The organism is Desulfolithobacter sp., from assembly GCF_054025815.1.
Genome location: NZ_JBPMMS010000042.1, coordinates 1 through 57,062, shown reverse-complemented (window position 1 = coordinate 57,062; position 57,062 = coordinate 1). Strand labels below are relative to the sequence as shown.

General features: G+C 55.4%; 57 protein-coding genes (1 of these 57 running past the window's edge). 46 read left to right on the top strand and 11 right to left on the bottom strand.

The annotated features are described in order from the left end of the window. The 38 genes from ACXJJY_RS11825 to ribD all read left to right on the top strand — a co-directional run. On the top strand, positions 1-760 hold the 3' portion of the coding sequence (locus ACXJJY_RS11825) for a hypothetical protein (RefSeq protein ID WP_456388028.1). 971 nt of this gene lie to the left of the window's left edge; the window shows 760 of its 1,731 coding nt (coding positions 972-1,731); its start codon lies beyond the left edge, outside the window; the stop codon is at positions 758-760. 92 nt (positions 761-852) lie between these two features. Further along, positions 853-1,227 carry a hypothetical protein gene (locus ACXJJY_RS11820; protein ID WP_456388026.1) on the top strand — a complete coding sequence of 125 codons (375 nt, stop codon included), beginning with the start codon at positions 853-855 and terminating at the stop codon, positions 1,225-1,227. Between the two features lie 27 nt (positions 1,228-1,254). Further along, positions 1,255-1,569 (top strand): HPr family phosphocarrier protein, encoded by a 315-nt coding sequence (locus ACXJJY_RS11815; RefSeq protein ID WP_456388024.1) that lies wholly within the window; start codon positions 1,255-1,257, stop codon positions 1,567-1,569. Next, positions 1,566-3,359: a phosphoenolpyruvate--protein phosphotransferase gene (gene ptsP / locus ACXJJY_RS11810; RefSeq protein ID WP_456388022.1), complete on the top strand. Its 1,794-nt coding sequence runs from the start codon at positions 1,566-1,568 to the stop codon at positions 3,357-3,359. The genes ACXJJY_RS11815 and ptsP overlap by 4 nt, the downstream gene beginning before the upstream one ends. Further along, positions 3,359-4,357 carry a thiamine-phosphate kinase gene (thiL, locus tag ACXJJY_RS11805; protein ID WP_456388020.1) on the top strand — a complete coding sequence of 333 codons (999 nt, stop codon included), beginning with the start codon at positions 3,359-3,361 and terminating at the stop codon, positions 4,355-4,357. Before ptsP ends, thiL begins: the two co-directional genes overlap by 1 nt. Before the next feature lie 88 nt (positions 4,358-4,445). Beyond that, positions 4,446-7,007, top strand: a complete 2,562-nt coding sequence (locus ACXJJY_RS11800) for a PEP/pyruvate-binding domain-containing protein (RefSeq protein WP_456388018.1) — start codon at positions 4,446-4,448, stop codon at positions 7,005-7,007. Beyond that, entirely contained in the window at positions 7,004-8,098 is a 1,095-nt protein-coding gene (locus tag ACXJJY_RS11795; protein ID WP_456388016.1) for a protein-tyrosine phosphatase family protein, read from the top strand. The genes ACXJJY_RS11800 and ACXJJY_RS11795 overlap by 4 nt, the downstream gene beginning before the upstream one ends. Next, the gene (locus ACXJJY_RS11790) at positions 8,098-9,516 is read left to right on the top strand and encodes a sigma-54-dependent transcriptional regulator (RefSeq protein ID WP_456388014.1); all 1,419 of its coding nucleotides are present in this window, start codon (positions 8,098-8,100) and stop codon (positions 9,514-9,516) included. Before ACXJJY_RS11795 ends, ACXJJY_RS11790 begins: the two co-directional genes overlap by 1 nt. Next, positions 9,516-9,902 carry a YkgJ family cysteine cluster protein gene (locus ACXJJY_RS11785; protein WP_456388012.1) on the top strand — a complete coding sequence of 129 codons (387 nt, stop codon included), beginning with the start codon at positions 9,516-9,518 and terminating at the stop codon, positions 9,900-9,902. The genes ACXJJY_RS11790 and ACXJJY_RS11785 overlap by 1 nt, the downstream gene beginning before the upstream one ends. 447 nt (positions 9,903-10,349) lie before the next feature. Then, complete coding sequence (locus ACXJJY_RS11780) at positions 10,350-10,799, top strand: hypothetical protein (protein WP_456388010.1); 450 nt, start codon at positions 10,350-10,352, stop codon at positions 10,797-10,799. Next, the gene (locus ACXJJY_RS11775) at positions 10,796-12,358 is read left to right on the top strand and encodes a two-component system sensor histidine kinase NtrB (protein ID WP_456388008.1); all 1,563 of its coding nucleotides are present in this window, start codon (positions 10,796-10,798) and stop codon (positions 12,356-12,358) included. Before ACXJJY_RS11780 ends, ACXJJY_RS11775 begins: the two co-directional genes overlap by 4 nt. Positions 12,359-12,404: 46 nt before the next feature. Then, positions 12,405-12,791, top strand: coding sequence for a response regulator (locus ACXJJY_RS11770; protein ID WP_456388006.1), 387 nt, complete (start codon positions 12,405-12,407; stop codon positions 12,789-12,791). 21 nt (positions 12,792-12,812) lie between these two features. Continuing rightward, positions 12,813-14,483, top strand: coding sequence for a GAF domain-containing protein (locus ACXJJY_RS11765; protein ID WP_456388004.1), 1,671 nt, complete (start codon positions 12,813-12,815; stop codon positions 14,481-14,483). Between the two features lie 204 nt (positions 14,484-14,687). Further along, positions 14,688-16,379: a sulfite exporter TauE/SafE family protein gene (locus ACXJJY_RS11760; RefSeq protein WP_456388002.1), complete on the top strand. Its 1,692-nt coding sequence runs from the start codon at positions 14,688-14,690 to the stop codon at positions 16,377-16,379. Positions 16,380-16,496: 117 nt separating this feature from the next. Further along, positions 16,497-18,614: a molybdopterin-dependent oxidoreductase gene (locus tag ACXJJY_RS11755; protein ID WP_456388000.1), complete on the top strand. Its 2,118-nt coding sequence runs from the start codon at positions 16,497-16,499 to the stop codon at positions 18,612-18,614. Continuing rightward, a complete protein-coding gene (locus ACXJJY_RS11750) occupies positions 18,611-19,063 on the top strand; it encodes a 4Fe-4S dicluster domain-containing protein (protein ID WP_456387998.1) in 453 nt (150 codons plus the stop codon). The genes ACXJJY_RS11755 and ACXJJY_RS11750 overlap by 4 nt, the downstream gene beginning before the upstream one ends. Before the next feature lie 205 nt (positions 19,064-19,268). Next, positions 19,269-19,886, top strand: coding sequence for a hypothetical protein (locus ACXJJY_RS11745; protein WP_456387996.1), 618 nt, complete (start codon positions 19,269-19,271; stop codon positions 19,884-19,886). 402 nt (positions 19,887-20,288) lie between these two features. Continuing rightward, the gene (locus ACXJJY_RS11740) at positions 20,289-20,702 is read left to right on the top strand and encodes a PilZ domain-containing protein (RefSeq protein ID WP_456387994.1); all 414 of its coding nucleotides are present in this window, start codon (positions 20,289-20,291) and stop codon (positions 20,700-20,702) included. A gap of 129 nt (positions 20,703-20,831) precedes the next feature. Continuing rightward, positions 20,832-21,656: an MlaE family ABC transporter permease gene (locus tag ACXJJY_RS11735; protein WP_456387992.1), complete on the top strand. Its 825-nt coding sequence runs from the start codon at positions 20,832-20,834 to the stop codon at positions 21,654-21,656. 117 nt (positions 21,657-21,773) lie between these two features. Beyond that, on the top strand, positions 21,774-22,589 hold the full coding sequence (locus ACXJJY_RS11730; RefSeq protein WP_456387990.1) for an ABC transporter ATP-binding protein: 816 nt from the start codon (positions 21,774-21,776) through the stop codon (positions 22,587-22,589). 141 nt (positions 22,590-22,730) lie between these two features. Then, positions 22,731-23,180 (top strand): outer membrane lipid asymmetry maintenance protein MlaD, encoded by a 450-nt coding sequence (mlaD, locus tag ACXJJY_RS11725; RefSeq protein WP_456387988.1) that lies wholly within the window; start codon positions 22,731-22,733, stop codon positions 23,178-23,180. A gap of 2 nt (positions 23,181-23,182) precedes the next feature. Further along, on the top strand, positions 23,183-23,962 hold the full coding sequence (locus tag ACXJJY_RS11720; protein ID WP_456387986.1) for an MlaA family lipoprotein: 780 nt from the start codon (positions 23,183-23,185) through the stop codon (positions 23,960-23,962). Further along, a complete protein-coding gene (locus ACXJJY_RS11715) occupies positions 23,955-24,662 on the top strand; it encodes an MlaC/ttg2D family ABC transporter substrate-binding protein (protein ID WP_456387984.1) in 708 nt (235 codons plus the stop codon). The genes ACXJJY_RS11720 and ACXJJY_RS11715 overlap by 8 nt, the downstream gene beginning before the upstream one ends. Continuing rightward, positions 24,659-25,090 (top strand): Crp/Fnr family transcriptional regulator, encoded by a 432-nt coding sequence (locus ACXJJY_RS11710; protein ID WP_456387982.1) that lies wholly within the window; start codon positions 24,659-24,661, stop codon positions 25,088-25,090. Before ACXJJY_RS11715 ends, ACXJJY_RS11710 begins: the two co-directional genes overlap by 4 nt. A 216-nt stretch (positions 25,091-25,306) precedes the next feature. Beyond that, positions 25,307-25,819, top strand: coding sequence for a YceD family protein (locus ACXJJY_RS11705; RefSeq protein WP_456387980.1), 513 nt, complete (start codon positions 25,307-25,309; stop codon positions 25,817-25,819). A gap of 43 nt (positions 25,820-25,862) precedes the next feature. After that, a complete protein-coding gene (gene rpmF, locus ACXJJY_RS11700; RefSeq protein ID WP_456387978.1) occupies positions 25,863-26,051 on the top strand; it encodes a 50S ribosomal protein L32 in 189 nt (62 codons plus the stop codon). A gap of 6 nt (positions 26,052-26,057) precedes the next feature. Next, positions 26,058-27,062 carry a phosphate acyltransferase PlsX gene (gene plsX, locus ACXJJY_RS11695; RefSeq protein WP_456387976.1) on the top strand — a complete coding sequence of 335 codons (1,005 nt, stop codon included), beginning with the start codon at positions 26,058-26,060 and terminating at the stop codon, positions 27,060-27,062. A gap of 23 nt (positions 27,063-27,085) precedes the next feature. Continuing rightward, complete coding sequence (locus ACXJJY_RS11690) at positions 27,086-28,057, top strand: beta-ketoacyl-ACP synthase III (RefSeq protein ID WP_456387974.1); 972 nt, start codon at positions 27,086-27,088, stop codon at positions 28,055-28,057. Positions 28,058-28,070: 13 nt separating this feature from the next. After that, the gene (locus ACXJJY_RS11685; RefSeq protein ID WP_456387972.1) at positions 28,071-29,222 is read left to right on the top strand and encodes an acyl-CoA dehydrogenase family protein; all 1,152 of its coding nucleotides are present in this window, start codon (positions 28,071-28,073) and stop codon (positions 29,220-29,222) included. Positions 29,223-29,259: 37 nt separating this feature from the next. Beyond that, positions 29,260-30,039, top strand: coding sequence for an electron transfer flavoprotein subunit beta/FixA family protein (locus ACXJJY_RS11680; protein ID WP_456387970.1), 780 nt, complete (start codon positions 29,260-29,262; stop codon positions 30,037-30,039). 49 nt (positions 30,040-30,088) lie between these two features. Further along, positions 30,089-31,282 carry an FAD-binding protein gene (locus ACXJJY_RS11675; RefSeq protein ID WP_456387968.1) on the top strand — a complete coding sequence of 398 codons (1,194 nt, stop codon included), beginning with the start codon at positions 30,089-30,091 and terminating at the stop codon, positions 31,280-31,282. After that, positions 31,279-32,028: a 3-oxoacyl-ACP reductase FabG gene (fabG, locus tag ACXJJY_RS11670; RefSeq protein WP_456387966.1), complete on the top strand. Its 750-nt coding sequence runs from the start codon at positions 31,279-31,281 to the stop codon at positions 32,026-32,028. The genes ACXJJY_RS11675 and fabG overlap by 4 nt, the downstream gene beginning before the upstream one ends. Positions 32,029-32,140: 112 nt before the next feature. Continuing rightward, positions 32,141-32,371: an acyl carrier protein gene (acpP, locus tag ACXJJY_RS11665; protein ID WP_267928554.1), complete on the top strand. Its 231-nt coding sequence runs from the start codon at positions 32,141-32,143 to the stop codon at positions 32,369-32,371. Between the two features lie 17 nt (positions 32,372-32,388). Continuing rightward, complete coding sequence (gene fabF / locus ACXJJY_RS11660; RefSeq protein WP_456387964.1) at positions 32,389-33,630, top strand: beta-ketoacyl-ACP synthase II; 1,242 nt, start codon at positions 32,389-32,391, stop codon at positions 33,628-33,630. 14 nt (positions 33,631-33,644) lie between these two features. Further along, on the top strand, positions 33,645-34,070 hold the full coding sequence (gene rpiB, locus ACXJJY_RS11655; protein WP_456387962.1) for a ribose 5-phosphate isomerase B: 426 nt from the start codon (positions 33,645-33,647) through the stop codon (positions 34,068-34,070). Between the two features lie 190 nt (positions 34,071-34,260). Further along, positions 34,261-35,493, top strand: coding sequence for a serine hydroxymethyltransferase (gene glyA / locus ACXJJY_RS11650; RefSeq protein WP_456387960.1), 1,233 nt, complete (start codon positions 34,261-34,263; stop codon positions 35,491-35,493). Between the two features lie 86 nt (positions 35,494-35,579). Further along, the gene (nrdR, locus tag ACXJJY_RS11645) at positions 35,580-36,068 is read left to right on the top strand and encodes a transcriptional regulator NrdR (protein WP_456387958.1); all 489 of its coding nucleotides are present in this window, start codon (positions 35,580-35,582) and stop codon (positions 36,066-36,068) included. A 2-nt stretch (positions 36,069-36,070) separates the two neighbouring features. Continuing rightward, positions 36,071-37,171, top strand: a complete 1,101-nt coding sequence (gene ribD / locus ACXJJY_RS11640; protein ID WP_456387956.1) for a bifunctional diaminohydroxyphosphoribosylaminopyrimidine deaminase/5-amino-6-(5-phosphoribosylamino)uracil reductase RibD — start codon at positions 36,071-36,073, stop codon at positions 37,169-37,171. Positions 37,172-37,335: 164 nt separating this feature from the next. On the opposite strand, the gene ACXJJY_RS11635 is transcribed toward ribD, so the two are convergent. The 4 genes from ACXJJY_RS11635 to ACXJJY_RS11620 form a co-directional block, all read right to left on the bottom strand. Further along, positions 37,336-38,277, bottom strand: a complete 942-nt coding sequence (locus tag ACXJJY_RS11635) for a hypothetical protein (RefSeq protein ID WP_456387954.1) — start codon at positions 38,275-38,277, stop codon at positions 37,336-37,338. A gap of 184 nt (positions 38,278-38,461) precedes the next feature. Next, on the bottom strand, positions 38,462-38,749 hold the full coding sequence (locus tag ACXJJY_RS11630) for an integration host factor subunit alpha (RefSeq protein ID WP_456387952.1): 288 nt from the start codon (positions 38,747-38,749) through the stop codon (positions 38,462-38,464). Positions 38,750-38,835: 86 nt separating this feature from the next. Next, positions 38,836-40,131, bottom strand: a complete 1,296-nt coding sequence (gene eno / locus ACXJJY_RS11625) for a phosphopyruvate hydratase (protein ID WP_456387950.1) — start codon at positions 40,129-40,131, stop codon at positions 38,836-38,838. Between the two features lie 330 nt (positions 40,132-40,461). After that, complete coding sequence (locus tag ACXJJY_RS11620; RefSeq protein WP_456387948.1) at positions 40,462-41,670, bottom strand: type II secretion system F family protein; 1,209 nt, start codon at positions 41,668-41,670, stop codon at positions 40,462-40,464. A 192-nt stretch (positions 41,671-41,862) separates the two neighbouring features. On the opposite strand from ACXJJY_RS11620, the gene ACXJJY_RS11615 reads away from it, so the two are divergent. Beyond that, a complete protein-coding gene (locus ACXJJY_RS11615; RefSeq protein ID WP_456387946.1) occupies positions 41,863-42,108 on the top strand; it encodes a PxxKW family cysteine-rich protein in 246 nt (81 codons plus the stop codon). Between the two features lie 141 nt (positions 42,109-42,249). On the opposite strand, the gene ACXJJY_RS11610 is transcribed toward ACXJJY_RS11615, so the two are convergent. From ACXJJY_RS11610 to ACXJJY_RS11600, 3 genes are all read right to left on the bottom strand, one after another. Then, entirely contained in the window at positions 42,250-43,560 is a 1,311-nt protein-coding gene (locus ACXJJY_RS11610) for a UDP-glucose dehydrogenase family protein (RefSeq protein ID WP_456387944.1), read from the bottom strand. A gap of 87 nt (positions 43,561-43,647) precedes the next feature. Continuing rightward, on the bottom strand, positions 43,648-44,334 hold the full coding sequence (locus ACXJJY_RS11605; protein ID WP_456387942.1) for a YggS family pyridoxal phosphate-dependent enzyme: 687 nt from the start codon (positions 44,332-44,334) through the stop codon (positions 43,648-43,650). Beyond that, positions 44,331-45,164: a TatD family hydrolase gene (locus tag ACXJJY_RS11600; protein WP_456387940.1), complete on the bottom strand. Its 834-nt coding sequence runs from the start codon at positions 45,162-45,164 to the stop codon at positions 44,331-44,333. Before ACXJJY_RS11600 ends, ACXJJY_RS11605 begins: the two co-directional genes overlap by 4 nt. Positions 45,165-45,302: 138 nt before the next feature. Between ACXJJY_RS11600 and ACXJJY_RS11595 the strand changes: the two genes are divergently transcribed. From ACXJJY_RS11595 to coaBC, 3 genes are read left to right on the top strand one after another with little or no spacing between them, the layout of a single operon-like run. Next, positions 45,303-45,839: a nitroreductase family protein gene (locus ACXJJY_RS11595; RefSeq protein WP_456387938.1), complete on the top strand. Its 537-nt coding sequence runs from the start codon at positions 45,303-45,305 to the stop codon at positions 45,837-45,839. Beyond that, the gene (locus ACXJJY_RS11590) at positions 45,836-46,333 is read left to right on the top strand and encodes a hypothetical protein (protein WP_456387936.1); all 498 of its coding nucleotides are present in this window, start codon (positions 45,836-45,838) and stop codon (positions 46,331-46,333) included. Before ACXJJY_RS11595 ends, ACXJJY_RS11590 begins: the two co-directional genes overlap by 4 nt. A gap of 47 nt (positions 46,334-46,380) precedes the next feature. Then, on the top strand, positions 46,381-47,601 hold the full coding sequence (gene coaBC, locus ACXJJY_RS11585; RefSeq protein ID WP_456387934.1) for a bifunctional phosphopantothenoylcysteine decarboxylase/phosphopantothenate--cysteine ligase CoaBC: 1,221 nt from the start codon (positions 46,381-46,383) through the stop codon (positions 47,599-47,601). A 138-nt stretch (positions 47,602-47,739) separates the two neighbouring features. Here the strand turns inward: coaBC and ACXJJY_RS11580 are convergent, their stop codons facing one another. Beyond that, positions 47,740-48,903, bottom strand: a complete 1,164-nt coding sequence (locus tag ACXJJY_RS11580; protein ID WP_456387932.1) for an iron-containing alcohol dehydrogenase — start codon at positions 48,901-48,903, stop codon at positions 47,740-47,742. 245 nt (positions 48,904-49,148) lie between these two features. Between ACXJJY_RS11580 and ACXJJY_RS11575 the strand changes: the two genes are divergently transcribed. After that, complete coding sequence (locus tag ACXJJY_RS11575) at positions 49,149-49,685, top strand: DarP family protein (protein ID WP_456387930.1); 537 nt, start codon at positions 49,149-49,151, stop codon at positions 49,683-49,685. A gap of 194 nt (positions 49,686-49,879) precedes the next feature. Here ACXJJY_RS11575 and ACXJJY_RS11570 read toward each other — a convergent pair whose 3' ends face one another. From ACXJJY_RS11570 to ACXJJY_RS11560, 3 genes are all read right to left on the bottom strand, one after another. Beyond that, positions 49,880-51,787: a biotin/lipoyl-containing protein gene (locus tag ACXJJY_RS11570; protein ID WP_456387928.1), complete on the bottom strand. Its 1,908-nt coding sequence runs from the start codon at positions 51,785-51,787 to the stop codon at positions 49,880-49,882. A 239-nt stretch (positions 51,788-52,026) separates the two neighbouring features. Next, positions 52,027-53,469, bottom strand: coding sequence for an acetyl-CoA carboxylase biotin carboxylase subunit (locus tag ACXJJY_RS11565; RefSeq protein ID WP_456387926.1), 1,443 nt, complete (start codon positions 53,467-53,469; stop codon positions 52,027-52,029). Between the two features lie 462 nt (positions 53,470-53,931). Further along, entirely contained in the window at positions 53,932-54,846 is a 915-nt protein-coding gene (locus ACXJJY_RS11560; protein WP_456387924.1) for an NAD(P)/FAD-dependent oxidoreductase, read from the bottom strand. Between the two features lie 767 nt (positions 54,847-55,613). On the opposite strand from ACXJJY_RS11560, the gene tolQ reads away from it, so the two are divergent. From tolQ to ACXJJY_RS11545, 3 genes are all read left to right on the top strand, one after another. Further along, positions 55,614-56,306, top strand: a complete 693-nt coding sequence (tolQ, locus tag ACXJJY_RS11555) for a protein TolQ (RefSeq protein ID WP_456387922.1) — start codon at positions 55,614-55,616, stop codon at positions 56,304-56,306. A 63-nt stretch (positions 56,307-56,369) separates the two neighbouring features. Then, a complete protein-coding gene (gene tolR, locus ACXJJY_RS11550) occupies positions 56,370-56,753 on the top strand; it encodes a protein TolR (RefSeq protein WP_456387920.1) in 384 nt (127 codons plus the stop codon). 34 nt (positions 56,754-56,787) lie between these two features. Further along, positions 56,788-57,062: hypothetical protein (locus tag ACXJJY_RS11545; RefSeq protein WP_456387918.1), on the top strand; the 275-nt coding region annotated here is incomplete at its 3' end.

Here is a 57,062-nt window from a genome sequence, read left to right as displayed (position 1 = left end):
CTATTTCTGGTCCAACTGGCTTGATCTTCCCGCCTGGTGGCAGAAGGTACCAGGTCCGCAGGCCAGGAAAATGGAAAGAGTGGTTCTTAAGCACTCTGGCCTGTCCATGGACGCATTTTTCTCGCTCTTTGGCCAAGAATTTGGTTTTAATGTATCCGAGATCAGAACTTCCGGCTTTGTCCCGGTGCCGAGAATCTGTCTGTGCGTCGAAGTGCGGGACCGTCAGAGACTGGCCTCCCTACTGGCTCCCTGGCTTGAAGGTTTACCTCTGCGGCGGGAAAAGGTGGACGGTGGAGAAATTGTTTCACTGATGGCCGCAGACGGACTGATGCAGCCATCCTATGCACTGTTGGAAAAATTTATGATCGTTGCCGACGGTCGGGATCAGATCGATGCAATCCTGCCTGCTGCAGGGGCGTATGCCATGGCGAATCCTCGCCTGGCCGATGATCCTGCCTTTGTAGAGGTGGATGTTGGCATGATGAAACCGTCGAACGTGATTTTTTTCGCCCGTGTATCCCGTCTGGTTCCCGGCCTCAAGGAGTTCGCCGCCTGGGGCAGCATCCTCTTGTCCATCTGGGACAAGGAGGCCGCGCGCAGAAGCCGGATACTGGTTGATCAAATCATCGATCCTCTGCTTGATGGCTTGTCCATGTTCCGGGCCCTGGCTCTGCGCGGTACGGTCGAGGGCAGGGATCTGGTCTGGCGGGCAGGGTTGAGCCGCGAGCGCGGAAAATTGCAGGACAACGATCACCGGTAAGGGTAACCCGGGTTTTTGACGGAGATCATTCTGGCACCAGAAAGCAACAGGAGGAACGGGAAACTCCTGCGGGAGAAGGAATCGAGATGCCCATGGAAAAATTGATAGCAGAGTTGAAACAGGTGGTGGAGTTCAAGGATACTACCGAACCGGGGGACCTGGTGCTGCTGGTGGCCAGGAAACCGCAGATGCTTGTTTACGCTCTGGTGACCGCCATTGAAAGGGATACCTCGCGTCGTGATGAATGGTGGCATGTGACTATGCAGGTGCTCACCGTGCCGCCACAGAAGATGACCTGGACCCTGCGCACTCCGCAAATGACCGGCCAGGAAATTTTTACCATGGGCGGGGAAGAGCGTTTTGTCAAGGCGGTCCGCTTCGATCTCGATCAGCCTGGTCCGCCCAGGGGGGCGCAGCCCGGACCGGATAAGAAAACAGGAAAGACCCGGCTCCGGGTTGTCAAATAAGCTGGTTGCGGGATAGAGAGCCTTTGCATGTCTCCAGCCGCGGAACAGGGGCCCGAAGACTTGCGATCAGCGGAAAAGGTGCTGGAGCGCGAGTGCGTTGTCTGTAATGCCAGGGGCGTCCATGGTCGGGTGGCCGCCGCTCTGGCCCGGGTGGTTCTGAATCGTGAGGTTGCAATCCGTTTGATCCGGGACCGTGAGGATGTTGACTGTGGATCCATTCTCGATATCCTGAGCCTGGCTCTGGTCGCCGGAACCAGGGTGACGATCCGGGCTGAGGGCAAAGACGCTGCCTTGGCCCTGGAGGAAGTGGTGAAAATCCTGGAACAGGAAAAAGATCCATGAAACACAGCAGCGCGCAGGCTACCGGGCCGGAACCCAGGACCTTCTATGGTATCGGCGCCTCCGGCGGTATCGTGGTGGGCCGGGTCCTGGTACTCATGCGCCGTACCCGCAGGGCAGGCTGGTATCATCTGCCACCGGAACAGATAGACAGTGAAGTTGACAGGTTCCGGACCGCGGTTGATCAGGCGGAAGCTGAGCTTAAGGAATTCCGCAGTCAGTTGGCCGAAGATCTGGCCGATTCCCTTTCCATCATCGATTCCCACATCCTGATGGTGCGAGACCGGATGATCCTGGATCGCACGGTGGAGATTATCAGGACAAAACAGATAAACGCCGAGTGGGCCCTGGCCAGAGCCCTGGGGAGAATAAAAGAAAAGTTCGACCGCATTGACGACCCCTATCTCAAGGATCGCTACAACGATATCAAGTATGTGGCCGACCGGGTGTTTGGACTGCTCTCGGGACGGGAGTTGACCCCGCTGTCCGGTATCGATGAGCCTGTCATCGTTGTGGCCCATGACTTCTCGCCGGAAGACACCATGGGGATGCGGTCGGAAAATGTCCTTGGTTTTGTCTGCGAGTCCGGTGGAGTTACCTCACACACCGCTATTGTCGCCCGTTCGCTTGGCATCCCGGCGGTTCTTGGCCTGGAACACATCACCCGTGAATGTGTTACCGGCGATCGTATCATTCTGGATGGATTCTCCGGGCGGGTCTACCTTCATCCTACCCCTGATCAGCAGAAACAGTACCTGGAATATGAGCGCCAGCATCGTGATTTTTCCCAGGAACTGGCCTTTTACATCCATCTTGCTTCCGAGACTCTGGACGGACACAGGGTCCGGCTGGCCGCCAACATCGAAATGCAGGATGAACTGGACACGGTGCTGCGCTACGGTGCCGAGGGAATAGGTCTGTTCCGTACCGAGTTCGATTATTTTCACCGCGAGCAGGTGCCGGATGAAGAGATGCTTTATGCCACCTACCGGGACCTGGTCACTACCCTGGCGCCTCATCCTGTGACCATCCGGACCCTGGACACCGGCGGCGACAAGTTTACCGGTCATCTCTGTACCAGTGGAGTACGGCTGGGGCGGGAACGTAACCCGGCCCTGGGATTACGTTCCATCCGCTTGTCCCTGCGGGAGCCCTCTTTGTTCAAGGTGCAGCTCAGCGCTTTGCTGCGGGCTTCTGCCCACGGACGGCTGCGCATATTGATGCCGATGATTTCTTCTCTCTGCGAGTTGCGGAGGGTGAAGGATATTTTTGTCCAGGTCATGGAGGAGCTTAAGCGAAATCGCCTGCCGTTCAACCCCAGGGTCGAGGTGGGGATCATGGTCGAGGTGCCAAGTGCCGTGATCATGGCCGACACCCTGGCGGCCGAAGTGGATTTTTTCAGTATCGGTACCAATGACCTGATCCAGTATTCCCTGGCCATCGACCGTGGTAACGAATACGTGGCCCATATGTATGAGCCACTTCACCCGGCAGTCCTGCGTATGATTCGTCAGACCGTGGAAGCGGCTCATTCCAGGGGAATCGAGGTCTCGCTTTGCGGGGAGATGGCCGGAGACGTGGTAACCGTGCCGGTGCTGCTGGGCCTTGGGGTGGACGAACTCTCCATGCGGCCCTCGGCCCTGCCGTTTGTCAAGCGGATCCTGCGCCACTCCTGCTCCAAACAGCTTCGTGAACTGGGTAACCGGGTGCTCCAGTGCGGCGACGGCGGAGAAGTGCGGAATTTTCTCACCAGCTACCTGCCCAAATACTATCCAGAGGAGTTTGGCCAGTGATGCGAGAGCGTGAAATGATTCAGGCCATCAGTGATCTTGTGGGCCAGAAGGAGCTGGCCCAGGGCCTTCTACATTCCATTGGTGATGACTGCGCGGTCATCAGCAGGACCGACCGCAGCGTATGGTTGCTCAGTATGGATTCCCTGGTTGAGCAGGTCCATTTTGATCTGCGCTTCCACCCGGCTTACCAGCTCGGTCGCAAGGCGGTGTCGGTTAATGTCAGCGACGTGGCGGCCATGGGTGGTGAACCGAAGTTTCTGCTGCTCTCTCTGGGCCTTACCCCTGAGCTGGATCAGGCATGGTTTAAGGAGTTTATGGCCGGCCTCGATTCAGCCTGCCGGGAGTATGGCTGCCTGCTCATTGGCGGTGACACGGTGTCCTCGCCCAGGGGGCTGACCCTGACTTTGACCATTATCGGTGAACAGGACCGGGAGGCGGTGATCTATCGGAGCGAAGCCCGGCCCGGTGACGAGATCTGGGTCAGTGGCAAGCTTGGCCTGGCGGCAGCTGGACTGGACCTGTTCCGCCTGGGTAACGGTCTCGAAGATCCCGACTTCAAGCCTCTCCTGACCAGTCACCTGGATCCCCGGGCCCGGGTTGAACTGGGACTCGCTCTGGCTGGAAGCGGGGTGGCGCGGGCGATGCTTGACCTGTCCGACGGGTTGGCCACGGATCTGGCCCATCTCTGCAAGGAGAGCAGGGTAGGAGCCATGGTTGAGGCCAGGCTCCTGCCCGGTCATCCGGCCCTGGATCGGGCCGCTGTCCTGTTGGACCGAGATCCCATGGACTGGATGATTCGCGGCGGTGAGGATTATGAACTCCTGTTTACCGCCCCTCCGTCCGCAGCGAAAACTATCCAGTCTCTGGCCGCAGACCAGAACGTGCCGGTGAGCAGGATCGGGTGGATCGTCCGGGGGCGAGGCGTGGTTCTCATCCGGGGGGACAGGGACGAAGGGGAGCCTGAACGGATAGATTTCCAGGGGTATGAGCATTGTTGATGGGGCACCTGAGATGACTTGTATTTTTTCCCTTGCATTATCGGTCTAGTACGGACCCTGTGATGCATCACGGAGGATCAAGAGAGGCATGACAGTCGCAAATCTTTTCAAACACTGGACATATCGAATATTTGCCCCTGGTGTTGTGCTGCGCGAGACCTATGAGGCCTTCAAGGAACTGTTGGTCCATGATTCCCGCTGCCATGAGCTCATGGCAGAGTTCGAGATCCTTTACTATCAGGGAAAACGTGAAGATTTGGCTGCGGTTCGTAAACGTTACGATTGTTTCAGTCACGAAGTGGAGGGTATGGTTTCCTGTCTGGAACGAATGGCACCCGGGGCCTGGGTCGATCTGCGCGAGTATTACCGCAAATTTGACTTTTATGTCCGTTTTCTTCTTGCCCCTCCGTCCCTGAACATCACGCCCCCCTATGTCCTTTCACTGGAAGATCCGGATCTTACTCCTGAGATGGGTGGCAACAAGGCCTGGAATCTTGGCCTGCTCATCCGCAAACTCGGGGCCCCGGTTCCTGATGGCTTTGTCATCACCACCACGGCCTTCAACTACCTGTTGGAATACAACAACCTGCGTTCACGGATCGATGAACTGCTGGTCGAGTTAGATATCGAATCCAGTAGCTCCCTGGGCCGGATATCGGCCCGTCTTCAGTCTCTGATTCTGGAGGCGGAAATCCCTCCGGATATTCGGGAAGCTGTGTTCTCGGCTTGTTCCGGTCTCAAGCAGCGGACCGGGCATGAGGTACTTGTCGCTGTACGTTCATCTGCCGTGGCCGAAGACAGCGGTCATTCCTTTGCCGGACAGTACACCAGTGTGCTCGGGGTCGGGCAGGAGAAAATTCTCGATGCCATGCGTCAGGTTCTGGCCTCCAAGTACAGTCCCCAGTCTCTTTTTTACCGGATCACCCTGGGGCTTGGCGACGAGGAGACTCCCATGGGGGTCCTGGTGCTCAACATGGTAGACGCCAGGGCCAGCGGGGTGATGTATACCCGGGATCCGGACGCCTCGGCCGCCGATCGTCTGGTTGTTCACGCTGTTTTCGGTCTGGGGGAGCCTCTTGTTTCCGGGGAAACCCTGCCTGATATCTATGCGGTATCCCGCAAGACCATGGAGGTCGTCTCCTTTTATCCTGGACGTCATCAGATGATGCGCCGGTTAGGGAAGTGTGAGCTCGAGGATGTGCCGATCCCTGCCAGGGATCAGGGCGAACCTGTTCTTTCCGACGAAGAGGTTCGCAACCTTGGTCGCTGGGGGGTAAGGATAGAAGAGTATTTCTCTTCGGCTCGCGATGTGGAATGGGCCCTGGGGCCTGACAGGGAAATATTTCTGGTCCAGAGCCGACCTCTGGCCGTGGAAGAGGGTGGCGGTTCGGGGAAGCAGGAGGAGTTCCGGCCGCCCATCACAGTGAAACCGCTCTTAGACGGCGGCGAAAGGGCATCCGGCGGAGTGGCCTGTGGGGAGGTCTATCGGGTGGATGCGCAACACGCCCTTGGTGATATTCCCGAAGGTGCCATACTGGTAACGGAGAACACCGCCCCGTCCCTGGTTCGGATCTTGAGCCGTCTGGGCGGGGTGGTGGCGGACAAGGGGTCCACTGCCGGTCATTTTGCCACGGTATGCCGGGAATTCGGTATTCCGTTGCTGGTGGCTACGGGCGAAGCTACCCGCCTTCTTGCGCACGGGATGACTGTGACTCTGGACGCGGACAACCGGGTAGTCTATCCCGGCCGGATCAGTTTTCTGCTGGCAAACAGGAAAACAGCGGATCGCCCCTCCCGGGAGGATCTGCCCTGGTTTAAGAAGTTGCGGGCCATTCTCGATTTTATAACCCCGCTTAAACTGGTGGATCCCTCGTCTTCAGATTTTGTTCCCCGTTCGTGTCGCTCCCTCCATGACATCATTCGGTTTGTCCATGAAAAGGCGGTGCAGACCATGTTTTCCCTGGGTGATTCCCTTACCGGTTCGGCCGGGAAATGTTTCCGCCTGCAGACCGATCTGCCGCTGGATATTTACCTGATAGACGTGGGCGACGGTTTGAAACCAGGCAGGATTCAGGGAAACAGTGTAACCCTCGGCCAGATTACCAGTCATCCGTTTCTGGCCCTGTGGAAAGGGATCAGTCATCCTGGTATTGATTGGCACTCACACGGACATTTTGACTGGAAGACCTATGACGATGTGGCCCTTGCCGGCGGGATCGCAGGCCAGGGCTCGGCCGATCTGGCGACCTATGCTGTCATAAGTCGGGATTATCTGAACATGAACATGCGCTTTGGTTATCATTTCACCCAGGTTGATGCCCTGTGCGGCCCCGAGGACCGGACCAATTACTGCATGCTTCGTTTTGCCGGGGGTGGCGGCGAGTTTACCGGCAGGGAGCTCAGGATTGAATTTCTTCGTCGTGTTCTTCAGGAGCTTGGTTTCGATGTGACGGTCCGGGCGGATCTTCTCGATGGTCGTCTTGGCGAGATGGACAGCGACACCCTTTCCCGGCGGCTCGACATGCTCGGCCGCCTGCTTGGTGCCACCAAGCTCATGGATATGGTACTGCACGATGAACATGATGTGGATGTGGCTGTCCAGGCTTTTTTTCAGGGACACTACAATTTTTCTTCCATGGAGTCGTCATGATCTGGTTCAGGTCCGGGAAGGGGCGCAAGAAAAAGGCAAAAGAAAAGAAGCATCGCTATCCCCTTATCTGGATCACCAGTCAGCTTGCGGTAGGTTATGCACCCATGTCCTATGCCGAGCTCGACTCCATCCGTAATCAGGGAATCGATGCCATTGTCAATCTTTGCGGTGAATACTGCGATCTGCATGAAATAGAGGAGAATTCCGGTTTCGAGGTCTATTATCTTCCCATTCCTGACGAATGTGCGCCGGATATGGAGGAGATGGAAAAGGCGCTGGAATGGCTCGACGAAGCCATCTATCTGGGCAAGAAGGTGCTTGTCCACTGCCGTCACGGTCACGGCCGGACCGGGACCTTTGTTTCGGCGTATCTTCTGCGCAAGGGACTTGGCATGAAGATGGCGGAAAAAAAACTGAAAAACACTCCGGCCGGGCCGACCAATTACAGTCAGTGGAGCCTTTTGCGCAAGTATGGGAAAAAGGAAGGCCAGTTGAGTCTGGCCGAGCCGGCCATCGAACCCCATTCGACAGTAGACATGGAACCGCATCTTCAAGCCTACCGTGAACTGGTGGCCGAGGTGGACACGGAACTGGAAAAACGTGCCCTCTCTCCCGGGTGCGGCACGAAGAACAGTCGTTGCTGTCGGGAATATTTCACCTTGACTCTCATCGAAAGCATTGCTCTCCACTCGGCCATAAACCGCCGTCTCAAGCAGGAGGACCGTTACAGGGCCATTGAACGTGCAACCCGACTTGCTGCTAAAATAAAGAAGCTCCGCCATGAGCAACCTGCCGCTGGTCCTGACCGGTTTGCCGATGCCGGGCTTTACTGTCCCCTGCGGCTTGATACGGGCTGCCAGCTTTTTGATGAGCGACCGCTGCGTTGCCGGGTATGGGGCTTTGAGGATCTTCGTATCAGGCAGGACGTGGAAGACAGGCTTGCCAACCTTTCACGAAACGTCTATTTTGCATTGACCGGGGAATTTCCCCCGGCGGAGGGGTTGTGTTTTTCCATGGCCGACACGGTTTCAGGAAAATTCGTCCAGGTTTATTTCCATGCCATGATGCAGCATCATGGAGCGGATAGCTAATGGATCAGCACGATTTGGGCAGGAAAGTACTCGTTGTCGATGACGAACTGGATATGCTGCGCATGCTGGCCAAGGTCATCGCCAAAAAATGTGGCGTCGAGGTGGAGACCGCACCATCGGCCCACGAGGCTATGGTTAAGATCAAGTCCTGGGTTCCCGATGTTGTGATCACCGATATCAAGATGCCCGGCATGGATGGGCTGGAGTTCCTGGAATGGTTGACCCGGTTTGATTCCACCATTTCCACCATTATCATGACCGGGTACGGAACCATTGAAATGGCCGTTCAGGCCCTCAAGGAAGGGGCCTATGATTTTTTCGAGAAACCATTTGAAAACGAAAAGATAGTCCATGCGGTCACCCGGGCCATGGAGCGTACCCGGCTGCTGCGGGAAAACCTGCAGCTGCAGCAACGTCTGACCGAGAACCAGCGGGCCTTTGGCTTTGTCGGCAAATCCCGTCGGCTCTGCCAGACGCTCGATCTTCTCGCGCGGCTGGCTCCATCCAATGCCACGGTGCTCATCCGTGGCGAGTCCGGCACCGGCAAGGAGCTTGCGGCCCGGGCTCTGCACGCAATGAGCAAGAGGGGGCGGCGGCGGATGGTCACCGTCAACTGCCCGGCCCTGCCTGAACAGATTCTGGAGTCTGAGCTGTTTGGATATCGAAAAGGGGCCTTTACCGGGGCTGACAGCGACAAGGACGGTCTCTTTCTGGAAGCGGACGGCTCCACCATCCTCCTTGATGAGATTGCCGATATTCCCATCTCGATCCAGACCAAACTGTTGCGGGTGCTTCAGGAAAAGGAGATCCAGCCCCTGGGTCAGACAAGGCCCATCAAGGTGGATGTCCGCGTTCTTGCCTCCACCAATCAGGATCTGGAGGCCAAGATCGAAAGAGGCGAGTTCCGTGAAGACCTCTTTTATCGTCTTAATGTCATGACCGTGACCATGCCCACCCTGGCGGAGATCGTCAACGATATCCCTCTGCTGGCCCAGCATTTTCTCGAGCTCTACAGCAAGGAGTATGGCCGAAACGACCTGGAATTTACCCCCGAAGCCCTGCAGTGTCTCATGCGCCGGACCTGGAAGGGCAATATCCGTGAGCTGCAGAATGCCATCAACCAGGCGGTCCTTCTCTGTTCGGGGCCCCGGATCGCCCCGGGCGATCTGATCACCGACTCCGAAGCCGATATTCCGGGCGATGCAGTTGCCAATCGCACTCAGGCCTGCTTTCTCCATCTGCCCTATAAAAAGGCCAAGGAGGAGGTGATCAGCTGTTTCACCAGTTCCTATCTGACCAATGCACTTACTGCCACCCATGGCAACGTTTCTGCTGCAGCCAGACAGTGTGGTATGGAACGCCAGGCCTTCCAGCGTCTCATGCGGCGGCACGGGATCAAATCAGAGGATTTCCGTTGATGGGTTCCTTTTCTCTTTCCTCATCTTCTGACCAGGACCAGGTCTATTGTCACTACTGTCCCGGCTATTGCTGCTACCGGCTCGAGGGGGCCTCTCTCTATATCATGGCCGACGATATCAACCGGTTGGCCAGGCATTTCGGTATTTCCGACGGCGAGGTCCGCAAGCAATACATGGAGGGCAAGTATACCTTCAAAACCCGCAAGGATGGTTCCTGTATCTTTCTTGCCAATGACCGGCTCAGTAAACGATGCAGTGTGCATGAGGCCAGGCCAAAGCAGTGCCGCGACTATCCCTACGGCAAACCCTGCCCATATATTTCCCGTCACGACCTCCTGGCCTTGATCCACCCCCGCGTGGCCAGGGCGCTTAATATACCGGAATAGCGTTTTTTTGGGGTTGTATATTTACGATTTTTCTCCTCGGTGCATACAAAATGTTTCATCTGCAACCATACGGTTGCACCTGTGGGCTCCCAATTTTCTTTATTCTCTTTAAGTTCCTCTTCCTTTCTCCAGGCTATTTTTCCTTTGTCTTTGTAACATATTGAAAAGGCGTAGTTTTGTTTTCTGGCGCTTTTTTTCTGTCAGTTGGCATTCCATGTGCTTGATTAAAGGTGAACGTGATGGGGATTTTGTAACTCTATTTCATCGTTGAAATATCCAGGAGCGTCGACAGTGACAACGATTCGCCCAAAAGCTATTCCCGGACAACGGCCTTGCTGGGAAGCAGGGAGAGGGATCAGGTGCAACCAAGGTGTTGCGCCTGGGAGATGGCTTGTAATCGGGCTTAGGACGCTTCTCCTTTGCTGCATCCAGGCAGCGGTATGGGGCATGTTTTCCCTGACTCTCCTCCTCTCAGTTCCAGACGCTGCCTGGGCCTTGCAGTCCCATGGTCCCCCCGAAGGACTCTATGTCCACCAGATGGCCCATGTTTTTTTTATTTGTGCCCTGGGTTACCTGTTCTGGGATATCCGCCGGACTTCGTTTTCCGGGCGGGGCTGGGTCTGCCTGCAGATATTCTGCATCTTCATGATTGCCTGGAATATTCTCGCCCTGACCGGCCATGCGGCCGAACTGTTGCTTATGCCCGAAGATTTTGCCTTTGGCAACGACCATGTGCCGACCCACCTCGTCGGTGAGGTGAACCTGGTTAAAATCATCTATTTTTTTGGCAAGCTGGATCACTTGCTCTGTGTACCGGCCCTGCTCTTTCTCTTTCTGGGCCTGCGTTGTTTTTATCGAAATATAGAGGACAGTGACAATGAGGAGGGCAAGCCGTGAATCTGCCGCTCCAGGTCACCATAGCCACCGACATGGTAGGCTCGGTCACAAATATTGTTCTGGCCGTCTTTTCGCTTCGTTACGCCTATCTGCTGACCAAAAGACAGCCCGAGAACTTCCTCTGGGGGTTTCTTTTTTATTTCTGTGTTGCCTTGGTGGCCTTCTCCATTTCGCGTGCTGCGGGCCATATCGTCAAGCAGTTTCTCTTTTTTTCCGGCAATGGTGATATCTGGACCGTGATTGCCCCGTTTTCGGGCGGATTCAATACATTGCTGCTTATTTCTGTTTCTGCGGTCACTGTGTTTTATCACAAGGGGGTTGAGGCCTATCATGCGGTGGAACTGCGGGCTTCCAAACTCAAGGAGGCCAACAGGCGCCTTGAAATAGCGGCCAGCGAACTTCGTGAGTTGAACCTGCATCTGGAGGAAAAAATCGAGGAGCGCACCGCCGAGCTGGCAAAGTCGGAAAAGAAATTTCGCCACCTCTTCTCCAATTCCAAGGATATGGTCTTCTTCTGCGATACCCATCAGCAGCTCATGGACATCAATGAGTCGGGCCTGGAGATGCTGGGCTATGACCCCAGCGCTGCACCCCAGCTCAATCTCTACAGGATTTTTCATAACGAAGAAGATATTTTCACCTATTTCGAGACCATGCACCAGAAAGGGTTCATCAAGGATTTCGAGGTGGAATTCGAACGCCGGGACGGCTCGGTCATAAATGTGCTTCTGTCTGCCACCGCCATTTTCGATGAAAAGGGCGAGATGATAGGCTGCGAGGGAATAGCCAAGGATTTGACTCGGGTCAAGACCATGATGCAGCAGCTGGTGGCCAGTGAAAAGATGGCATCAGTGGGCCAGATGGCCGCCGGTGTAGCCCATGAGATCAATACTCCGCTGGGTATCATACTTGGTTACACTCAGCTGATGATGGACGATTTTCCCGAGGATTCCGAGGTCTATCAGAACCTGGCGGTCATTGAACGCCAGACCAAGGCCTCGCGCAAGATCGTCGCTGACCTGCTCAAGTTTTCCCGTCAGTCCGAGTCGGCCAGGGAGAATCTATCTCTGAACGAGATACTTACCGATGTAATCGCGGTGACCGAGCACAGTCTCAATCTGGATCATATTCAGGTACATCTCGATCTGGATCCGGACCTGCCGGAAGTGATCGGCGATGCTGAAAAGCTGCGCCAGGTTTTTGTCAATCTCATCAACAACGCCCGCCATGCCATGGAGGAAGAGGGACGGGGTGATCTCTATCTCTCCACGTACCATGACAGGGAGCACAACATGGTGGCAACCGAGGTGCGAGACACCGGGCACGGCATACCGAAAAAGGTCCAAGACAAGATTTTTGACCCGTTTTTCACCACCAAGGCTGTCGGCAAGGGTACCGGGCTTGGACTTTCGGTTTCCTATGGCATCATCAAGGACCATGGGGGCACTATCGAAGTGGAGAGTCCGGTGAAGGACCGTGATTCAGGACAACAGATTCAGGGGACCAGGTTCAGGATTTTGCTGCCGCTGGCTCAGGAGCCGGACCCGGTCGCCCTGTGAACCAAAACCGGCAAGGCACTACATCAACAACCAAGGAGGAAAAACAATGGCAGAAATACTGGCTCTCGATGATGTTCAGGACGCAACCGTCCTCATCGGAAAGATTCTTTCCAAGAAAGGACACAACGTCCACACCTTTACCGAAGAAGATGACGCGGTGAACTTTGCCAGGGAAAACAAGATCGATCTGGCGATTCTCGATATCAAACTCAAGAAGATGAGTGGAGTGGAGGTGCTGGCCCTGCTGAAAGACATCAATCCGGAAATGCATGCCATCATGCTCACCGGTTATCCCACTGTGGAAACAGCCAGGGAGGCGATCAGCCTGGGGGCTGATGAGTATTGCGTCAAGCCCATTGATCGCGATGAACTGGAAGAAAAGGTTGAAAAGGTCCTGAGCTCAAAGGTCAAGGAAAAAACAGGCCAAGTCTGATCTGTCAGACAGGAAAAGGATATGGTACCAGAGAGCAGGCCGACAAGGCAGCAGGAGTTTCTGAAGGTATTTCAGAAGGTTACCAAGCTGATTTCAATGGTTCTCGATCATCAGCAGGTGATGGATACCATTGTCCGCAGCCTGCCCGATCTGCTCGATGTGGATGCCTGTACCATCCGCCTCCTCGATGCCTCAAGTAACACCTTCGTTCTTGGCGCTGCCTACGGTCTGTCCATGGAATATCTCTCCCGTCAGTCTATCGATACCGAAGAGACCATGGAAATGATCAAGTCAGGCTACCCGGTAGCCAAGACGGATCTGGACAAGGATCCCGGTTATGTAGACCGGGAAGCCGCCAGTCGCGAGGGGATCAAGTCGGTCCTCACTCTGCCCATTCTATTCCAGGATTCCATCATCGGTATCATGCGGCTCCTGACCAGGTCCAACCGGGTTTTTTCCGCCGAGGAGGTCTCCTTCTCCATGGCCCTGGCGGAACAGGTGGGCATTGCCATATCCAATGCCCGGATGTTCAGGGAGATGGAAAACCAGGTGGATTTCATGAAAGAGGTCCAGGACATTTCCCGCCTGGTCAACTCCACTCTGGATCTGGATACAGTCCTCAATACCATCGTCGAGCGCGTGCCCCGCTCCATCGGCGCCAAGGCAGCCTCTATCAGGCTTCTCAACCCGCAGACCAACAAGCTGGAGCTGGTAGCCTCCTATGGTCTCTCTGACCGTTATCTCCAGCGGGGCCGGATCGAGGCGGAAAAGAACGTGGTCATGGTTCTTTCCGGTGACCCGGTGGCCATTTACGATGTGGCCAGCGACAAGCGGGTTTTCTACAGGGAACATATGGAAGAGGAGGGGATCAAATCGTTGCTTGCCGTGCCAATCAAGGTAGGCCGGGAGGTCATCGGAGTGCTGCGGATCCTGACCGATGAACATCACTGTTTCACCTCCTCGGAGGTCAACTTTGTCTCCACTGTGGCCGAGTCCAGCGGCACGGCCATACAGAATGCGCGGACCTACCAGAAGATGAACATGCTCTTTGCCCAGATCGAGGAAAACGAGCGATTTTTAAGTGACATCCTTGACTGTATCCGTCCAAGGCTTGTGGTGATCGATCGCCGGAAACATGTGGTCCTTGCCAACCGGGTCATGCTTGAAGAGCTGGGGTTGTCCGAAGGGGAGGTTTTGGGGATGGATTATCACGATCTCTGCCCGGCCACCGATGATTTGGACGAATCCTGCCCGGTGGACAGGGTTTTTGCCACCGGCGATGTTGCCACCCAACTGCACCGGATGACTGAGAACGGCGAGGAGCGCTGGTACGAACGAACTGCGTCCCCCATGCTCGATCCCGATGGTAATGTTCAGTATGTAATCGAGATTATACGTGATGTGACCACCAAGCTGCGTCTTGAGAAAGAGCAGATGGAGCGGATCAAGCTCCAGAGCGTGGTGGAGATGGCCGGCACCGTCGCCCATGAGATCAACTCTCCGCTTTTTGCAGCCATAGGTACGGCCCAGTTGCTTCTGGAAGATCTGCCCGGGGAAGAACACAGGCAGGAACTGGATACAGTTATCCGCAATCTGAAAACCATCAGCGAGTTGACCCGGAAAATGACCAGCATGACAGGGTTTGAAAGCCGGGACTATGTGGGCGAGACAAAGATTGTCGAACTCAAATAAGAGAGGCAGAAAGGAATACAATACGATCAATGCGCGGAAACGGTTCTGTGCGGTAACCAACAGGAGGTGCTTACAACAACAGGTTAAGGAAAGAATGTTGTCTGGTCTCAATCATGAGATATTCGTTTTTTGCAACTGAACCGGCCGCGGGCAAAGTTTCCCCGGGTGGAAGGTTCACAAAACATAAAAACAAGGAGGAGCTGTATGAAGAGAATATCACTGTTACTCGGAATTATTCTGGCGAGTCTGCTGCTTGTGAGTTCAGGAGCAATGGCACTGGATGCCAAGCTGACCTCCCAGAAGGTAAAAGCCGGTAAGTCGATTACGGTATCAGGCACTATCGAGCCCGGACAGGACCTGTTCGTGGTTATCAATACCCAGAAGATGTTCAGGCCATCAGAGGCTCCCGGGCCCAAGGAAAGAGCCCGGCTGATGAAAGGAAAGAAGGGCAAGAATGCCTTTGGTGATACCCCTATCCCGCCGAACTACTACGTAATCACCAATGTGCCGGAAAAGCTGGCAACCCCTAAGGAGGCCTGGAAGGGACAGACCAAGGGCATTTTTGCTTTTCCGCCTTTCAAGTACAAGGTTGAGGTCAACAAGATCAAAAAATGGAATGAGATCGATGACTCGATCAAGGCCATGCTCGGTCCGATTACCTCGGAAATGCAGTGGAAGTTCCTGATCTATGTCCATGAGAAGAAGTTCGGCATCAATACGGTTTCCAAGGAGAAACCCCTTGGTGGCGGTAATGCCCGGATGGTCATGACGGACTACAACACCCAGCCGAAAAAATGGAACGAAGGTGTCAGCCTGACCCTGGACAAGAAAACCGGTAAGTTCTCGGTCACCATGACACCATACAAGAACATCGCTCCCAATGCGGCGCTGGATGTGTATGTCAACGGACAGAAGGTTGATACCTTTACCATTGAAAAATCCACCTTCTTCTTCAAAACCGCCAATGTCTACATGAACCCGCTGATCGTCTTTGGCGGCGCGTTTATCATCGGCGTCCTGTTCGTAATCATGGGTGCTGCCGGTGGTCTGTTCACCGCGGCTTTCCAGATCACGGTCATTGGAACCAAAGGTCCGGTCGGTATCAACGCCGGTAACACCATCAAGCCGACCAACCTGTTTTTGACCCTGTGCTCGCCCATCACCGGTCTGATGACCTACTTCAAGGAAAAACGGTTCGCCTACCCGGTGGCCATCCCCTTTGCCATCGGTATTGTTACCGGCGCCTTTTTCATTGGTCCTCCGCTTTCGGCCAAGTATCTGAACCTGGCGGCTTTCAAATTCTACCTCGGCATTATCTGTCTTGTTATCGGCATCAAGCTTTTCACCGAGTCACTGCCGAGTTCCATTGAGAAGAAAAAGGCCATGAAGGCCATTGTCCAGAAGTTCAACGCCGCGGTCAAGGAAGCCAAGGAATCCGGCAAGGCTATGGAGATGGGCAAGATCGAGTTTGATAAATTCAACTTCATTTCCTTCGACATGCGTTTCTGGGGCGAGACCTTTGTCGCCCGGCCGCTGATGATGCTTATCGGTGGTGTCGTCATGGGGGTAATCGCCTCGTCCTTCGGTGTCGGCGGTGGCTTCATGTTTATGCCGTTCATGACCACTCTGGTGGGATATCCCATGTATTTGGCCGTACCCATAGCCCTGGCCGGTACCTTTGCCACCTCCACCGGTGGCATTGCCAAGTACGCGCTCATGGGATACCAGCCCGACTGGATCATGGCAGCTCTCATTGCTGCCGGCGCCATGTGCGGTGGTATGGTCGGTCCCAAGATCCAGAAGAAGCTTCCGGAGATTTTCCTGAAACGGATGCTGGCCCTGGCACTTATCATTGTCTTCATGAAGTACACAAAACTGCTGGTATTCCTGCGCTAAAACCAGCTGGAACCATATCAGGTGCTTTTTAAGGCACCACATTTCGGGGAGACGGGCATCATGGCCCGCCTCCCCAACCTTTGCTTGTTTTGTCTGTGACCCAAGAAGGAGATAATCATGAAGAAATCTGTGTACTCGATGTGTGGCATGTGCACGGTTCGCTGTCCGATCCGGGTTGAGGTTGAGGATAACAAGGTGACATGGATCGAGGGCAATCCATATCTGCTCGACAGTGCCCTGTGCGCCAAGGGATCGGCCGGTGTCGCCCTGGTCAATGATGATGAGCGGCCCAGGCAACCCCTGATCAGGGAAGGAGGGCGTGGAGCCGGACGGTGGCAGAAGGTGAGCTGGCCGACCGCCTATGACTATATCGCCGAGAGGCTGAAGAAGATCAAGGCTGACTATGGCCCCGAATCCGTGGTCCTGTCTTCACGCGGGGGACCATGGCAAAATATGTATAAGACTTTTATCCATGCCTTTGGATCGCCAAATTATACAAACCACGATTGCACCTGCGGACGTAACACCCACCATGCCAGCCTGTCTCTGAATGGAGTCGGCAGGAAGGGTTTTATCTATGATATTAAAAATGCCAAACACCTGGTCTGTTTCGGGCGTAATTACTTTGCCTCTCTGCAGATTGCCCAGAGCAACCAGGTGCTTGACATGCTGGACAGCGGAGGGCGTCTTACATATGTCGATGTTCGACAGACCATGACCGGCATAAAGGCCACCAGATTTTTTCAGGTTCGCCCCGGCACCGACTATGCCTTGACGCTGGGCATGATCCATGAAATCATCAAGCGCGGGCTGTATGACAGAGAATTTATCGACCGGTATGTGAGCGGCTTTGACGAACTGTGCACCTTTATCGAAGAATATACTCCTGCCTGGGCGGCCAAGGAGTGTGGGGTCAAGGAAAAGGCCATCATAGAGTTTGTCGACGAAGTGGCTGAAGATATGCCCCGGGTCATCTTTCATCCGGGCTGGAACCTGTCGCGCTACAAGGATTCGTTTTACGCAAGCAGGGCCCTCCACATCCTCAATGTCCTGATGGGCAATATCGAGATCAAGGGCGGGCTGATCATTCCCAAAGGGGCGGGTGATTGTGGCTTTCCCGGTATCCGCAACCTGGACTGTCCAAAACCCGACATCCGGCGGGGAGACGGAGTGGGGTGGAAATATACCCATTTCGATAAAGGTCCGGGCCTGGCCCACCTGTTCTTCGATGCCATGCGTACCGAAGATCCCTATCCGATCAAGGCCTGGATCGCCATGCGTCATGATCCCTTTGCCTGTATGCCCGATCCCCAGCGCCAGAAGCTCTATTTTGACAACTGCGATCTCCTGGTGTCCATCGACACCCATTACAGCGAGTTCGGCTGGTATGCTGATGTGATCCTGCCGGAATCCACCTATCTGGAAAGGGATAATCCTATCTGCCTGCAGAAGGGAACCAAACCACGGCTGGCTGTACGGCGCAAGGCCCTGGAACCACGTTTTGACACCAAGCCCGGCTGGGAAATCTTCAGGCAGCTGGCCGAACGCCTCGATATCAGCGAATACTTTCCGTACAATACCATCGAGGAACTTTACGAATGGCAGCTTGAGGGAACCGGATACACCATTGAGGATTTTGAAGAAAAGGGATTCATTGAGCTTACCGACAAGCCATTGCCCCTGTATGACCGGGACAAGCTGGACGGGCAGTTCAAGACGCCTTCCGGCAGGATCGAGATCATCAGCAGTAAACTCGAAGAAGCCGGCCTGGTGTCGCTTAAGCCCTACACATCTCCCAACAAGCCACCCAAGGGCATGTTCCGGCTGGTTTATGGCCGTTCAGCGGTTCATACGCACAGCCATACCATCAACAATCCGCTCCTTGAAGAGCTGATGCCGGAAAACACCCTGTGGATCAACCACCGGGCAGCTGCCAAACTTGGAATCGAGGATGGAGACATGGTCGAAGTAACGGCTCAGAACGCCAGTTATTCCGGCACTGTTCAGGCCCATGTGACCGAATTTATCCATCCGGAATGTGTCTATACCGTGCATGGTTTTGGCCGTCAGGTCCCGTTGCAGAGTCGGGCCTATCATGCGGGCATCAGTGATCAGAAATTGATGGCAGGATTGCTGGACAACTGGGATCGGGCCGGGGGTGCCATCAACCTCTGCGAAGCCCTGGTTTTTGTGAAGAAGAGTAGCCGGAATCCGAAGAGGAGGGTTGAGTTATGAACACATACATGATCTATCTCAACGCCAAGCGTTGTATCGGTTGCCACGGCTGCGAGGTTCATTGCAAGGTCAACAAGGAGCTGCCTGTGGGGCCGATTCTGTGCGAGATCAGCCACGTGCCTCTTAAGTCCGTCAAGGGAGTGCCCAAGACCGAATTTGAATTCAGGTCCTGTTACCACTGTGACGATCCCTTCTGCGTCCCCATCTGTCCCAAGGACGCCATGATCAAACGGGAGGACGGGATCGTCTATATTGACGAAGAAAAATGCATTGGCTGCATGGCCTGCGCCGGGGCCTGTCCCTGGACCATACCCCAGCTCAATCCGGCAACCGGCAAGGCCGTGAAGTGTGATTACTGCAGAGACCGGGTGGATCAGGGGCTGAAACCGGCCTGTGTGACCAAGTGTACCACCCATGCCCTGCGTTTTGTCCGGTTGCAGGATGTATAACAATGAACAATAACAATGAACAGCTCCAGGTGTGATCCGGGCGCTGGCGAACAGGGGACAGGTATCGGCCTGGCCCCTGTTTTTTTTTTGATGGACATGGATCCCTTGCCGGGATAGAAATGGGCAGGCTGTCATGGAGTGGCAGCCTGGAACATGGACTGTAAATGTCCGCCTGCAACCGGACTGAAACCAGGACAGGAAGGAAATGGAGCTTTTGTACGGACTGCTTGACTGGTTATACTATGGGGTCATTGCTCCTTTTTTTCGATTTCTCAGCCAGACTCTCACCCTGATATTTCTGAAGCCATTGGCAATGCTGGGGCTTCCGGTCTGGCTGCAGGTCGCCCTGGTTGCCGTCTTCACGGCTGCGCTGGCCTTTCGCATCCGTCGCTGGTTGCGGGTGGAAGAGAAGGTTCAGGAATTCAACGAGCGGTTTGCCGAAAAGAGAAAGGCCCAGCAGGATCTGCAGCTGATTTCCGACTGGAAGAGCCGTGACGCCCTGTACCGGGCAACAGATGAAGAGTTGAATCATGAGTACAACACCTTTCTTGCCTACCACTATGCCCGTTATGTGCTGGTCTACCTGCTGCCTCTTTTTTTGATTCTGGCGTGGCTCAATAACTATTTTTCCGCACCGCGGCTCATTGCCCGTTTTGGCAAGCCCTTTGTTATTCTCCTGCCGGAGAACCGGCTCGGAACCCCGGGCCTTTCGGTCACCTTTATCTTCCTCCTGGTCTATGTTGTTTCTCTGATCATCGGCTTCAGAATAAAAAAATATCGCATGTCTCAACAGGCTGTTGAAAAACGTAACGAACGAAGATGAGACAAGGAAAAATGAGGCGAAAAAGCACAGTGTACATGGAGTACATGTCCATTTTAAGTCGAATTTTGACGCAGTATCATCAAGCGTAATAGTTTTTCAACGGTCTTTTAAGCGCTGCCTGTCCATCCGGCGTGTCTTTTTACAATCTGGTCGTTTCTCTCTGGCAGAGAGAAAATGCGATGTCTTCTCCCCGGTCGGTGACAGTTGGGCCTGGGTGGTAATCACATTTTGTTTTGCGTATGGGAAAAAATCTTCTAAGATAGAGTCCAGAGTAAAAAAATGTGAGTACCATCAAGATTCAGAAAATAGCTGGGGCAACGTATAACATCGTCATTTCTACACCGGTGCTGAGTTTCGGTGATAATCAAAAAGTATCAGGCACAGGCACCTGAAAAACAACCTATGCCTCGACAGGATCCAGATATATCCGCATCCGAAAGAAACCGACGCCGCTTTTCCAGGGTTCTGTTCAACCGAACAGCCCGGCTGTACCTGGGAGGCAGGCGGTACGAATATGAGAAGATACGCAATCTGAGTATAGGCGGCGTTTTTGTTGAGGGACACTACAAGGCCGATCCGGGAGAAATCTGTGAGCTGGAACTGCATGAGAGCGGTCGCCATTCCAGCCTGATCCTGAGATTTTTCGCTCGGATTGTTCGGATCACCGACAACGGAGTGGCACTGGAATTTATTGATATGGGGCAGGATGCTTATATGTTTCTCCAAACCATGGTCCTCTACCACTCTGATGATCCGTACACCATTGCTCTGGAGTTTCTTGACGGTTTTCCTGCAGCGCTGCAGGAAAACCGCTGAATCGGCTTTTTTGCTGCAGTCCTTTCTTGCCGGATAGTCTCCCAACCGAAAAAGGCAGGCACCAGGAGTTAACAGTGGTATGCACGATTGTTTTTCAAGCATGCCCGTAACTTATTGATCTGTATTTACATGAAGGAAAGTACCACGCAAACAGACCTTGCACCGGTTTTGAGGCCCTTTGCCGCCATTGGCGGCCAGGCGCTCTATCTGGTAACCGATATGGGGAAAATGACTATTTTTCTTTTTCTCGCCCTGCTTGGTCTGTTTAAACGGCCATTTCGTTTCAACGAGCTGCTCAAGCAGATGTGGTTTATCGGCGCCGGGTCGGTCACGGTGATTTTTTTCACCGCCCTGTCGTCGGGAATGGTGCTCGGGTTGCAGGGGTACTATTCTTTGCATAAATTCGGTGCCGAAGGCATGCTGGGTTCAGCGGTCTCATTGACGCTCATCATGGAACTCGGGCCGGTTCTCACCGCGCTTATGGTTACCGGCCGGGCCGGATCGGCCATGTGTGCCGAAATCGGGATCATGCGCATTTCCGAACAGATCGATGCGCTCGAGTGTATGGCCGTGGATCCGTTCAGGTATCTGATCTCGCCAAAGTTTCTGGCGGCCCTCATTTCTGTTCCCCTGCTGACTGCCATGTTCGACGTGGTAGGCATCTTTGGCGGCTACCTGGCCGGGGTCAAGTTGATGGGAGTGAACTCCGGGGCCTTTTTCAGCGGCATGCAGCAGAGCGTGACCAATCATGATATTCGGCTCGGGGTTATCAAGTCCTTTGTTTTTGCACTGCTCCTGGTCTGGATCTGTACCGGACGGGGTTATTTCGTTCAACAGATTCGCGGAGCCGGTTTCGGGGCTGAAAGTGTGAGCAAGGTGACCACTCAGGCAGTGGTGATATCGTCCATTTCGATCCTGGTTTTTGACTATCTGCTGACTGCGATTCTCCTGTAACTGGAGAGCTGCTTACAATCTTTCCTTAAAATCCCGGTTTGTTGCCTGGCCAGTGATTGGTGCCGGTTAAGACTGTATCGTTCCGGAGGAGTTTCTGGCTGGTGCTGGACTGATAATATGACAGACACACAAAAAAAACATTCCGAAGACCCGGCCATCCGTTTTGTCGACGTGACCAAGAGTTTTCCTTCACGTCACGGGCGCCATATTGTGCTCAGCGGGGTCAACTTCCAGGTTCCCCGGGGAAAGACTACCGTCATCGCCGGTGGCTCGGGCTCGGGCAAGAGCGTGACTCTTAAGCTGATTCTCGGATTGATGCGTCCGGACAGTGGGCAGATCCTGGTGGAGGGACAGAATGTACCCGCCCTCAGGGGACGGGCTCTGCAGCAGGTTCGCGTTCGTTTCGGAGTTCTTTTCCAGGGAGCGGCCCTGTTTGATTCGCTCACGGTTTTTGAAAATGTGGCCCTGCCTCTGCGCGAGCGAACAAGACTTGATGCTGGTGCCATACAGGTCCAGGTAATGAAAACCCTGGAACAGTTGGAGCTCGGTGGTCATGAAAACAAGTATCCGGCCCAGCTTTCCGGGGGTATGCGTAAAAGGGTGGGCCTGGCCAGGGCCCTGCAGCTTGATCCTGAAATAGTTCTTTTTGATGAGCCGACCACAGGACTCGATCCGGTGATGACCAGGGAAATCTATCAGCTTTTCTACCGGACCCAGCAAGAGATAGGCTACACTGCCATTATTGTCAGTCATGATATCCCGCGGGTGTTCAGTCTGGCCGATCAGGTGATTCTGCTCTCCAGGGGCGAGATGGATGTGTTTGAAAGCCCTGAGGAGATTCAGTGGTCGGAAAAAGAGTATATCAAGGATTTTGTCGCTTCGACCATGGGTGAGATCTACGAGAGCAGCCGGGTGGAACAGGGGCGTTTCTGAGTCGGGCGGACCTTGTTGGGGCTTTGGCGGGTCCTGTGGTCGGAAGGATAAGGGGGAGGGCATTACTGGCTCAAAAAGCCGTTTTGTCGAAGGTGTCTTCTGCCTTCCCGGAAAAAACAAACTTTAAAATCAAGATGAGTTATGGGTAATTCACGTGTTGAAATAATGGTCGGCATTTTTCTGGTTCTCGGCCTGATGGCCTTTGGCTGGCTTGCCATACAGTTGGGGGAACTTCCCTGGCTCGCCGGCAGTAAAACCTATGTGGTGTATGCGGATTTTGACAATGTGTCCGGGGTCAAGCCCGGAGCCGACGTGCAGATAGCCGGGGTGACCGTGGGTACTGTCCGGGATCTTGAGCTGACCGAGGACGCCCTGGCCCGGGTCGCCATGCAGATAGATAAAATTATCAAAATTCCCGTCGACTCCATGGCATCGGTCAAGTCTCAGGGAATCATCGGCGACAAGATCATCCAAATAACCCTGGGTGGAGACGAGGAAAATTTAAAGCCAGGGGAGGTGATCAGTGATACCGAGTCATCTGTTGATCTGGAATCTCTTATCTCTAAATTTGCTTTCGGTCAGGTAAAATAAAAATGAGCGTGTATCTTTTACCGGCACGGCGATGGTATATCCTGGGCCTCCTGATCCTGCTGGTCCTGGTTGCCGGGACGGTCAGGGCTGCCGGAGACGAGGATGTTGATTTTCTAAACGATGATTTTTATGCCGAGGAGGGGGCAGGGACCGAGGTTCCCGATCCCCTGGAGCCCCTGAATCGGGTCATGTTCAACTTCAACGACAAAGCCTATCTGTGGGTGCTCAAACCGGTGGCCACCACCTACGCAGACACAGTACCCTGGGAGATGCGCTGGTGTGTTGACAGCTTCTTCAACAACCTGCTGGAACCTGTTCGTTTTGCCAATGCCCTGCTGCAACTGAGGCTGGGGGATGCCGGCACGATTCTGGGGCGTTTTTTTATCAATACCACACTGGGAGTTTTCGGGTTGGCCGATGTGGCGGAGCGGGAATTTGAAATCGCCACCGTGGAGGCCAGTCTGGGTGAAACATTGGCTGCCTGGGGAATCGGCGATGGCCTCTACCTCGTGATTCCCTTCTACGGTTCCACCACCCTGCGGGATTTCACCGGCACCATGGCGGAAACTTTAGTGACTCCCTATTATCTCCTGGCTGACTCCTGGAAGGAGGAAGGCTTGATCTATGCAGGAAAAAATATTAATAACCTCACGTTTCACCTGGGTGAATACGAGCATATGAAAGAACTTTCCTTTGATCCTTACATTGCACTGAGAAATGGTTATTTTCAATACCGCCGTCAGCAGCGAAGCCGTGCGCAGGGCGAGAACAACAATGAATAGAGATTATGTCGGCATGGATGGAGGACCTGTGGCAGACAGCCGATCAGGTATGCAGTGGATTCCCATCTGGTGTGCTGTCCTGCTCTTTCTTGCCGGAGCCCTGCTTCCGGCAACCGTGGTGCGGGCGGCAACACCGGATCCATCGGATCAGTTGCGGCCGTTTATAGATAAGGTGATTCAGATTATCAGTGACGCCAGGGAACGCCAGGACCCCGATTGTGACCTCTGTCAGCGTATCATCGATGTGGCCCGGGAGCGGTTTGATTTTCGGGAAATGTCCAAGCGGGTGCTTGGACGGCAGTGGCGCCAACTTTCCAGGGAACAGCAGGATGAATTTGTCGGGCTATTCACCAGACTCCTGCAGTATGCCTATATAGGTAATATTCAGGAGTATACCGGCCAGAAAATCGAGTTCAGGAAACAGCGGATCAAGGGCAGGCGCGCCGAAGTAAAGACGGTCCTCATCGATAAGGAAAGGACCATACCGGTCTCTTACATCATGATCCTCAAGGGCGATCAATGGCTGGTGTATGATATCGTGGTCGAAGGGGTCAGCCTGGTGCGCAATTACATGGAGCAGTTTCGTCAGATTCTGCGCCGGGAGAAGTACGACGGCCTGGTCCAGAAGCTGCGTGACAAGATCAAGACCCTGGAGCAGCAGCGTCGGGAACAGTTTGCCCAAAAGGACAGTGACGGATGAAACTGGAAGATCTGTTTCCCTTTCTGAACCCTGAGGAGGCCGGTATCCTGGCCGGTTTCCTTGAACCTTTGGAGGTGAAGGCCGGGGAGGACATCTTTATCTGGGGGCAGCCGGCCGTGTTCATGGTCTTTATCGCCCGGGGTCGGCTGGTGGTAAAGAAGCCGACCGAATTCCCCGGCAAAGACCAGGTCATCGCCGTGCTTGAGACCGGCAGTTTTGCCGGCGAGGCAGGGATCCTCGATGACTCTGTTCACGGGGCGACTGTTACCGCTGTCCAGGACTCGGAATTGCTGAGTTTAAAAAGGACCTCCTTTGCCGCCCTGGTCAGGAGCCATCCAGGGTTGGCCATCGATTTACTGCGTTACCTGCTGGCAATCGTTCATCTTCGTCTGCAGAAGACATCCCACCGACTTTCCATGGTCCTCTGAGCAGTTTTTTTGGGCTTCTCCCGTAACGAACCGTCCGCGATTCCGGGAGGCGTCCTCCTGATCTGTTCCCCTTCCACCTGCCTGATTTGATTACTGATGTCATATTCTCTCATTTTATGATGGATATCTGTAATTTTTTTGTGTACAGTCCTTTGTTTTGTTGCTAATTATCGTGCCTGTTTCCCGGCACGGTATGGATACAGGGCAGGGCGATTCTTGAAAGTTCCATTTGCTGAAATTGCCGAAGACGGCACCAGATACGATATCACTGATATTTCGTGGTTTCCGGAAAAAGATTTTGCCAGGCTGGCGCCGGTCAATGCCACACTTTTACTGGTCCGTAAGGCCGCAGGCAGAGTGGAGGTCCAGGGACATCTTGAAACCACGGTGGAGCTCCGGTGCGATCGCTGTCTCAAACCCTATGGCTTGCGTATTGATACAGGTATCGATTTAATCCTCGAATGTCCCGATGAAGAACACTGGAAACTTCGAGAGGTCGTCTGCACTGCCGAAGATCTGGACATCGTGGTGCTCAGAGAGCCGATAGCCGACCTTGACGATGTGCTGCGCCAGCAACTCTATCTGGCACTGCCGTTCAAACAGTTGTGTGCCACCGAATGCAAGGGTTTGTGCAGCCGTTGCGGGGCAGACTTGAATCAGGGGCCCTGTGGTTGTGATCCCGGAGAGAATCTGTCTCCTTTTTCCGTGCTGGCCAGGTTGAAGAAATAACGAAGGCAAAGTTGTACTATTACTTCCGTCAGGAGGAAAGAAAATGGCGTTACCCAAAAGAAGACATTCCCGTTCCCGCACCCGCAAGCGGCGGGCCCATGATTCGCTCAAGGCACCCAATGTGGTTAACTGTCCCGAGTGCGGTGAGCCGAAGCTGCCGCACAGGCTCTGCGGCGGGTGCGGAGTATACAAGGGAAGAAGCGTTATCCGTCTCGAGGACGAACTCAGTTAGTCAGCCGTGCGTATAGCCCTTGATGCCATGGGCGGAGACTGCGGCCCTGAGCTTCTGATCGAGGGGGCCCTGGCCGCAGTTCGTGACAACAGGGATTTTGAAGTCGTCTTGCTCGGTCCGAGCGTTGAGCTGGAAAAGCAGGTCGCACTCCTTGCCGATACAACACTGTCCTCCCGGCTCAGCATCCAGCACGCATCACAGGTGGTATCCATGCACGAATCTCCGGTGGAGGCCGTGCGCAAGAAAAAGGATTCCACCATCATGGTCGGTTTTGATCTGGTTCGCCAGGGCAAGGCAGATGCCGTCGTGTCCGCCGGCAACTCCGGCGCCACCCTGGCTGCCGCCGTACGCAAGCTCGGCAGGCTCAAGGGGGTGGCAAGGCCGGGCATTGCCAGTCTTTTCCCTACCTTGAAAGAACCGGTGATCCTGATGGACATCGGTGCCAATGTTGACTGCCGACCACAGCATCTCCTCCAGTTCGCCATCATGGCCGCCTCCTGTTCCCGTCTTCTGCTTGGTATCAAACGTCCCCGAGTTGGTTTGCTCAGTATCGGAGAGGAGAGCGGGAAGGGTAATGCCCTGGTGAAAGAGACTCATGCCCTGCTCAGGCAGAGCGGTCTCAACTTCATCGGTAACGTGGAGGGCCGGGATGTGTACCAGGGCGATGTGGATGTGATCGTCTGCGACGGTTTTGTCGGTAACATTTCGCTCAAGATAAGCGAAGGGCTCGCCGAGGCGGCCATGCAGATGCTCAAGGACGAGATCATGAAGTCCCTGCGTGCCAAGATCGGCTACCTTCTTATACGCAAGGCCTTTTCCCGGTTCCGTAAACGGGTGGATTATGCCGAGTACGGGGGTGCACCGCTTCTTGGTATCGATGGTGTGGGGATTATCTGCCACGGCAAATCCAATGCCGTTGCGATAAAGAACGGTATCGAGGTGGCGGCCGATATGGTCAGGAGTCGGGTCAACGATTCCATACGCTCTTCTCTTGAAGAGTACGCAAATTGAGACAGGGAGATAGATAGCAAACCATGCGAGCCGCAGTCTTGGGAACAGGGTCATGCCTGCCGGAAAAGGTGCTGACCAATACTGACCTCGAAAAATTGGTGGAAACCTCCGACGAGTGGATCACCTCCCGGACCGGTATCAGTACACGGCGTATCGCCGGGCCTGGAGAGGAAAATTATAAACTTGCGTCAACCGCAGCCCGTCGTGCCCTGGAGATGGCAAAGGTCACCCCTGAAGAACTGGATCTGGTGGTGGTCGCCACCCTGACACCCCATATGATGATGCCCTCCTCAGCCTGTTTCGTTCAGGCGGAAATAGGGGCAGTCAATGCCTTTGCCTATGATTTCAATGCCGCCTGTTCCGGTTTTCTCTATGGCCTTGATCTGGTGGACAGCTATATAGCCCGCCGACCGGATATGAAGATCCTTCTCGTCGGCTCAGAGACCCTTTCGGCCCGGGTCAACTGGGAGGATCGTAACACCTGTATCCTTTTTGGGGACGGGGCCGGAGCCTGTGTACTCACCGGCAGTGAGCAGGGCGGCGTACTGGCGTGCAGGCTTCTGTCTGATGGTCGGCTCTGGAACCTTCTCTACATGGACAGCCCGGAAAGCAGAAACCCCGCTATCCGTCAGCCGGACCGCAAGGGGTGCTATATCCAGATGTCCGGCCGGGACGTATTCAAATATGCGGTCCGGTCCATGGAGGATGCGGTCGTCGGATTGCTTCGGGAAACCGGAATCACCATTGACGAGGTGGACCTGATGATTCCCCATCAGGCCAATATCCGCATACTTGGCAAACTCATGGAACGCCTCGGTGTTCCTGATGAAAAGCTCTACATTAACGTAGATAAATATGGTAATACATCGGCAGCCAGCATACCCATTGCTCTGGATGAAGCGAACCGGCAGGGGATTCTGTCTAGGGGACAACGTATTCTGTTCTGTTCCTTCGGTGGTGGTTTCACATGGGGTGCCCTGTTGATGGACTGGTAATAAGGAGAACTTTGTGGATTATTTTCTGACCGAAGAACAGCAGATGATCCGGGATACGGCCCGGGAGATCGCCAGCGAGAAGATTATTCCCGTCCGGGCGGAACTCGATGAGAAAAATGAGTTTCCGACCTCTATTCTCGAGGATATGGCCAAGGCCGATCTGTTCAGTATCTTTATTCCCGAAGAGTATGGCGGCCTTGGTGGCGGTTGTTTCGAGATTGTCGTGGCCCTGGAAGAGCTTGCCAGAGGATGTGTCGGCGTGGCGACCAGTTATGCGGCCAGTGCCCTGGGTATCTTCCCGGTGCTCATCGCCGGCAGCGAGGAAATGAAAAAGAAATATTTGCCCGATGTGGCCGCCGGAACCCGCTGGGCTGCCTTTGGCCTGACCGAGGCCAATGCCGGCAGCGATGCTGGCGGGGTCCAGACTACCGCTGTGCTGGATGGGGACGAGTGGGTACTCAACGGCACCAAGCAGTGGATCACCAATGGCGGCGAGGCTCACCTCTATACCATTGTTGCGCTCACCGATCCCAGCAAAGGCGCCCGCGGCGCTTCCATCTTTCTGGTCGAGGACGGAGATCCGGGTTTTTCCTATGGCAAGAAAGAAGACAAAATGGGCATCCGGGCTTCGGCCACCAGAGAGCTCATCCTCAAGGACTGCCGAATCCCCAGGGATCGGCTGGTGGGGCGTCAGGGCACTGGTTTTATAACGGTCATGAAAACTCTGGACATCTCCAGGCCCGGTATCGCTTCCCTGGGTGTGGGACTTGGACAGGCTGCCCTGGATGAGGCGGTGACCTATGCCAAGCAGAGGGTTCAGTTCGGCAAGCCGATCATCAGTTTCCAGGCCATTTCACATATGCTGGCCGACATGGCTATCCAGGTCGAGGCTGCCCGGGCACTTGTCTATGCCGCTGCCAGGCACATCGATTCCAACCCGAAAAAGATGAGTAAGGCCTCTTCCATGTGCAAGGTCTTTGCCACCGACATGGCCATGAAGGTTGCCATCGACGCGGTACAGGTTCTGGGGGGATATGGCTATATGAAGGAGTATCCGGTTGAAAAAATGATGCGTGATGCCAAGATTCTCCAGATCTACGAGGGAACCAACCAGATCCAGCGTAATGTTATCGGCCAGGAGCTCAATAAGGAGTATGCTTCCTGAGATTATCTATCCATCCTGAATCAAAATAAAAATATCAATGAATATTCTTGTTTGCATCAAGCAGGTTCCTGATGCCAAAGATGTCCGTCTTGATCCGGAAACCAACACCCTGGCCCGGGAAGGCGTTTCGTCTATCATGAATCCTTATGACCGGCATGCGCTGGAAGAGGCGGTTCGTCTCAAGGAGGAGCATGGTGGAGAGGTTACGGTGTTGTCCATGGGGCCACCCCAGGCCGAGGAAGTCTTGCGGGAGGCCATTTCCTGTGGTGCCGATCATGCTGCCCTGGTTTCGGACCGGGCCTTTGCCGGAGCCGACACCTGGGCAACCTCATATACCCTGGCCAAGGCCATCGAGATTCTTGGCAGCTTCGATCTGATACTCTGCGGCAAGCAGGCCATTGACGGTGATACGGCCCAGGTCGGACCGGGACTGGCCAGCCGGTTGCAGGTTCCTTATGTCACCTGTGTGCAGAAGACCCGGAGCGCAGACAGTGGCAGCATCGTGGTGGAGAGGATGATGGACGACGGCTATGACGTGGTTCGATTGCCGCTGCCCGCCCTGCTCACCGTGGTCAAGGATGTCAACGAACCCCGGGTTCCCTCGCTCAAGGGCAAGATGAAGGCCAAAAAGGCACAGATAAGGGTGTTGTCGGCTGCGGACATAGGGGCGGAGGAAGGCTGTATTGGCTTGGCTGGTTCGCCGACCCAGGTGGTCAGGGTTTTCTCTCCCGAGCCGCGGGACGATCGGACTTTGTTTGAGGGTACCCCCGAAGAACAGGTGGAGCAACTGGTGGCGGCCCTGCGCTCGGCACTGTAACTGAGGTGCCTGGTCTGGTTTCTGATTTTTGATTTTCTGATTACCTGTTATGCTGATTGTAGATACGGAAAAATGTATAGGGTGCGGGGTTTGTGAAGAGACCTGCGCCTTTGGCGCCATAACTGTGAAAGATTCCATCGCGGTGGTGGGTGATACCTGTACCCTTTGCGGCAGTTGCGTCGACAACTGCGAGGTGGAGGCCCTGCATATCGAGGGCGGTGCCCGAAAGGGAGACACGGATCTGGCTCAGTGGTCGGGGATCTGCGTCTTTGCCGAGTATAGGCACGGACAGATCGCACCGGTGGCCTATGAGCTGCTGGGCATCGGTCGGCAGCTTGCTGATCAGCGTGGGGTGGCCCTGAGCGCGGTTCTTTTCGGTGACCAGGTGCGTGAGTATGCAAATCAGCTGATCGCTGCCGGGGCGGATACCGTCTATGTGGTGGACCATCCGGCTCTGGCCGACTATCGTGAAGATGTGTATGGTCGCGTCCTCGAAGACCTGATCCGGACCCGTAAGCCGGAAGTGGTTCTTGCCGGGGCCACGGCCATCGGCCGTTCTGTTATACCTCAAGTGGCCACGGCTCTTGGTGCCGGGTTGACCGCAGACTGTACCCAGTTGGCCATTCGCGAGGAAGATGGTATGCTCCTTCAGACACGGCCTGCCTTTGGCGGCAATATCATGGCCACCATTGAATGTCCCCATTCAAGGCCGCAGATGGCCACGGTCCGGCCCAAGGTCATGGCACCGGCTCCGGTGGATCCAGCCAGGGTCGGAGAAGTGGTGGATGTTGAGGTGGATGAGGAGTTGCTGCAGTCCCGGATCGAGGTCCTGGAGAGTGTCCGGGAGGAAGGAGAAAATGTCAATATTCAGGAATTTGAAGTCCTGGTGGCCGGCGGTCGCGGGCTGGAGAATGAAAAAGGTTTTGAGCTGATAGAGAAACTTGCCGAGGAGCTTGGTGGCGCAGTGGCTGCCTCGCGGGCAGCAGTGGATGCCGGCTGGATAAGCTATCCACATCAGGTTGGCCAGACCGGCAAGACAGTGTGTCCGAAACTCTATATTGCCTGTGGTATTTCCGGTGCCGTCCAGCATGCTGTCGGCATGCAGTCCGCCGATATTATCGTGGCCATAAACCGGGACGAGAAGGCGCCGATTTTCGATTTCGCCACCTACGGTCTGGTGGGAGATCTTTTCGAGATCGTCCCGCTGCTGACTGAAAAACTCAGGGAGACAAAAGGACAGTGACGATTCAGGGTAAAACAGCACTGGTAACCGGCGGCAGCCGTGGTATCGGCCGGGCGGTCTGCCAGCGGCTTGCCGCCATGGGCGTTGTGGTCGGTATCAATTACGTCGGTAACCTGGACGCCGCGGAAGAGACGCTGGCCGCCATCAGGGAGCTTGGCGGCAGTGGATTTCTCTGCCGGTTCGACGTTGCTGATGCCGGCGCAGTTCAGGAAAGCTTCAAGCAGATCGGGACAGAACACGGGGTAGTGGAAATTCTGGTCAATAATGCCGGCATCACCCGGGATGGGCTCATGGCCAGAATGAAGGAAGATGACTGGGACAAGGTTCTGGACACAAACCTCAAGGGCGCCTTTCTCTGTTCCAAGGCAGCGATGCGGGCAATGATGAAGAATCGCTGGGGCCGGATCATCAATATCTCGTCGGTTATCGGTTTTCTGGGCAATGCCGGCCAGGTCAACTATGCCTCGGCCAAAGCCGGGCTCGTCGGTCTGACAAAATCCATGGCCCGGGAGCTGGCTCCCCGTAATGTTACGGTCAACTGCGTGGCGCCAGGCTATATTGTCACCGACATGACCAGTGGTCTTGGCGAGGATGTCCAGCAGGCCATCAAGGCCCAGATTCCCCTGGGAACTCTGGGTACGCCTGAAGATGTGGCGGCGGCTGTTGCCTTCCTGGCCGGGGATGACGCCTCCTACATGACTGGTCAGACGCTGCACGTCAACGGTGGGATGTACATGGGAAATTGATTCATGGGTCCTGTGAGCAGGGCTCATGCTGTAGCCAGGGTGCCGGGCGTCGGTGCCATCGACCCCGGATACTTGAACATATCATCTAAAAAATATTTCAGGAGAAAAAGCAATGGCAGTTGAAGACAAAATGATCGATATCATCGTTGAGCAGCTCAGTGTAGACCGGGATAAGGTCGTACCAGGGGCCTCCTTTGTCGATGACCTTGGAGCCGACTCTCTGGATCTGGTTGAGCTTATCATGGCCATGGAAGAAGAATTCGACGTGGAAATTCCCGATGAAGAGGCGGAAAAGATCGCCACGGTTCAGGATGCCATCGATTATGTCAATAAACTGAAGTAGGACGCGGGACGTATAAGGTGAAAAGACGGGTTGTTGTCACCGGAGTGGGACTGGTTACCCCACTTGGTACCGGTACGGACAGAACATGGCAGGGGCTTCTCGAAGGCCGGAGCGGAGTGGGACCTATCACTCGTTTCGATGCCTCGGACCAGGCTTCGCAGATTGCCGCCGAGGTCAGGGATTTTACCCCGGAACTGTGGTTTGAAAAGAAACAGGTCAAGAATCTGGATCTGTTTGTCCAGTATGCCGTGGCTGCCGCCGACATGGCGATGGAGGACGCCGGTCTGTCCGTGAAGGAAAACGAGGCCGAGCGTTTCGGGGTTATAACCGGCTGTGGCATGGGGGGACTGCCCACCATCGAGCAGTATCACAGTGTCTATCTTAAACGCGGTCCGCGCCGGATAACACCGTTTTTCATTCCCAGGGTGATTCCCAATATGCCGTCTGGTCACATATCCATGCGATTTGGCGCCAAGGGGCCCAACATGGCCCTTTCAACCGCCTGCGCCGCCGGAACCCATGCAGTGGGCGAGGCCTTCAGGCATATCGCCTATGGGGACTGTGACATGGCCATTACCGGCGGGGCCGAATCGGTTATCTGTCCGCTCGCTGTGGGAGGTTTTTCTTCCATGAAGGCCCTGTCTACCCGTAACGACGACCCGGAGTACGCGTCCCGTCCTTTTGATCGCGATCGGGACGGTTTTATTATTGCCGAGGGTTCAGGAATGCTTGTCCTTGAGGAGCTGGAGCATGCCCGGGCGCGGGGCGCGACCATCTACGCCGAAATGGCCGGGTACGGACTGACCAGCGATGCCTACCACATCGCCGCTCCTCCGGAAGATGGCGAAGGAGCTGCAAGGTGCATGGCCATGGCCCTGCGGGATGCCGGGCTCAATCCCGAGGATGTGGACTACATCAATGCGCACGGTACTTCCACACCGCTCAATGACCGGTGTGAGACCGCTGCCATCAAGACCGTCTTTGGCGATCATGCCTGGAAGCTGGCCATCAGTTCCACTAAGTCCATGACCGGGCACATGCTCGGTGGCGCCGGTGGCATTGAGTCTGTCTTCACAGCTCTGTCCGTCGCCCACGGTCTGGTGCCGCCCACGGCCAATCTTGAACATCCCGATCCGGCCTGTGATCTCGATTATGTTCCCGGCTCAGCCAGAGAAATCAAGATCCGTGCCGCTCTGTCTAATTCTTTTGGTTTCGGCGGTACCAACGCTGTCATTGTCATGAAACGCTTTGATGGTTGAGAGGAGAGGAAACAGTGAAAATAGCGATCGGCAGTGACCACGGCGGCTTTGATTTCAAACAGCTCGTCATCGATCAGCTGGAAAAGCTCGGTCAGGAAGTGGTGGACCTGGGCTGCTATTCCAGGGAATCGGTGGACTATCCGGAATTTGCCGACGCTGTTTGCGCCGCGGTACGCAGTGGCGAATGTGAACGCGGCATCCTGATCTGCGGTACCGGTATCGGTATGTCTATTGCTGCTAACAGGCACCGTGATATCCGAGCCGCGCTCTGTCACGAGTCCTATACAGCCAGGATGAGCCGGGAACATAACAACGCCAATGTCCTCTGTCTGGGTGGAAGGGTACTGGGGGTAGAGATAGCCCTTGAGGTCGTAACCACATGGGTCCAGACCGAATTTGCCGGCGGACGGCACCAGCGGCGGTTGGAGATGTTTTCGTGACACCGCGGCCAAAGATGCGACTGTGAATGTGTAACCGGCAGCCCAGGAGATTCGACTGCCGGTTTTTGTTTTAATGGAACAGAGGTTCGATCCGAATCTCAGGAAAGCAGGGATCGATCTTAAGGGGGACACACGGACTGGCAACAGAGATGCAGACCAGTTTCGTCCAAGCAGGATAAGGAAAGATATCATGGCAGATCTGGAACACGTTGATCCTGATGTATACCGATTTATCCAGTATGAGCTGGAACGCCAGACCAATCAGCTGGAACTGATTGCCTCGGAAAATATTGTTTCCCAGGCCGTGCTTGAGGCCCAGGGGTCGATTTTTACCAACAAGTACGCCGAGGGCTATCCCAATCGGCGGTACTATGGAGGCTGCGATTATGCCGACGAGGTGGAATCCATCGCTGTGCGCCGGGCAAAGGAAATCTTTGACGCGGAATACGCCAATGTCCAGCCCCATTCCGGCAGCCAGGCCAACATGGCGGTCTATTTTGCCACACTGAAACCCGGTGACAAGGTCCTGGGTATGGATCTGGCCCATGGCGGTCACCTTACCCACGGGGCTTCGGTCAGTTTTTCCGGCCAGCTGTTCAACTTCATCTCCTACGGGGTGGATCGCGAAACCGAGACCATCAACATGGAAGAGGTGGAGAGGATCGCCTTTGAAAACAGGCCCAGGATGATCGTTGCCGGAGCGTCGGCCTACCCCAGGGTGATCGATTTCGAGGGCTTCCGGCGGATCGCCGATCAGATCGGCGCCCTTTTCATGGTGGATATGGCGCATATCGCCGGCCTGGTTGCTGCCGGGGTCCACCCTTCACCGGTTCCCTTTGCCGATTTTGTCACCTCCACCACTCACAAGACCCTTCGCGGTCCGCGCGGCGGTCTCATCCTGGCGCGGGAGAAATATGCCAAGAGCCTAGACAGCAAGATCTTCCCGGGTATCCAGGGCGGTCCTCTGGTTCATGTGATCGCTGCCAAGGCCGTGGCATTCAAGGAGGCCAAACATCAGTCCTTCAGGGAATACCAGCAGCAGGTGGTGGTCAATGCCAGGGTTCTGGCCGGCCGGCTGAAGGAACATGGGTTCCGCATCGTTTCCGGCGGCACAGACAACCATCTCATGCTGGTGGATCTGCAGAACAAGAATATTACCGGCAAGGAGGCGGAGGAGCTGCTCGAGGATGCCGGGCTGACCGTCAACAAGAATGCCATTCCCTTTGACACCCAGTCCCGTTTTGTCACCGGTGGCATCCGAATCGGAACGCCCGCCGTGACCACCAGGGGGCTGAAGGAAAAGGAGATGGTACGGATAGCTGACTGGATCGACCGGGTCATCACCTCCCGTGATGTGGCTGAGCTGGCCCGTATCCGCCAGGAGGTCAGAGCACTCTGCGATCAGCTGCCTCTCTATCCCTAGATTGACAGGGTCGAGGTGTAGTCTGTCCCATACACTGACCCGGACAGGGAGCGGCAGAACCGGCAAACTATTCAGGTGAAATACTCATGAAGTGTCCATACTGCGGCCATCTTGATAACCGGGTTATCGATTCACGACTGAACAAAGATAAGACCATCACCCGGCGCCGCCGGGCCTGTGCCGCCTGCAAGCAGCGCTTCACCACCTATGAACGTATCGAGGTCATGCTGCCTATGCTTGTCAAAAAGGACGGCCGCCGCGAGCCCTGGGACAGGGGAAAGATAGTTACCGGTTTGGAGAAGGCCTGTGAAAAGAGACCGGTGAGTATGGCGGATATCGACCGGTTCGTGGATGCTATCGAAGGAAAGCTCCAGGATGTGGGCGGTAAGGAGATCCCTACCACTACCGTCGGCGAATGGGTCATGGAGGCTCTGCCGGAACTGGACGAAGTGGCTTATGTTCGCTTCGCCTCGGTTTACCGTCAGTTCAAGGATGTGAACGAATTCATGGAAGAGCTCAAACATTTTCTTGGCGATCGAACCACCGGTGACGGCGAGGTACCTGCTGACAAGTGAGTATGCAGGAAGACGAAATCTTCATGCAGATGGCGCTGGCCGAGGCGGTCCGGGGTCAGGGAAGAACGTCTCCCAATCCCTGTGTCGGGGCCGTAGTGGTGCGCGATGGCGAAGTGGTCGGACGGGGTTATCACCGTAAAGCCGGTACACCCCATGCCGAGGTGCATGCCCTGTCCGATGCCGGCAATCGGTGCCAGGGGGCTACCATCTACGTTACGCTGGAGCCGTGTAATCATACCGGACGTACCCCGCCGTGTAGCCGGGCCATTCTCGAGGCTGGAATCCGACGGGTGGTAATCGGCATGCTCGATCCCCATGGTCTTGCCGGTGGCGGCGCCGCTTTTCTCGCCTCCCGGGGGCTCGAGGTGACGACAGGTGTTCTGGAGAAGCGCTGCCGGGAGATCAACTATCCTTTTATCAAGCATGTAACCACCGGCCTGCCCTGGGTGGTGATGAAGGCAGCTATGAGCCTGGATGGAAGGATAAGCTATCTTCCCGGCGGGGGGGGGCGAATTACCGGCTCTGAGGCCAGTCAGTTTGTTCATCGGTTGCGCGACCGGTTTGATGCTATCCTGATCGGCGCCGCCACCGCCCGGATAGATAATCCCTCCCTGACGACCCGGCTTGAGGGAGCCAGGGGGCGGGATCCTCTCCGGGTGATTCTGGATTCCAACCTGTCGCTCTCCCCGGATGGTCGTTTTTTCAATCTCGAATCTCCGGCACAGACGTGGATTTTCTGTCGCTCCGATGTTTCGGTGGACAAAGAGCAGCGCCTCGCCGAGGCAGGAGCGGTTGTCCACCGGGTGGCCTTTGATGACGAGGGACGCCTGGTGCTGGAGGAGGTTCTCAAGGTCCTGGGGCGCAGCGATATCACTTCGGTCCTGGTGGAAGGCGGGAGCCGGATCCACGGCTCGTTTCTGGGGCATTCTCTGGTGGATCAGGTCTATCTTTTCACGGCCCCCTTTTTTATCGGCGATCAGGGTACCCCGCTTCTGCAGGGATACAGTTTCCCCGCCACCGGAGAACCAAGGCGTTTGCGTGACATGACAGTGGAAAGGGTCGGGGCAGATGTGCTGATCCAGGGGCTGCTCACCACCGTTTGAATACCTTTACAATTCGTCGCCGGGGAGTGAAAAGCGATATCATCGCTCTGCCCTGGAGAAACTCTTTGTCGACAGTATCAGCGAGAGGAATTTTCACAGTCTTTGTGAGTTGGATGGTAATCACAAAAACGAAAAATATCGCATTGTCCGCCTTTGATCTCTGCTCAGTCTTCCGCCATTATTTTCCGGATCTTTTTCCAGAAGTTTTCCGCCTCCTGCCTGGTTGCAAAGGCGAACCGCAGCCAGGTGGTTTCATCTTCAAAGGACAATGTATGCTGGACCTCCACCTGGGGTGGCAGATCAAGTTTCTTGCAGAAGGATTTGAATTCGCGCTGGGCTTCCACCAGGCGGGGATGGGCCTGGTTGTGGAGCCAGTCGAGCAGGGAAGAGGCCAGCTGCGGGATGTTGGCCTCCTCTCCCGGCCGTGGCCAGCGGGATAGTACCTCGCCAACAGGTTGATTGTTTCTTCTGGCCAGGTCCACGGCCAGGGTGACAACTCGCTGCTGCTTGGATCCTCCGAGACTGAGCTCAGTGATGAGCGAAACCAGCGCTATCCGATCCTCCGGAGAGATCTGGAGCAGCTGTCTGACGATCTTCGGGTGGATCTGGTTGCTGTGGAGGGCAGCCTGGATCGGTTCCTCCAGGGACAGGCACTGGAGGAGTTCATCAAGGACATGGGGTCTGGGTTTAAGGCCCAGAAGCGGGAGCAGGGAGATGGTCTCTTCCGGCGCTACATGGTCCAGGAGTTTATGGAAGAAGATCGCCTGTTCCACCATGGACAGCGAACTGCCGATAAGGGAGTGACGCAGGAGGGTGGCAAATATCTGCAGCGGTTCCAGGGCGGGAGAGAGGACAAACCCGTAAAGACTCTCCGGGACCGGCCAGGTCTGTTGCAGGGCCAGGATCCGTTTACGTCCCGAAACAATACAGTATCTTCCCCCTTCCTTTTCCTGCAGCAGCGGAGGATGGAGCAGGCCGAATCGGGCAATGTCCCGGCACAGGTTGCTGTCCGGATCTCTGAAGCCGGGTGGATTGAGGTTATAGTGCAGGTCGTCGGGATCAATGGTCGCCGGGGTGATGGGGCGCAGTTGGGACCAGGCAGGCATGATACTCACTTTTACCGGAAATTTATATGAAAGTGTCCTGATCACCGTTGCCGGCCGGGCAGACTTTCATTGTTCGTTGCGCAGGCTGGGGAGCCTGCATGGGTGTTTGATGATATGTGGGCCGACAAAACAAAAGCGGGCACCATGACTGGTGCCCGCCCTGTATTCAGGAACCGGTCAGGCTCTACTGGTTGTTGATCTTGGCCCGGAGAATGCCCGAGGGTTTGAAAGTCACCACGCGTCTTGCTTCCAGGGTCAACTCGTCACCGGTCTGAGGATTTCTGCCGCGCCGGGCTTTTTTGTCTTTGACGTTGAACTTGCCAAATCCGCTCAGCAGAAGATCCTCACCCTGGATCAGAGCGTTTTTGGAAATGGAAAGAAACGTTTCCACGGATGCAGTGGCCTGTGCCTTGGTCAGGGTCGGATGATTTTTATATACCTGCTGGACAAGATCTGCTTTGGTCAGAGTCATCGTTTAAGCCTCCAGGATGTCGCTTTTATCTGATGGTGTCCAGTCCTTTGCCTGGTAGAGAGTCGCGCTGTGGCCGTTGTCCGTACTCAGTCTGCGAGGAAGGAAAAGGCGCCGGTACCGGCGTAACGTGCCGCCACGCCAAGCTCTTCCTCGATTCGCAGCAGCTGATTGTACTTTGCCACACGATCGGTGCGCGAAGGGGCACCGGTCTTGATCTGCCCCGTGTTGAGCGCCACGGCCAGATCAGCAATGGTTGTGTCCTCGGTTTCACCGGAACGATGGGAGATAACCGAGGTATAGCCGGCCCGGTGGGCCATTTCCACCGCATCGATGGTTTCGGTGACCGAGCCGATCTGATTGAGTTTTATGAGGATGGAGTTGGCGATGTTCTTCCGGATGCCCTTTTGCAATATGGCGGTGTTGGTCACGAAGATGTCATCCCCCACCAGCTGGATCCTGTTCCCCAGGGCTTCGGTCAGCTTCTTCCAGCCCTTCCAGTCCGCTTCATCCAGCCCGTCCTCGATAGAAATGAGAGGATACTGTTTGACCCAGGAGCGGTAGAAGTCGATCATGTCTTCGGTGGTCTTTCTGGGTTTTTTCTCTGCACTGAGGATGTATTTTTTGTCTTTGGCGGAATAGAATTCGCTGGCCGCGGCATCAATACCGATGTAAATGTCCCGGCCCGGTTTGTATCCGGCCAGGGTGATCCCTTCCAGGATGGCCTCCATGGCCTCCTCATTGGAGCGCAGGTTGGGGGCAAATCCACCTTCATCGCCCACTGCGGTTTGCAGGCCGCGTTTTTTCAGGACAGCCTTGAGGGCGTGGAAGGTTTCCGTTCCCATGCGCAGGGCCTCGGCAAAGGTGGGGGCCCCGGCCGGCAGGATCATAAATTCCTGGATATCCACATTGTTGTCGGCATGGGCACCACCGTTGAGGATATTCATCATCGGAACCGGCAGTACCTTGGCGTTGACACCGCCCAGGTAAGTGTACAGGGGCAGGTCCAGCTCCATGGCCGTGGCCCTTGCCACTGCCATGGATACTCCCAGGATCGCGTTGGCACCCAGCTTTTTCTTGTTGGCTGTGTTGTCCAGGTCGATCATGGTTTGATCTATGAGAATCTGCATCGAGGATTCAAAGCCAAGCAGTTTGGGTGCAATGATTTCGTTGACATTCTCCACCGCCTGGCGCACCCCTTTGCCGTTATACCGTTTTTTGCGCAGGTCCCTGAGTTCCAGGGCCTCTCTTTTGCCGGTGGAGGCGCCGGATGGCACAGCGGCCCGGCCTGTGGCGCCGGTATCAAGATAAACCTCCACCTCAACGGTGGGGTTGCCGCGGGAATCCAGTATTTCTCTGGCAAGGATGTCAATAATTTCGCCCATGATGTTCTTCTCCTGATCCGGACTGGCCGGGATGTGAATTAAGGGTTAACATACGGTTGTTGTCTTACCTGGTGTCTGTCCAGAAATGGTCTTTCGGAGTCTTGCGGATAAGAGCAGACTTCGGACTTGCTTAGCTCGCCGATCTCTGCGTCATGCTCAAAAAATAATGCTCGGAATAGTACTCATATGCCTGCGCTTATTTTTTTCACACTCCTTTGGAGTCTTCGCCCACCTGATATCGGACGAAAATCCTCATCTTTGGACAGACACTAACTTACCAGTTATCCAGGTAATTGAAAATAAGGATTTTTCCGGTTTCCGATTCAGGTGTTATCCAACCACGCTGGCCATTTTGAAGATAGGCAGATACATGGCTATGACCAGGCCGCCGATCATGCCGCCAAGAAAGACCATCATAAACGGTTCAATCATGGCTGTCAGGTTTTCTACGGCCTGATCCACTTCTTCATCGTAGAAAACAGCTATTTTTTCCAACATGGCATCCAGGGCGCCTACAGATTCGCCAACATTGATCATTTGTACCACCATATTTGGAAAAACTCCAGTTTCTTCAAGTGGTTCAGCAATTGGTCGTCCCTCGGCGATAGCATCAATGGTTCGAAACACGGCCCGTTCGACGACTTTGTTGCCAGCGGTTTTGGCTACCACCTGCAGGGCATCGAGGATGGGAACGCCGCTCTGGAGCATGGTGGACAGGGTTCGGGTGAATTTGGCCACCGCGGTTTTACGGACCAGTGGGCCGATAATCGGGGCGCGCAAAGCCAGGGCATCAATCTTGAGTCGTCCCTTTTCAGTGGCATAGATTTTTTTGACAATGAAAAAAACAGCGATCATCCCGATGATCAGGTAGTGGATATTGCTTTTGGCAAAATTGCTCAGGTTGACTACCATCTGGGTCGGGGCCGGGAGAGCGGAGCCAAAGTCCTGGAACATTTTTTCAAAGACCGGCACTACAAAGACCAGGATGACGATGAGAATAATGATGGAGATGCCAAGACAGATGGCAGGGTAGGTCATGGCGCCCTTGATCTTCTTCTGCAGGGCCATGGATTTTTCCTTGAACGAGGCCAGCCGGGACAGGATGGTATCAAGAATACCACCGAGTTCTCCGGCTTCGATCATGTTTGTGTACAGGTTGTCAAATACCTTGGGGTGTTTGCGCATGGCGTCGGCCAGGGTGGTTCCTGTCTCGACGTCCTGCTGGATACTGGAAAGAACCTTGCGAAAGGTCGGGTTGCTCTGCTGCCTGGCCAGGATCTGCAGGCACTGGACAAGCGGCAGGCCGGCGTCGATCATGGTGGAGAGCTGCCTGGTGAAGATGACCACATCTTTACCGGTGACCTTGGGCTGGAACAGGGGAATGTTTTCAAAGATATCCTTCTGCTTTTCCTTGATTTTGAGGTTTTGGATCCGCAACCGCTTGAGCTGGGCCAGCGCGGTGGCTTCGTCCGGGGCCTCGATTTCTCCTTTCCGTTTTTCACCGTAACTGTTCTTTCCCTTCCAGACGTAGACAGGCATAAACCGCTCCAGAAAGTTTCCGCCTGCGAGCTCTGTCCGGCGAAAACCGATATATTTTATTGACAGAAGAGGGAAATAGCTTTATAGAATGTTCCTTCATTCCGGTGGGCAAGTTCCACAATATATGATATTGTATGGAAGAAATTTTTCTGTTTCAAGAAAAAGGTAATATTTTTTCAGGAGGTTGGCGATATGCAGGCCAGTGAGGCAATAAGATATAGCGAGGGACCGTTCCAGCCGGTCATCGAGAAGTGTGAAGGTTGTGAGCGTGTAGTTGAGGAAAACGACACAAAATACTGCAGGGTCTATATCAAGCCGGAAGCCAAGTGGCGGCTGGGGATCTGCAATTTCGCAACCCACGCCAAACCCGAGATCAAGGTGGTCAAGGTTCGGATCAATCCACTCAAGGCGTCCAAGCGGGCATCGCGTCGCCGGTAGGACAGGTTCCGTACTGCCGTACTGCTTTTATTTCGTTCATTCTTCCGCCTGGAAGCATGGAGTAGAAAAGTTTCCGTCCAGGGTCCCTGCTGATTTTTCCGCAGGGACCCTGTCTTTTTCCCCCGTTTTGCGGGCGCTTCCTTATTTTCTTCCCACCCCGGTATAGTGGAATCCCAGGCTGTGCATCTGTTCCGGGTCGTAGACGTTCCTCAGGTCGATGAATACCGGTGAACGTAACAGCCCGCGTATCCTTTCCAGGTCCAGGGCCCGGTACTGGTTCCACTCGGTCATCAGGACCACTCCGTCCGCGTTCTCGCAGGCTTCGTAGGCATTGGCCACGTACTCGATCTCCGGTGGCAGATATTTTCTGGCTTCCTCGATTCCTTTGGGGTCATGGGCTTTTATCTGCGCTCCTTTTTCCAGCAGGGCCGGGAGGATGGTCGCTGCCGGTGCCTCGCGCATGTCATCGGTCTCTGGCTTGAATGTCAATCCCAGGACTGCCAGGGTTTTTCCGGCCTCGGACCCGCCGAGCATATCCCTGATCTTTTTGACCATCCTGGCCTTCTGGGCGGAGTTGACCTCCACCGCGGCCTCGACGATCCGTACACTTTCGCCGCATTCCTGAGCAATGCGCATTAGGGCCAGGGTGTCCTTGGGAAAGCAGGATCCGCCGTAGCCAGGGCCGGGATGGAGGAATTTATTACCGATTCGTCCGTCCATGCCTATGCCCTTGGCCAGGGCTGAAACGTCGGCCCCTACCGCCTCGCAGACCGTGGCCATTTCGTTAATGAAGCTGATCTTGATTGCCAGAAAGGCATTGGCCGCGTATTTGGTCAGTTCCGCGGTTTCTATGTCCGTACAGACAATGGGGGTCTCCCGGATGTAGAGTGGTTTGTAAATGTCCCTCAGTACCTGTTCGGCCTGCCGGCTCTCTACTCCGATAACCACCCGGTCCGGGCGCATGAAGTCGTTGATCGCCGCCCCTTCCCGGAGAAATTCCGGATTGGAGGCCACGTCAAAGGAGGCCTCGGGGTTTTCTTCACGAATGATGCGGCTGACCTGGCGGGCGGTTCCCACCGGGACTGTGGATTTGTCAACGATCACCGTGTATCCCTTCAGGTGGGGAGCCAGTTCCCGGGCTGCCGAGTAGATATAGGTCAGATCGGCATAGCCGTCACCCCGACGGGAAGAGGGGGTGCCAACGGCAATGAAGATGGCCTCGGCTTCCGGCACGGCCTCGGCAAGATCGGTGGTGAAGTGGAGTCTCCCTTCACCGGTGTTCTTCGCCACCAGGGTGTCGAGACCTGGTTCGTAAATCGGAATTTGGCCATCCTTGAGACTATTGATCTTTTCATCGATCTTGTCCACGCAGGTGACATTGTGGCCAAACTCGGCAAAACAGGTCCCGGTGACAAGGCCAACATATCCGGTTCCGATCATGGTGATGTTCATGTTTTGTTCCTTTTCTTCTGGTTAGTTTTAGGGCACCCTTTCTGGACAGGGAAGGAGTTGCCGGTCATAAGACGATGTATGATCCAGTCAGGACCGGGGGCCAAAAATCGCTGTTCCAACCCGGATCAGGGTGGCGCCTTCTTCGATGGCCACGGGAAAATCCCTGGACATCCCCATGGAGAGCTCTACTTGGCTCTTGTCGGATAAGAGACCTTTGTCCCTGAGTTCCCGGGCAAGCTGGTAAAGCGATCTGAAAAAAGGTCTGCTCTCTTCGGGGTCAGTGGTGTAGGGCGGCATGGTCATCAGGCCGCGTAACCGCAGGGACGGCAGGGTGGCGACCTCCCTGGCCAGCTCTTCGAGATTCTCGGGCAGAACCCCTGCTTTTTGGGGTTCCCTGCCCACGTTGACCTGGAGCAGGATGTCCAGGCTGCGGCCCAGGGACCCGGAGTGTCGGTCCAGGGCACGGGCGATTTTCAGCCGGTCCACGGTTTCCACCATGGTAAAGAGCTCGGCTGCATGTCTGGCTTTGTTGCTCTGGAGGTGGCCGATGAAGTGGAAGCGGGCCCTGTCGCCCAGCTGTTCTATCTTTTCCCGTGCCTCCTGCAGGTAATTTTCACCAAAGAGTTCCTGGCCACAGTTCAGTGCTTCAAGGATCCGCTCCGGTCCCTGGCGCTTGGAAACAGCAACCAGGCGCACGGACTGTGGGTCCCGGCCGGTGCGGGCAGCAGCCTCTTCAATCTGCCTGTAGATGGTTTTCAGGTTGTCGCAAATCATTTGTCCTCTCCCGGCAGCGGCAGATTGAAAAGGTTCCTGGTGTTGGCGCTGGTCTGCCTGGCGATTTCCTCAAGGCTGGTGTTCCGCAGTCTGGCCACCTGCATCGCGGTGTAGACAAGCCAGCCAGGCTGGTTGCGTTTGCCGCGAAAGGGCATGGGGGCGAGAAAGGGGCCGTCTGTTTCCAGGATGATTCGTTCCTGGTCGGCCCGGGCGGCCACCTCCTGCAGGGAATGACCGTTCTTGAAAGTGACGATGCCTGGGATGGAAATGTAAAAGCCAAGTTCCATAACCTGGTTGGCCAGGGTCAGGTCGCCGGAAAAACAGTGCATAACTCCTCCTGCAGGGAAGGGTGCTGCCTGGCGCAATAAACGCATGGTGTCATCGTGGGCGTCACGATCATGGATGATCACTGGCAACCGCAGGTTTTTGGCCATGTCGAGCTGATAGCGGAATACGCGGAGCTGGATATCCCGGGGGGCATAGTTTTTGGCGTAGTCGAGGCCGATTTCACCGTAACCTACGACCCGGCCATCCCCGGCCAGCTCTTCCAGCTGGCGATATCCTTCGGGGCTTGCCGTGGCTGCTTCGTGGGGATGGAGACCAACGGTGGCGAACAGGGGGGTATACCGTTTTGCCAGGGCCACGGCCTTAATCGAACTTTCATGGTCGATGCCAATGGTGATTATCTGCCGGACGCCGACCTGAAGAGCCTGATCAAGAACCTGGTCCAGGTCGTCGCTGTAGGGTGCCATGTCCAGGTGACAGTGAGAGTCGATGAAGTAGGTCTCTTCATCCTGATTAAGTTCGGGTGGTTGCTGGGATCTCTGCATGGACGGAGTTGTTTTGGATATCTCTGAGCGGGTAATGATTGTTGACAATAATTTCTTTATTTTTTACAACATGATGCTACTGTTGAGCAAGGAAAGACTAAGACGGAAGATATAATTTCACCAGCCGGAGTACGACATATGGATGGTACAAACATGGAAAATCCTGTGCAGGAAGCCATTTACCGACGCCGTTCCATCCGGGAGTTCACGGATCAATCTGTATCCATGGATTTGCTGCGCCGGATTGTCACCGCCGGTATCTGGGCCCCTTCCGGACTCAACAACCAGCCCTGGCGCTTTGTGCTGGTCTGTGATGAGAATGTGCGCCACCGTCTTGCCGCTCTTACCCATTACGCACACATAATCAAGGCTGCCCCGGCCCTGATTGCCGTGTACCTTGACACTGAAGCCATGTATGATCCGGTCAAGGATCATCAGGCTGCCGGCGCCTGCATCCAGAACATGCTGCTCGCAGCCGAAGAACTGGGGCTCGGGGCTGTATGGCTTGGTCAGATCCTCAAGAACAGGGACCAGGTCAATCAGGTCCTGGAATTGGATGACCGGTACGACCTGATGGCCGTTATCGCCCTTGGCTATCCCAGCCACAGAAACCAGCAGTCCCGGCGGAAACCGCTTGAGGATTTCATACTCAAAGAGATCGGAGGTGCCAAATGATCAAGGTAACAGGACGTATCGCGCTATTGCTTTGCAGTGTTTTACTGGTACTCCAGCTGCAGACCGGATGCACCACCTTCCAGTATAGTGGCTCATCAGTGGTGGAGCCCGGGGACAGTGCATTGCCGCCGGTTTCCGGATTTGCCGATGATATCAGCGATATCGTCCTGCCAACCGAGATGGAGTGGGATCGGAAAAGGAGCATGACCATCAAGACCGAATCCTTCCGCGGAGGCATATGGCATTATGTCGGCAAGGTGGAGGTCATCTCCCTCAAGGACTTCATGGTCAAGGCCATGCAGGACAACAAGTGGAAACTGGTGGGTGAGGCCACATCGGAAAACATTCTCCTGGCCTTCATCAAGCCCAACAAGACCTGTATGATGGTCATCGAGGAAAGCACGATGGGGAAAACCCATCTCGCCCTCTATGTGACCATTGACAAGACCGGGGCCGCCAGCCTGAGTCCCTTTGCCGAAGTTCTGCGAAACTAATTTTTCCTTTTTCTGCTCGACCGGCAGCGCCGGTGGAGGGTGGCCCCATGCCGAGCTTCCCGTTTCCCGTTTTGTCTTCTCTTGCCGGGCGCCGCATTCTCCTGGGTGTGACCGGTTCCATTGCCGTGTACAAAACAGCGCAGTGGGTCCGTGACCTGGTACGGGAAGAGGCCCGGGTCACCGTGGTCATGACTTCAGCCGCTGTCCGTTTCATCACCCCGCTCACCATGGCAGCCCTTTCCGGCAGCCGGGTCTATACGGACATGTTCGATGAGGATCCCGGTAAGGCCATGGCCCATATCGATCTCTCGCGGGAACATGACCTGCTCCTCGTCGCTCCGGCCACGGCCCACACTATCTCCCGCCTGGCGCACGGAATGGCCGACGATCTGCTGACGACCACCGTGCTGGCTGCCAAAATTCCGGTGGTGGTCTGTCCGGCCATGAACAGTGTCATGTTCGCTCACCCCGCCACCCGGAAGAATCTCGATCAACTGTGTCGCTACGGGTACCGGGTGATGGAGCCGGAGTCGGGGATGCTGGCCTGCGGTGAGGAGGGGGCCGGACGGTTGCCCGGGTGGGGCCAGGTACGGGAGGTGCTCTTGGCCACTCTTTCCCCCCAGGATCTGCAGGGGCGTCATGTGCTGGTGACGGCCGGGCCTACCCGGGAGCCTCTGGACCCGGCCCGTTATCTCAGCAACCGCTCCAGTGGCAGGATGGGCTATGCCCTGGCCAGGGTCGCCCGTCGCCGCGGAGCCCGGGTAACGCTTGTCTCCGGCCCGGTTTCGCTTGATCCGCCCCCTGGCGTGGAGCTGGTTCCGGTTATGACTGCCCGGGAGATGCGCGCTGCGGTGCTGAATCACAGGGACCAGGCCGACATTATCATCATGGCCGCGGCAGTGGCCGACTTTAGACCGGCGGACTGTGCGGATCGCAAGATCAAGAAGTCCAGGGCACCGGACACCATTACCCTGAGCGAAAATTCAGATATCCTCAGGGAGCTCGGCCGGGAGTGCCGGCCGGAACAGGTCCTGGTGGGCTTTGCCGCCGAAAGCCACGACCACGAGGCCGAGGGGCGGCGCAAGCTGGTGACCAAGAATCTGGATCTCATCTGTGTCAATGATATCCTGGGCGAGAAGACCGGGTTTGACGTGGATACCAATCAGGTCCTTCTTATCGACCGGCAGGGACAGGAGACCCTGCCGCTGCTCTCCAAGGAGGAGACAGCTGTTCGGATCCTTGATCGGATTCGGGAACTGCTCTCCTGAGAGCAGGGCGGCGAGCGTTTATCAGCGGTCAAAGGAAAATCCGTACCAGCTGTCCCGTTGTTTGCAGGGTTGGTACGGATTTTCTTTTTTTCTATTTTCTTTTTTCGGAGCGTGTCCTGGTGGTGGTTATCAGGTGTGTTACATGCCGCCCATGGCGTTTTCATAGATCATCATCACGTTTTCCAGGGTGGGCTGTCGTGGATTGTTTTCCACCGGTCGGGCCACGGTCAGGGCGATTTTGGCCATCTCCTCAATCCGGTCCTCGGGGATACCCAGGTCTGCCAGGCTGGCCGGAATGGCCAGGTCCTCGTTGAGCTGGTGCATTTCTTCCACCAGGACATGGGAGGCATCGCGAAGTGACAGGTTGTTCGTGTCGCCACCGAGCATTTCGGCCAGCAGGGCATGCTTTTCCAGGTTGCCGATCAGGTTGAATTCGGTCACATAGGGCAGCAGCACCGCATTGGCAAGACCATGGGGGATGCCGAACATGCCGCCGAGCGGATAGGCCATGGCGTGGACCAGGCCGACGCCGGCCATGGCCAGGGCCTTGCCACCGAGCAGGCTTGCCAGCAGCATGTTGGAGCGGGCTTCGATGTTCCGGCCGTCCGCATAGGCGGTGCGCAGGTTGGTGGCAATCAGATCAATGGCCTGGAGCGAGTACATTTCAGACACCGGATGAGCCTGGACAGAGGTGTAGGCCTCCAGAGCATGGGTCAGAGCGTCGATTCCGGTGGCCGCGGTCACGTGGGGCGGCAGGCTCAGGGTCAGCTCCGGATCAAGAACCGCGGCTTCTGGATAGAGGGGGTCGCCGTTCATGCCACCCTTGGATCCGGTTTCTTCGTTGATGAAGACAGCGGTGAAGGTGACCTCGGCTCCGGTTCCGGCTGAAGTAGGGACCATTATCTTGGGAACGCCAGGTTTTTTTATCTTGCCCAGGCCAAGGTAATCTGCGGCCCGGCCGTCATTGGTCAGCAGGATGGCAATGGCCTTGGCCACATCCATGGCCGAGCCGCCACCAACTCCGATGACACAGTCGCAGTTGTTTTTCCTGGCAATCTCGGTACCTCTGTCCGCCAGACGCAAGCCCGGTTCGGGGTCGATTTCCGAGTAAATGGTACAGCTCATGTTGCCCGCCTCCAGGGCCTGGGTGATGTTTGAATCCAGTCCGGCCTGAATCAGGCCCGGATCAAGGACCACCAGGGCATTGGTGCCACCGAAACCGGCGGCGACTTCCGGCAGACGTTTTATTATGCCGATGCCGAAATGGATTTGGGTCGGCTGGGTAATGGTAAACTGTTGCATGGTATCTCCTGAAAAAATGTATAGTTAATCATTGTTCCATGGTCACCGGGCCTGAGGTATGGACCGGACGAAGGATCCATGGTTTTATATGAACGTCTGGTCTTGCTCTTCATGGGGACAACAAGGGCTTTCATCTTTCGTTGTGCAGGCTGTGGGAGTCTGCAAGGGTGTTCTATTGAACCCGTACGGAGTTATATATCACCAATCGGTGGACTTGGGAACGGAAAGGGACAGGAAAAAAGATTATGGAACTGAGCAGGTCGGAACAGAAGCGGAGAATCAAACAGCTGGAGAAATTTGTTCATGAGCTGGTACAGTTGCCACCGGGCATGATCAGGGATCTTCCCTGTGATACAGAGGTGCGGGAGCTCCTTTTGGAGGCGGTCGCTCTGAAGGGCGGGGCCAGAAAGCGTCAGCTCAAGTACATCACGAAGCTGCTTCGTTCCACACCGGTAGAACCGCTTTGTGATTTCATGTCCCGGCGCCGCGGCTCCAAAATCCTTGAGGACCGGGCCTTCCATGAACTGGAATACATGCGCGACACCTTGTTGAGTGAGGCCGTGGAGCAGTACCGGTTGCACCGGGAGCAACAGGTTCAGTGGGAAGAGCATTGGGACAGCCAGGCCATTCGCGATATTGAGGATCGGTTGCCCGGAATCGACACCAGGGCCCTTGCCCGGTTGGGCTACCAGTTTGCCCTGACCAGGAATCGCAGGCACAGCCGGGAAGTTTTCCGGCTTCTCCGGGCAGCCCACGAACAGCTTAAGTTCAAAAAAGGGTAGTCGTGTGCAATAGAAAGTCAGGACGACCGGGACCGAATAACCCGCTTTTGACCGTGGGTGGTTGGGATGAGCGGGACAACCGAATTATTTGGTGATCTGCCCGGAAAAAGTCAAGCTGCCAGGATAAACAAAAACAAAAAAGGCGCGAACACTGAATGTTCGCGCCTGAAAAGTTTTAGACAAAAAGGGAAGGTTTATTCGTCCTCGACCTCGATTTTGACCAATTTGTCGCCGGGCTGGACCGCCTGCCCCACCTTGACGGATACGGCCACGACCTTGCCGGCCACCTCGGAGACGATCGGGGTCTGCATTTTCATGGCCTCGAGCACAACAACCTGATCTCCTGGTTTGATCTCCTGATCAACCTCAACATTAACTGCGCAGACGTTACCGGCAAACGAGGCTCTGATGTCACCGGCCTTGGCCAGGGCTACAATCTCGTCCTTGCTGATTTTGGGAGTGCTTTCGGTATGGCCCTGCTTTTCCGGCTCAAAGATGAATACCCGCTGGTGGTGATCCACGTTGAGATAGATGTTGGTCTCCCCACTCTCGGTTTGCTGTTCCGGGCCGATCTCGATGATGTGTTCCTGGCCGTTATGATCCCTGAAGATCAGGGTCTCGCCGAGCTGGAAACCACCTTCACGGAAGAAAATGGATGGCGGCAGGACATAGGCCTTGCCGAAATTTTCCTCGAAGTTGAAGAAATCAACCGCATCGTTGGGGTGCTGCAGGTAGATGACCAGCTGCTGTTCCGTGGGCTCCTTGCCGATTCGTTCGGCCAGAGTCTCGCGCTCCTTCTCGATATCCATATCCTCGATTTCTTCGATTCCACCTTCCTCTTCAAGGATTTTTTTCCAGTTCGGGCCAAAGGCTTTTTCATAGATCCAATCGTCGGGCCGGTAGAAAGGAAAGGGGCCGTATTTGCCAAGGAGGAGGTTTTTGAGGTCACCTGAAACGTTTCCGTACCGTTCTCCTTCCAGCACATTGGAGACCGCGGTGGTCCAGAGAATCTGTGAACCCGGGGTCACCGACCACCAGTTGCCAAGCTCAATCTGGACTTTGGGCAGCTCCTTGTGGAGGATATCTGGCATCTTGTCGAGGAATCCGCCCTTGGCGGCCTGCTCCAGGCTGGACCCCATGGCTCCTCCAGGAAGTTTGTGGATCTGGACAGTGGGAAGGAACCCCTTGATCTGGGCCTCGAATGGAGCGTAGTACTGACGTTCGTCACGGATTACGTCCGATGTTTCGATGACAGCCTTCTCGTCAACACCGATGGCGGTTTTGCCATAATCCTTCAGGGTCTGGATGACGGTGAGGATAGGCGGCGGACCGTAGAAGCCGTTAAAGGCATGGTCGGAGGCATCGACAATGGTGGCCCCGGCAAGGACCGCTGCGGTTATCCGGCCGATGTCATTGCCGTCAGTGTTGTGGCCATGGTAGTGGATGGGAAGTTCCGGGTAGGCCTGCTTGATGGCGTCGACCAGCTCGCCGATCCGTTTCGGGGTTCCCAGACCGCCATGGTTCTTGATACAGAGGATGATCTCGTTGCCGGTCACGTCAAGGATCTCGCGGACTTTCCTGACGTAGAATTCATTGGTATGTTCGGGACCGGTGGAGAAGCAGATGCATGGTTCGTTGATTTTTCCGGCCTTGGCCACTTCCTCGAACACCGCCTGCATGTTGGGCACGTGGTTCATGAAGTCAAAGGTCCGCCAGACATCGACGTACTTTGCAAACTCGCGGACCGTGAAACGGATTACGTTTTGGGGATAGGGGCGATAGCCGAACAGGTTGACCCCGCGGCACAGGGTCTGGAACATCGTGTCCGGCATGGCTTCCCGCAGCAGTTCCAGTTTGAGAAAGGGATCCACCTGCTTGCGGAGGATGTCCACATGCACCGAAGCACCACCGGTTATCTCCAGTGAAAAGTATCCGGCTGCTTCCCTGGATGGGGCAGCAAGCAGATCGGTGTGGAGCAGGATCCGGTTCTTGTAGTCGGACTGGGACATGTCCCTTGCCGTATTGGTGATGTAGTAACCGTCGGCCTTCCGGAGGGCATCGAGCACGTCAGTGGTGCTCATGTGCTTGGTAATTCGTGTCATATCTATGTCGTCTGGTCTTTTCCCTGACCTGCAGAAGGTCGGAATATTAATGGTTCAAGGCGCACGCAAGGTCACCTGCATCAGAGTCAGTCTGGTCAGCTCGCATTCCTGCTGCATGGCCCGCCTGGCAGTATGCATGAAACGGGTCGCGAGATCCGCAGTACTTGTCGTGCCTCCGCCTGCCTCTGTACAGAGTCAGGGGCTTGAGGCATGATCGTTACTCCTGCATCCTGAAAGGATCAGGCTGCAAAGGTGTTTTGTTTCTTATGGTGGATTTCCGCAATCAGTGCGGCAAGTTTATTGACCTCGCTTTTCTGTTCCTCGTATTCGAACAGGTGCTGGTGAGTATCCAGATAGGAGGTATCAAAGTTTCCGGCCCGGAAATCGGGGTCATTGACCAGGTTCAGGTAGAACGGTATCGTGGTCTTGGGGCCGGTGATGACAAAGTTGGTCAGGCATCGTTTGAGCCGGTCCACGGTTTCGTTCCACGACCAGCCAAAGACGGTCAGTTTGACCAGTAACGAGTCGTAGACTTCCGGAATGGTAAATCCCTGGTAGCAGAAGCCGTCCAGGCGGACACCGTAGCCACCGGGAGAGCGGTAGACCGTGACGGTTTTTCCGCCCTCGGGCATGAAGTCGTTGCGCGGGTCTTCGGCATTGATGCGCATCTCGATGGCATGGCCGCGGAGTATAATGTCATCCTGGTCAAAGAGCAGTTTCTTGCCCATGGCCAGTTTTATCTGGGTCCGGACAATGTCGATGCCGGTGATCATCTCGGTGACAGTGTGCTCCACCTGCAGCCGGGTGTTGATCTCCATGAAATAGAACTTCCCGTCCCGGTCAAGCAGAAACTCCACTGTCCCTGCGTTGAAGTAGTTGGCTGCCCTGGCAGCCTTGACCGCGGTCTGGCAGATATCCTCGGCCTGCTTGTCGGTCAAGTGGAAGGCCGGTGCGATCTCGACCAGTTTCTGGTTCCGGCGCTGGATCGAACAGTCTCTGGTGCCCAGGTGGACGGTCTTGCCATCGCGGTCCGCGATAATCTGGACCTCCACGTGCTTGGGCTGGACCACAACCTTTTCCAGGTATACCGAGTCGTCGTTGAAGGCTGCCTTGGCTTCGGAACGGGCGATTTCGTACTGCTCCCCCAGCTCGGTCTCGTTTTCCACCCTGCGAATACCACGGCCGCCACCACCGGCGGTGGCTTTGAGCATGATCGGGTAACCGTATTTCTTGCCGAACTCAATTGCAACCTGCAGTCCCTCTTCGCCTGGCGGCAGGATATCGGTTCCCGGGACCATGGGAATGCCTGCCTTGGCCATGATGGAGCGAGCCGTGACTTTGTTGCCCAGTTTTTCAATGACATCCGATGGCGGACCGATGAAGATGATCCCGGCTTCTTCACAGGCCCTGGCGAAATCAGGATTTTCAGCGAGAAAACCGTAGCCTGGATGGATGGCGACGGCACCGGAGCGGATGGCGGCGTTGATCACCTTGTCGATGTCGAGATAATCGCTGCGCGGTCCATCACCGATCCAGACCGCCTCGTTGGCAATACGAATATGCCGGGAGTCACGGTCAGGGGTCTCGTAGATGGCAACAGCATCATAGTTCAGTTCCTGGATGGCCCGGATAATCCGGATTGCGATCTCACCACGATTGGCAACTAGAATTTTTGTTTTCAAGGCCTTACCTGTCTGTTGTTTTCAATGATGGGGCCATCGGAGACACTGCTCCCCAGTTTTCGGGGTCGGCCTGCCGAGGTGCCCTTGGTTTGCTTGTTGTGGAATTTGTCCGATGATGGTGTGATTACTGCGGGTTTCGGAAGGGATATTGGGCCGCAGGTCATCGATTGAGGATAGAACTGTAGCAGAATAACCGGTTTTAATCAAGCAAAACCGGCACAGGGTGGTTGAAGAGGCAACGGCAGGTGAGGAGGGATATCGACTCGAGGAGCGATCTTTGGCTGGAGCGCAAGGGGGGGATCTGGTTGATGATGGCGTTGCCCCAAAAAAAACGATCTGTTGTGTTGGAGCGGTGTCGGCCTGTGCTCGACGTTCTGCTCGTGCGCCTCCGGTTGGACGACACCGCTGCGCCTGGAGCCGGTTCGCCTACACCGCTGTCCCTGGATAGGAGACCATTATGGCTCAGTCCGTCTTCTTCTGTCTGCGGGCATAGGTGGCGGCCTCCATGCCGGCTACGCACCCTTCGCCCACAGCCTTGGCCATCTGGTATGGTGGTCCGCAGATATCGCCGGCGGCGTAGATGCCCGGGATGTTGGTTTCCTGTTTGCGACTGGTGTCGATATATTTGAAGAATTCCGAGTCCAGCATGACGCCGACCTGGGTGGCCAGCTCCAGGGCTCCCTTGGAACCCAGCTCGATGAAAATACCCTCCACTTTCACTTCCCGATCGTCTTCAAGCCGCAGGCCGGTCACGGCATTGTCGCCGAGAATTTCCTTGATCCATGTTCTCTGGATTACTTCCACTTCACTGTTTTTCAGACGTTCGAGCAGGTCCTCCGAGGCCTTGAGCTCGCGGGCTATGAGGTAGACCTTATCGGCATAGCCAAGCAGGGTAAGGGCTCCGTCGATGGCAGCGCTGCGGTCACCGGCCACGGCCACGGTGGCGCCGCGGTAAAAGTTGGCATCACAGTCCACACAGTAGCTCACCCCGCGGCCGGCAAACTCTTTCTCTCCCGGAACGCCGAGTTTTTTCTTGGACACGCCCATGCAGAAGATGAGGCTTCGGGTGGTGATGGTCCGGCCGCTTTCCAGGTCAAGGGTGAACAGTTTGCCTTCCTGCCCTATCTTCAACACATCCTCGGGTGAGACCTCGGTGCCGAACCGTTTGACCTGGGACATGCCGGCCTGCAGGAGTTCGTGCCCCTCGTGGACCCCATCGAGACAGGCGTAGTTTTCGATATGGGCGTTGTACAGGGCGCTGTTTTCTATCCGGCCAAGCATCAGTACCCTGGTCTTTTTGCGTGACGCGTGGATGGCGGCCTGGATACCAGCCGGTCCTGCTCCTATTATTACGACATCATATGAATTTTCTGCCATACCTGTACCTCCTTGAAGGTTATGGGTCGAACTGTAACTTATTGTATATCTGTTACTCCGGGACTAGTTGGGCCCCGGGTTCAATTTTCACAATGGTATCTACAACATCTCAAGAACAAGGTCGACAGAATTATAGTTTTCAGGTAGACTTCCAGTTTATTGTGAAAAAGAATCAAGACAGCGCAAGGGCGGGGGAAGGCTGCCGGACAAATGGCCTGAAACAGAACGGTAATCCGAAAAATTCGACGGACGGATTCCCCGAACCCGCGTTTTGCTGCCTGGTGTGCGACGGACGTGCGGAACTCAGAGGGCGCTGAGTCGGGGCCCGGATCGTCTGCATGGATTGCGGGCATGAATTTTCGTCATCACTCTATGAGGACCAGATCGAGGAATGGAAAGAGCAGGCATGCCTCTTTCTCGCCTCGACCAGATAACATGCCGACACCAGCCAGTAAGGCTGGATCGGGTTTGCCAGCCACAACGGAACATGTCAGCCGAACATGTCAGCCGGTCATTTGGTCATGACAGACTTTGCCGCTTGTCTGAGACAAAAAAATGATATTTGATTACCGTCGAAATCCAGCACTGTTTGGAGAGAAAGGATAACATCGTTCAGCCCTGAAAACTCAAAACAGTTGCCAGAGGATACCGGTAACAGGCTGTTTTCTCGTGGTTTCCGTGAAAATCGCACTGTTGTCTCCCGGCTCAGCCATTTGCTGAATTTTGGTGGTGATCACAAAAGAGTATAAATAGAGGGACAGGTTCTTGTGGATATTACAGTTTGGCACATGATTGCCGGTGCCGGCCCGATGGTGAAGCTCGTCATGTTCACCCTGCTGGTTTTTTCAGTGGTCTCCTGGGCAATCATTATCATGAAACAGGTGATGTTTCGCCGGACCATCAGGGAGTCCGAGGAGTTTCTCGAGCAGTTCTGGGAAAGCAAGACCTTGAACGATGCCTATGAGTCGGCCAGGGATTTTCCCTTGAGTCCCGAAGCTGCGGTTTTCATGTCCGGCTTCAGCGAGCTGAAGAAAATCAGCGCGGTCCGTAACTCGCAGCAGGGCAGTGAAACCCTGGAAATGCAGCTTGCCACCATGGACAATCTCAAAAGGGCGGTTCGCAAGGCCCACCTCATTGAGATGGACCGGCTTGGGCGATCCCTGTCTTTTCTGGCCACCACTGGCTCCGCCACTCCGTTCATCGGTCTGTTCGGAACCGTGTGGGGCATCATGACTTCCTTCAAGGATATAGGTATGCGTGGTTCCGCCTCCCTGGCGGTGGTGGCCCCTGGTATCTCCGAGGCCCTGGTGGCCACAGCGGCCGGTCTGGCCGTTGCCATCCCGGCGGTAATCTATTATAATTTCTATTCAGGCAAGCTGGCGGATTTCGATTCAGATATCGAGAATTTTTCAACGGATTTTCTTAACCTGATTGAACGTGATTTTCTGACCCGCAGTTGAGCGAAGAAGAGAGACCGAGGACGCATAATGGGAGCCATGGGAGGAAGAAACTGCAGGGGGTTGATGGCTGAAATCAACGTGACTCCGCTGGTCGACGTCATGCTGGTGCTGCTCATCATCTTCATGGTGACCGCACCCATGATGACCCAGGGCATTGAGGTCGACCTGCCCCAGACAACCAACAAATCCCTGCGCCAGGAGGAGGAACCCCTGCTGGTCTCCATCAACAGCAAGGGAGAGATATTTCTTGGCAAGGTCAGGGTGACCGCGGCACTGCTGCGTCAGCAGCTAGGCGCCATGCCTCCTGAAGCACGCAAGCGGCCTATCTACCTCCGGGCCGACCGGCAGGTTCCCTACGGACAGGTGGTTGCCATCATGGATGACATAAAGCAGGCGGGATTTTCCCGGCTTGGCATGGTAACACAACCGGTAACCAGGAAGCAGTAGATCCGGACCATTGGACGGCGCATCCTGCAGTGACATGGAGTTCCACCACCGCGCCAGGGTTGAAGACCGCAGCTGGTTGTGGGCGATCAGCCTGGCTGTGGTCCTGCATATTGTGACCTTCGGACTGGCCAAACAGGTGCCCCTGATACTGGACCACCGGCCTCTGCTCGACGAGGTGGTGACTGTGGATCTGGTTTCCCTGCCCGAACCGGCGCAACCATCAACACCGGCGCCGGCCAGGGGAAAAACCGTGGAGCCTGGAGCTGTTCGGCAGAAAATATCCCCGGACACACCGCAGGTACCGGTAGC

What these genes read in the sequence shown, in the direction of transcription:
- ACXJJY_RS11730 (WP_456387990.1), top strand. Translation starts at nt 21,774, where the DNA reads ATGACAGACACACAAAAAAAACATTCCGAAGACCCGGCCATCCGTTTT.
- ACXJJY_RS11710 (WP_456387982.1), top strand. Translation starts at nt 24,659, where the DNA reads ATGAAACTGGAAGATCTGTTTCCCTTTCTGAACCCTGAGGAGGCCGGT.
- ACXJJY_RS11745 (WP_456387996.1), top strand. Translation starts at nt 19,269, where the DNA reads ATGGAGCTTTTGTACGGACTGCTTGACTGGTTATACTATGGGGTCATT.
- ACXJJY_RS11680 (WP_456387970.1), top strand. Translation starts at nt 29,260, where the DNA reads ATGAATATTCTTGTTTGCATCAAGCAGGTTCCTGATGCCAAAGATGTC.
- ACXJJY_RS11575 (WP_456387930.1), top strand. Translation starts at nt 49,149, where the DNA reads ATGGAACTGAGCAGGTCGGAACAGAAGCGGAGAATCAAACAGCTGGAG.
- ribD (WP_456387956.1), top strand. Translation starts at nt 36,071, where the DNA reads ATGCAGGAAGACGAAATCTTCATGCAGATGGCGCTGGCCGAGGCGGTC.
- ACXJJY_RS11600 (WP_456387940.1), bottom strand. Translation starts at nt 45,164, where the DNA reads ATGCAGAGATCCCAGCAACCACCCGAACTTAATCAGGATGAAGAGACC.
- ACXJJY_RS11800 (WP_456388018.1), top strand. Translation starts at nt 4,446, where the DNA reads ATGACAGTCGCAAATCTTTTCAAACACTGGACATATCGAATATTTGCC.
- ACXJJY_RS11720 (WP_456387986.1), top strand. Translation starts at nt 23,183, where the DNA reads ATGAGCGTGTATCTTTTACCGGCACGGCGATGGTATATCCTGGGCCTC.
- ACXJJY_RS11605 (WP_456387942.1), bottom strand. Translation starts at nt 44,334, where the DNA reads ATGATTTGCGACAACCTGAAAACCATCTACAGGCAGATTGAAGAGGCT.
- ACXJJY_RS11815 (WP_456388024.1), top strand. Translation starts at nt 1,255, where the DNA reads ATGTCTCCAGCCGCGGAACAGGGGCCCGAAGACTTGCGATCAGCGGAA.
- ACXJJY_RS11560 (WP_456387924.1), bottom strand. Translation starts at nt 54,846, where the DNA reads ATGGCAGAAAATTCATATGATGTCGTAATAATAGGAGCAGGACCGGCT.
- ACXJJY_RS11740 (WP_456387994.1), top strand. Translation starts at nt 20,289, where the DNA reads ATGCCTCGACAGGATCCAGATATATCCGCATCCGAAAGAAACCGACGC.
- ACXJJY_RS11770 (WP_456388006.1), top strand. Translation starts at nt 12,405, where the DNA reads ATGGCAGAAATACTGGCTCTCGATGATGTTCAGGACGCAACCGTCCTC.
- ptsP (WP_456388022.1), top strand. Translation starts at nt 1,566, where the DNA reads ATGAAACACAGCAGCGCGCAGGCTACCGGGCCGGAACCCAGGACCTTC.
- ACXJJY_RS11755 (WP_456388000.1), top strand. Translation starts at nt 16,497, where the DNA reads ATGAAGAAATCTGTGTACTCGATGTGTGGCATGTGCACGGTTCGCTGT.
- ACXJJY_RS11715 (WP_456387984.1), top strand. Translation starts at nt 23,955, where the DNA reads ATGAATAGAGATTATGTCGGCATGGATGGAGGACCTGTGGCAGACAGC.
- thiL (WP_456388020.1), top strand. Translation starts at nt 3,359, where the DNA reads ATGCGAGAGCGTGAAATGATTCAGGCCATCAGTGATCTTGTGGGCCAG.
- ACXJJY_RS11615 (WP_456387946.1), top strand. Translation starts at nt 41,863, where the DNA reads ATGCAGGCCAGTGAGGCAATAAGATATAGCGAGGGACCGTTCCAGCCG.
- ACXJJY_RS11790 (WP_456388014.1), top strand. Translation starts at nt 8,098, where the DNA reads ATGGATCAGCACGATTTGGGCAGGAAAGTACTCGTTGTCGATGACGAA.
- ACXJJY_RS11785 (WP_456388012.1), top strand. Translation starts at nt 9,516, where the DNA reads ATGGGTTCCTTTTCTCTTTCCTCATCTTCTGACCAGGACCAGGTCTAT.
- ACXJJY_RS11570 (WP_456387928.1), bottom strand. Translation starts at nt 51,787, where the DNA reads ATGACACGAATTACCAAGCACATGAGCACCACTGACGTGCTCGATGCC.
- ACXJJY_RS11595 (WP_456387938.1), top strand. Translation starts at nt 45,303, where the DNA reads ATGGATGGTACAAACATGGAAAATCCTGTGCAGGAAGCCATTTACCGA.
- ACXJJY_RS11765 (WP_456388004.1), top strand. Translation starts at nt 12,813, where the DNA reads ATGGTACCAGAGAGCAGGCCGACAAGGCAGCAGGAGTTTCTGAAGGTA.
- ACXJJY_RS11620 (WP_456387948.1), bottom strand. Translation starts at nt 41,670, where the DNA reads ATGCCTGTCTACGTCTGGAAGGGAAAGAACAGTTACGGTGAAAAACGG.
- ACXJJY_RS11780 (WP_456388010.1), top strand. Translation starts at nt 10,350, where the DNA reads ATGTTTTCCCTGACTCTCCTCCTCTCAGTTCCAGACGCTGCCTGGGCC.
- ACXJJY_RS11580 (WP_456387932.1), bottom strand. Translation starts at nt 48,903, where the DNA reads ATGCAACAGTTTACCATTACCCAGCCGACCCAAATCCATTTCGGCATC.
- ACXJJY_RS11795 (WP_456388016.1), top strand. Translation starts at nt 7,004, where the DNA reads ATGATCTGGTTCAGGTCCGGGAAGGGGCGCAAGAAAAAGGCAAAAGAA.
- ACXJJY_RS11675 (WP_456387968.1), top strand. Translation starts at nt 30,089, where the DNA reads ATGCTGATTGTAGATACGGAAAAATGTATAGGGTGCGGGGTTTGTGAA.
- acpP (WP_267928554.1), top strand. Translation starts at nt 32,141, where the DNA reads ATGGCAGTTGAAGACAAAATGATCGATATCATCGTTGAGCAGCTCAGT.
- ACXJJY_RS11820 (WP_456388026.1), top strand. Translation starts at nt 853, where the DNA reads ATGGAAAAATTGATAGCAGAGTTGAAACAGGTGGTGGAGTTCAAGGAT.
- ACXJJY_RS11760 (WP_456388002.1), top strand. Translation starts at nt 14,688, where the DNA reads ATGAAGAGAATATCACTGTTACTCGGAATTATTCTGGCGAGTCTGCTG.
- ACXJJY_RS11635 (WP_456387954.1), bottom strand. Translation starts at nt 38,277, where the DNA reads ATGCCTGCCTGGTCCCAACTGCGCCCCATCACCCCGGCGACCATTGAT.
- glyA (WP_456387960.1), top strand. Translation starts at nt 34,261, where the DNA reads ATGGCAGATCTGGAACACGTTGATCCTGATGTATACCGATTTATCCAG.
- ACXJJY_RS11610 (WP_456387944.1), bottom strand. Translation starts at nt 43,560, where the DNA reads ATGAACATCACCATGATCGGAACCGGATATGTTGGCCTTGTCACCGGG.
- ACXJJY_RS11590 (WP_456387936.1), top strand. Translation starts at nt 45,836, where the DNA reads ATGATCAAGGTAACAGGACGTATCGCGCTATTGCTTTGCAGTGTTTTA.
- ACXJJY_RS11750 (WP_456387998.1), top strand. Translation starts at nt 18,611, where the DNA reads ATGAACACATACATGATCTATCTCAACGCCAAGCGTTGTATCGGTTGC.
- rpmF (WP_456387978.1), top strand. Translation starts at nt 25,863, where the DNA reads ATGGCGTTACCCAAAAGAAGACATTCCCGTTCCCGCACCCGCAAGCGG.
- ACXJJY_RS11690 (WP_456387974.1), top strand. Translation starts at nt 27,086, where the DNA reads ATGCGAGCCGCAGTCTTGGGAACAGGGTCATGCCTGCCGGAAAAGGTG.
- ACXJJY_RS11735 (WP_456387992.1), top strand. Translation starts at nt 20,832, where the DNA reads ATGAAGGAAAGTACCACGCAAACAGACCTTGCACCGGTTTTGAGGCCC.
- tolR (WP_456387920.1), top strand. Translation starts at nt 56,370, where the DNA reads ATGGCTGAAATCAACGTGACTCCGCTGGTCGACGTCATGCTGGTGCTG.
- coaBC (WP_456387934.1), top strand. Translation starts at nt 46,381, where the DNA reads ATGCCGAGCTTCCCGTTTCCCGTTTTGTCTTCTCTTGCCGGGCGCCGC.
- mlaD (WP_456387988.1), top strand. Translation starts at nt 22,731, where the DNA reads ATGGGTAATTCACGTGTTGAAATAATGGTCGGCATTTTTCTGGTTCTC.
- nrdR (WP_456387958.1), top strand. Translation starts at nt 35,580, where the DNA reads ATGAAGTGTCCATACTGCGGCCATCTTGATAACCGGGTTATCGATTCA.
- ACXJJY_RS11630 (WP_456387952.1), bottom strand. Translation starts at nt 38,749, where the DNA reads ATGACTCTGACCAAAGCAGATCTTGTCCAGCAGGTATATAAAAATCAT.
- eno (WP_456387950.1), bottom strand. Translation starts at nt 40,131, where the DNA reads ATGGGCGAAATTATTGACATCCTTGCCAGAGAAATACTGGATTCCCGC.